This is a genomic window from Pseudomonas sp. NBRC 111138 (genome assembly GCF_001320835.1).
Classification (GTDB): Bacteria; Pseudomonadota; Gammaproteobacteria; order Pseudomonadales; family Pseudomonadaceae; genus Aquipseudomonas; species Aquipseudomonas paracarnis.
Window position 1 is genome coordinate 57,672 of sequence record NZ_BCBO01000013.1, and the last position, 51,730, is coordinate 109,401.

The window sequence follows — 51,730 nt, forward strand, 5'->3', positions numbered from 1 at the left end:
CTGGACTGGGCGCAGAAAGTGCTGCTCAACGTCGGATTCACTGTTCGCGCCGAGACCCTGAACGGCGAGATAGAGCCTACCTTGCACGCCTATCAGAAAGAGCACGGCATCGACCTGCTGGTGATGGGGGCCTACGGTCATTCGCGCATCCGTCAGTTTCTGGTCGGCAGCACCACGACCAGCATGCTGCGCACCACCACTGGCCCACTGTTGCTGCTGCGCTAACGGCCATGGACGACGCCCTCGATCTTGCCCATTTCAAGACCCTACTGGAACAGCGGGCTGCCGAGCTGGATCGGTTGCTGGAAGACGCTGAGTCTCGCTCGCAATCGGTGGAGTTGGATCAAAGCAAGGTAGGGCGTCTGTCGAGGATGGACGCACTCCAGCAGCAAGCGATGAACGATGCCATCCGCAGTCGGGCGCAGCATGAACGCGTCCGCCTCCAGCTGGCCCTCAAGCGTTGGCACGAGGGCGAGTATGGCTGGTGTAACCAATGCGGCGAGTTGATCGCCTCGGGCCGCCTGGAATTCGATCCGGCCACGCCGTTGTGCATCACCTGTGCGAGCCGCGCCGAGTCGGATTGAAACCATGACAGCTCGTGACGTCAGTCCCAATTAACGAGGCTTCTAATGTATTTGATGGCTAAAAACTGGTTGGGCCGAACACAGAAAACAAGTGCCTGGATGTGGGCACTGCTGTGCTTTGTATTGCTTACCGTATTCCAAGTCCGCACCCATCACCTTGATGATCGGTTGTACTTCTGGATCAAGACCCACTGGCACACCGACGATTGGCAGGAGCGCTCTGTGTGGCTGCCTGACTATCGGGTTGAGCTCGATGCTAAGCCGGTTCCCGGTGTGGACAACAACCTTTCGGGCCTGACCTTCGACCCTGACCTGAACCTGCTATGGGCGGTTACCAACGGCCCAAACGAACTATTGGCCCTCAGTCGTGACGGTGACGTGGAAAGGCGCTATAGCCTGGACGGTTTCCACGATGTGGAGGCGGTGTCCTATGCCGGCAACGGCCAACTGGTAATCGCCGAGGAGCGCCGGCAGAGCCTTGTTATCGTGGATGTCCCCCTCGCCGAAGGCAGTAAGCTTTCTCCCGGTCGCTCATTGAGCCGAGACCAGTATCCAGCTCTGACCTTGGCACTTGGCAAGGCGGACAACAAAGGCCTTGAAGGGCTCGCCTACGACCTGAAAGGTGATCGCTTGTTTGTGACCAAGGAGCGTGACCCTCGCCAATTGCTGGAAGTGGGCGGCCTTCGTGCCAGCCTGGCAGGAGGTTTTTCCCTGCACGTGCGCGACCTGTCCAACTTGGTAAAGGACAAGGTATTTGCCACTGACTTGTCTTCGGTCGTCTTCGATCAACAGAGTGGCCACCTGATATTGCTCAGCGACGAGTCGAAACTGCTGATTGAAATCACCGATGAGGGCAAGGTGGTGAGTTTCCGCTCCTTGGCGAGGGGGTTTGCTGGTTTGCTGAAAGGCATACCCCAAGCCGAAGGCGTAACCATCGACGATGAAGGGTATTTGTACGTGGTCAGCGAGCCGAACTTGTTCTATCGCTTTACCCGCGAGACAGACTGACCAGTCAACAAGCTACAGTCAGGCGTGGCCGGGACGCTTGAACTGTTAGCGTGCGATTTTTACGAATTCTGCGGGTTCCCCATCAGGGCCTAGTTGGGCCCTGGTTTCAGAGGGAGTGCGGTGACCTTACCGTTGGCAACCGCCTTCAGCTGAATCATCTCGAATATTAGTCGCTGGTTAACCGAAGCCAGCCGAGCTACCTCCGCTAAAAGCTGATCATTCTCTGCACGGAGCACCCTGTTCTTTTCTTTCTCGCTCATCAACGCTTGATGCTTAGAGTCTCGCTGGGCTCGCACCGACTTGCCAACGATGTTGCGAATCCTTTCCGCTATGCTTGGGTAAGTGTTATGGATGAGTCCCGGAGTCACACCTGCGGCACGGGCAACGGATGTGATGGAAAGCTTTCCGTCACCAGCAATGAGATCGTCGACGACCTTGTTGAGCGCGGCGAGTGTCTTCGACCTGGAGCGAATAGGAGAGTCAGGGCCCACCGCCTGTCTAGTCATTTGCCGCCTCCTCCATTTCCTCAACTGGAGAAAGGCCAAGGCTGGTAATTACATCTAGTGCAACCTGCAAGTCGCGTTCTGCGCGCTGCCTAACAGCCGGGCCTGCATCCTCAATTTTTATCAGCTCTCGCTGTTGAATGTAGATGTCCTGCCAAGTGCTGGCGAAGACTTCATCGATCACCGAATTTTTGCACCCTGGACACCGTGTGGCTTCGTATAGACCAGCACCTCCGCAGCCCCGCTCTGTGGCGATGCACCAGCCGTGTCCAGTCGCACGAATGTTGGCATGTGGGGCGGTCTGGGCAAGCAAAGCAGCTCTATCCTTGATTGGAATTGCCCGCAATTCCACAATCTTTTCGCCAGCGCCCCCTGCCAGTGGCTGATCATCGAGCCATGATTCGATCAGGTCAATTTTAAACTCTGTCATCTGCTGGAAGATCTCATCAAAGAGAGTCAGGTCTTGCTGCGGATTGGATGCATAGAGTTGGGTCATACTCATGCTGCTGTGTTTGAACTGCCATTTGAGGTAGATCAATGAAGTGCGGCCCATACGGGATTCTACAAAGCATCTTGCATATGTTCGCCTGCATTGATGCGTCCTCAACGGCCAATCGCTTCCAGCGGCTTTAGCTATACGGTCAAACGCAGCATTGGATGCTTGCCCGCTGAGAGCCTCAACATGATGGCTTTCCTGAACTTTCCCTCCTTGTGTGTTTCGTCCCAAAAATAGTTTATTCGCGTCTTTTCGGGCTTTTTCGAGCCTAAGGAGATGTTCAGTTGAATACGAAAAATCCCGATTGCTTGCAAGCTGTCTAATCTCTTCATCCAGCTCTTTTCTGATGGGTGCTGAATATTTTGCCAAAAGACTTAAAGCTTCAATCGTTAGTTCTGGCACAAGATATTCGACTTGGCCTTTACCTGTCTTGTGCTCGACTGTGGTCACCCAGCAAAAATTAATTCCATTTCTTAACTCTTTGCGCCAAGCGCCAACCTCAATTCCAATTGCCTCGTCATTGCGCATGCCGCTAGTGATTGAAACTATATACAGAACAGCATCTCTGCAACGAATTGCCATCCGTTCATCACTAGGATGATATCCAATACCATTGACTGCCAATTCGGCCTTCATCTCCCGGACAATGCTTTCGCAATAGTTGAAAATCCTAGATTGTTCATCATGAGGAATGATATCTGTTCGCCCGACGTTTTTAGTGGCAGCACCCAACCCTTTTACATTCGCGACCCCACAAATCCGCCACAATGTCGAATTACCCCAAGGATAACTCTGAATGGGAAACATCGTGTCGACAGAAAACACCCAAAGAAAATCAATAACCCGTAATCGCCCATACAGCGGGAGAGGCCTTAACTTCAATTCATATTTGCAATGATGAACGTAATTGCTGACATGGATCGGACGGACATCTGCAAAGCTTGAAACTCCTAGATTGTTTAACCAGCGAACAAAAGGCATCACGCTGACGACGGCGAAAGTAGTAATGCCCCGTGCGATAGGAGGTTTGGATCTAGGCATTCCTCTTTTAAACCAAGCATAAGCAACAGCTTTGCAGTCATCAATAAGCGCCCGAGGCATGCCCATATCCCAGTTGATGAATTTATAAGAATGAGCAATATTGGCCTGATCAAAAAACGGGCGAAGATCCCACTGTGCATCGCCAAACCTGCTAAGAACGAAGGTTTCTCCATCTTCATTAACGATAGCGCTGATCACGATTGCATCCCGCTCTGCGGGACTTAGACCATTCGCTGAAACTGGCTGTGCGATGAGGACATCATATGCCTTTAACACCGCATTCGTGGTTCTTATGCTCAAATTTCGCCGCCCAATTTTTTCTTCATGAACTCGATTTTTTTAGCCCAGAACAAGTGCGGAGATGACTCAGCCTGAGCCCTTGCTTGCGAAACCAATGCAAGATCAAACTTCTGGGTGAAATCATCTATCAATCGAATATAGTCAAACTGACGCTTGCGCCATGCGCCCCACTCGTCCGTGAGAAAGTATTCGACTTCTGCATACAAGAATTGTTGGTAGCTGAACAGCCGGTATAAGTCCTCCAAGGTGCCTACAATTGCATAGCTAGGGCAACCGAGGCAGTGGATGAATTCAGAACAATGATTGACGCCATCCTTTGGTGCCAGACTACCGTAAAGGCTATCTTTGCAGCCGCCTGGTGGGGTTGGTATAACGTTTATGCCACGTAGTTTGTCCGGAAAAGCCTCCCCAACAAATGTCGCCCCGTCGACCTTGATCTCATCGTTGATTTTCAAATAGTGATTATCGGCGACACCAGGGGTATGACCCATAACGGAGGAAACTTCTATAATGTCGCCACCGCTCAGTTTCCACAAACGGCTTTCCATAGTCTTTCGCAGCCGACTAAGCGTGACATTTAGCCGATTGCCTTGATCATCCTGAAGCGCATGACGCTCACAAATGCTTTTTGCCGTGACATATAAAGCACCGGGTGTAAGGGTAACGATGTCGTTCGAGCGGCCAGGCTGGCCCGAGCGATATAACCACACACATGAAGATATTTCATCAGGTGCCAGTGCTACGAGTGGCTTAGAAATCTCCAGCGCCTTATTGAGGACTGCCACCCCATCCAGGGGAATAGCACTGTACTCATCTAGCAGATTAGTCTGACGGATTGTTTTGCTCTGTGCGCCTTTACCTCGACGTTTGACGGTAGTAATCAACCTGAGATTAGGAATAAATGGGTGAGGCTGTAGGGCATCCCTTTTCATCTCCAAGAGCGGCGTAGTATTGATTCCAGACCTTGCCGCAGTAATTAGTAGCAATACAGCCATCGCCTCCGCGCCATTTCCAAGGAATGTACCCTTATGGATGGCAATAAGATCTGACTTCAAAGCGCCAATCAGCCTTTGCATTTCACCCAAGGTGAGCGGATCTGCATCTTTAGTGCTCTGCGAATTATTAGGAAATGGATTGAGGGGCAAAAGATCGTCAAGATTAACTTCAATAAATCCATATTCAGCCAAAACAACAACTAACGACTTGAAGCTAGTATAGTAATTCTTGGCTGTCGAGCCGTTAGGGTATTTTAGCCTCAGCCAAGAGACGTATCGATCCAAGTGGCTTTTGGTAAGACTGTTTGGCGTTGCAGGTGGCGACTTGACCGAACCTCCACTCAAGAAATTTATAAAAAATCTCAGCCCGTTCGTAGAGTAACCAATCAAGGTCGTCACTGAGAAGTTTCCTCCTTGTAGCAAAGCTTTGATAACGTGAAGACTTTGAATTGCCCAAGCGTCGAAGCCCAAGCCTAAATATTTCGTATGATCGAGTTGCCTGTGGTTTCTCGGGTTTCTCGGCAGGTCAATCTTGATATCATCTTCGACAGCCTCGAATCCTTTTGTAACCGACCGCATAACCGCCTTGTAGCTTTTTTGCCGAGCCAATGGTGCTACCTCAAATACGCGAAACCGAATCAGTCATAAACATCATGTCAATTTCGTCCTCGTGAGCAAGGACGGATTGGGCTTCAAGCTGGTTTATGAGATGCAAATAGATCATAGTTGTTTGCACATCTGAATGCCCCAGCCTATCTCGGACATACAACAATGGCTCACCTTCAAACTCTTTGCTTTTTCGAAGAGCAAGCAAGGTATAAGTCCCATAGGTGTGGCGTAGCATGTGGGCCCGAACATAGAAACCGCACTTTCTTTCATAGGACTTCATAACGTCCACTACGGAATCTTTTGAATAATGCCTGCCTTCATTAGTCAGCAGCAGCGCGGTAACACGTCCATCACCATTGGACTTACGAACCTCTCGTTGGTGAAGGGAGTAAGACCACATGCTCTCCATCAACGACCATGGCACGTCGATAGTTCTAGGCCGGTCGTACTTGATATGCATGTCTGAAGGATCAAGAGCAACACTGATCATTTGCCTTGGGCGCAGTCCCTTCTTCAACCTGGGGTTGAACACATATTTGAGAGGAAAAGACCTCGCTTCACAGGAGCGAAGGCCGGTACGCACCATGAGGTGGAACAATATCTGGTGGCTTGGATCGGTATCCAGGGCAAGGCATACCTTGACTTGATCCTTGGTCAGGAATTTGGTCAAGCGCTTTCGGTCGCGAACCATCACCGAAACTTTCGTGCTCTCGGCTCCGGGCAGAGCGATATGACTGAGAAGACCGGAATGTTGGGCAACTCTTACCCTTTTCTCACCGAAGGGCAGCACAGTTATCAGGTTGCGCTGCTTAGCCCATCGGTAGAACCTCACGATCAAGGCCAGACGATTGTTCACCGTGCCGGGATCAAGTGCTAATTCTCCGCTCGACCAATCCCTGTACCTCGACAGAGCACTCAGACCGTGAGCCGGGCTTTCCTCGTCCCAGCCCAATCCATTGGCTTCCAGGAAGGCAAAGTAATCGTACAGACGCCGTCCATAGGCTTCCCAAGTCAAATCGCTTAGGGCCTCACCTGACTCGATAAGCGTGTGCCAAAGGAAGGATTGAGCTGGCTCGACTGGCCATCCCTCTGACCCAATCAGCAACGGAAAGCCTTCAAAGGATCGACCTGCTAATGCTAGGTCTTTTGTTGCGAATACCAGCCTCATGCCGCTGCCCTAAAACACTTCCAATGGATTGCCTTATGAAGCCTGGAAACTGCTGTTCCAGAGGGGTTCAGAAGGTGGCGCGGACTCTACAGGATTTACTAACGATTCCCACCCCTCAGATCGTTATTGCTCAGTACGACGATAGGCACCTTTGCCAGATCTGGACGAAAGACCCGTTCGCAGCTCGCATAGAAACTGTTGCAGTCAATCAGCGCGAAGACCGGCGTGTTAGACATGACTGCGCACCGTGCTGGTGATCACGCCCCAGATCGATAGCTCATCCCCCTCCAGGACATACCGCGCTGGGTATTTCGGATTCTCCGACAGAAGAATCACCTCTTTCCCACGTTTGCACAGTCGCTTGCAGACGGGATCATTGTTCAAAAGAGCTACAACGACGTGTCCGTGGGCCGGCTCAATTGACCGATCCACAACAGCCAGGTCTCCCTCAAAAATTCCCGCCCCTTGCATACTTTCACCAGTAATCGCGATGAGATAGACATGCGGCGCCCTGATATTTAGGACCTCATCCAATGAGATGTGCTGCTCGATGTGATCGGCTGCCGGTGATGGGAACCCAGCAGGTACACGAAACGAGCAGAAAGGCAGCTTCGTGCCGCCTTCGGATATAGGACCTAAAATGGTAAAGCTCATGATGCAGCCTTCTACACATACTGTACGAATGTACAGTTAACTTTGCAGCCGGCTTGCGGTCAATTTTTCTGTAGGGGATTTCGACAGACGGAGAGGTGCCTATGTGCGGAAGGCTTTCGCAGTACCGGGGAATCCACGACTTCGTTGCAGCGCTGAGCATGCCCAATGCTCTGGCGAACTCTGTGGGCGATCAGCCGATTGAGCGGTACAACGTGGCGCCATCAACTACGGTTGCATTACTGCACCTGCAGGGAGACCTGCTACACGCCGATCCAGTTCGCTGGGGTTGGCGACCACACTGGGCAAAAGACCGTGCAGCGCCGATCAATGCTCGCGTGGAGAAAGTCGCCCACGGCCCGTTCTTCCGGGCGATCTGGCCGCACCGGGCGATCACGCCTATCGACAACTGGTTTGAGTGGGTGGATGAGGGCGGGCCCAAGAAACAGCCCTACCTCATCCGCCGGAGAGATGGTGCACCGATACTCTGCGCTGCCATTGGCCAACTGCCGGACGCTGATGAAGGCCCGGGCGAGCATGATGGCTTCGTTATCATCACCGCCGATAGCGCCGGGGGCATGGTGGACATTCACGACCGGCGGCCTGTGGCGCTGACGCCAGACCTGGCACGGGAATGGTTGGACCCGGCCACGCCCAAGGAGCGAGCCGAACAGATGGTTCTACATCAGGGCGAACCGTCCGAGGTGTTCGAGTGGTTCAAGGTCGACACGGCCGTGGGCAACGTACGGAACAAAGGGCCAAGGCTGGTAGAGCCACTAAATTGACACCACGCAAAATATCAACCATTCTTCGACTCAATACAATCAACGTCAAATTGGAGTACGCATGGCTAACATTCGTTTGTACGGCGTTAATGCTTCAGGCAATGCTGGAGATGGTATAAAAATTGCCGGAAATGCTGACGTATTGATTGATGGGCTAATAGCAAACAATAACGGTGGATCTGGCTTAAATATTATTTCAAAGGATAATCTATATCAAAAGCTTGGAATTCCAAATGATATAAACCCTGACATTCTTTCGAAAATTCTTGTTGAAATCTCCAAAAACCCCGCAGCTGAAACCGCTAAAAAGGTTGTCGAGTCCAGTGATCTTTATGCCTATATACTTCAAGCTGGGCTTGATATTACAACATTTACCGCAAATCTTGTAGCAATTGCTACAGGTGTTGACTTGAACGCAGTTCTTGCGTCTCTAAGATTCTAACCTCACCTGGCCTGTATGCTCTTTATATAGCTTTGGCACGCCCTCAATGCGATCAGTCCTTGGTCCCCATCATCGGTGATGGCGATAATTCGTTGAGCATGCGCTGGGTCAAGTTGGACTCGACGGGCTGCATGAACCACGCCGGCGGCGCCGGGGGCGGCAGGCACATTGCAGCTACTGGCTGTGTCCGTGGCGTCGAGAAGGACTGACAGCCGGACATCAGCAGTGGCAAGGCGATCGCGCAGAGCAGCTTGGTTACGTTGGGCATTGGATAGTTCCTGAGCGTGTTGTTGGTCCTGCACCGCAATCTTCTGCTCGGTGGCCAGACGTTTGTCCTGCTCGGCCTTCTGCTGCCGCCAGGCCTCGTTGGTGATGGCGTCGATCTGTCCCCGATGCGCGGCGTTCTGCGCGGACAGCTGTTCAGACAGTTGCTTGCCCAGGCGCCAGTCCTGAATCTGCCATGCGCCGGCGGCGGCACTGGCCATCAGGACCAAAATCAGCACGACCAGGCCGGCCAACTTCTGCACCGGCGTCACGCCAGCACCTTAAGCGCTTTGTCGTAGAGCTCCTGGCGGTCGGCCTGTCCGGTGAGTCCGCCATTGATGCGCCGGGTGATCTTCTCGAACTGCCCCTGATCCGCCAGCGTGTTCAGCTCCTTGGTCGACCAGAACCAAGCCGCTGACATGGCGGCGTGCTGGGGCAACTCAAGCAGTTCAGGCTTGTTGATAAGGTCAAGGCCCAGGGCCTCGCCGCACGCGTCATAATTGGCGCGCCCGGTGACCTGGATCAGGCCACGCCCGCGGTACTTGGAACCGTCCCCCTTCACGGTGTTGCCCAGATCGGCACGACCTTCGTACCCGGCCTGCTGCTTCGTTGGCCCCCAAATCTCACGCACATATCGCAACTGCCCCGACTCGTGCCCGACCTGGGCGATGAATGCGGCGATGCGCAGCGGGGTCACGATCGCGTGCCGGCCCATGGCTGCATTCAGCACAGGAGCAAAAACGCCAGCATTGCGGCCGGCGTTTGGGAGTATCTGCAGCAACTGCTGCTCGGTGATCGGCATGGCTTTCTCCAGAGGAAAAAAAACCGCACAAGGCGGCTGGTGGTCGGCTTCAGCAGTTACGCAGGAACATCAGGCCATTCGATCGTTTGAGGGTAATCCGCTTGGTCGGGAACGCGGCTGAGCGCCACGCGGTACTTCTTCCACGCCTTCAGTGCGGCCAGGTCGGCATCGGTCGCTTCGTCGACATCGACCGCGTCCTGAAGTGGTGCGATCGCGTAGTCGGCGGCTGCGCGCAAGCGATTGATTTCGGTCTGCGCCTCTGCCAAAGGGTCAGCAACCGGCGGCGGAACGACAATTGCCTCCAAGTCCGGCACCAGGATATGCAGCGTGATCATTGTTTTCAGGTCATACGGCTGGCCGTCCATCGTGACGGTTACGGTCAACAGCCCGTCGGAGAACGACGTATCAACGAGTGCCTGGTTTTCCGAAGGGTGCAGCGAGAAGCCCCAGCCCTGGTCCAAAGGTGGAAACGGAACCATGCCAAGCGCACCGGTCAAGCAGTACACACCCACGTCCTTACGGTAACTGCCCACGTCGATCCCGCCAAGCGAGGTCAGGTCGTACATCGCGCCAGTAGCGCCCACGATATTGATTGCTGCTCTTGCCATGATTAAATCGCCTTGAGGGTGCCGTCTTGGGCACGGGTGGTGTTTCCGTCGTGGTAAATCTTGCGCCATGGATCGCCCGCACCACTCGCGGCGACGGTCCGGAACATCAAGTTCATGCTGTTTCCCGTAACCACTTGTGCAACGAGATCCATAGCGCAGTTTTGGAAAGGGTACTGAGCGCGAATGCCCGCCCAGTAAGCGCCACCTGCTGGCACCAGCGTTGTGCTGTCCCCGTAGTTAATGAAGTGACTGCCTTGCTCGATAAATGCGGAATTACCCACCATGGGCGTTGGTGAGCTCACGTCCTGGATGTTCCCCGCAGCACTGCCAACTGCTTTGAGCGCGGCCGCCCCCAGCCCAAGATTTGCGCGCGCGGCAGGGGCCGAGGTTGCTCCGGTGCCACCATTTGCAACAGGGACAGTGGTCATGCTCGCCACCGGGCCAAGCCCAGAAAGCGTGGCCCCCCACTGCTGAACCATCAGATTGACCGCATCAGCCAAAGCTTTTGGATAGCCGTTAACTGGAACGATCCCGTAGGCAGCGCCTGCTGATGTGGCCCCCCGGTACGCCGGCGAGATCGACACAGAGGTATCGCTCGACGGGTTGATTACCTGATAGATGCCGTTGTCTGGACCGACAAACATGTCGCCAGACCGGCAATTAGAAAACTTCGTACCGACGCCAGTTACAACGGCATTTCCGTTAGTGACTGTTACAGTCCCTTCTGAGAACCAAGAAGCCATATTTTTCTCCATGCGTAAAAAGACCGCTCAATTGGCGGAATGTTACTCTTGACTAACGTTGAATAACTTAATGAAGATCAGCACCATTTTCAGCCCAAGAACCTTCAAACAGAAATAGTGCCGAATACAGCGGGTAGTAAGAAGTATATTGGGTTGGATACAGTAGTAACACTAAATCTTAAAAGTGAGGCCGTGAAATCATACCTTAGCCCGGTCCCCCGCGATTCATTGTTCCCACCCATCATTGGCATTCTGGCATTGTTTACCATCAAATAGTCACCAATCTCATAACTCATCGGAACAGAATACCAATTAGTCGGCAATCCCTGAGCGCTATAAGTTGTATGTGTGTAGGTCCAGTTTTGTACGGCTCTGGTAAACACAGCTGCCTGGGTTCCGGAATCAAAAATTTGCTTGCCTGTTGCATCCCAAATCCTCAAGCCATAGGACGCGCTGGGGACAGAGGAAAATGCGCCGATGAATATAGATCCAGAATGTGCCTGTCCTGATGTTATGGAGCAACCAGTCCAAGCACCAGCAGCCCCTTCTAGCAACACTCCAAGCTGGATGAGTGACCCATTGTTCTGCGGACGCACAAAAACAAGTGGCGGCTCTTGCGTGGTAACAACAGATGAAAATACGACAGAGGCACTAGTTGTATAAGAGCCCTTGTGAAATACACATAGCCTCGCATACTCTGAGTCTAGGGATATCGCACCCGTATCATTTAATACTTGCAGTCCGTAACTCATCAACCAAACCTTGCGACTATCAGTCGCATTGTTGCGCTTGAGAAAGAATCGGAAGGGCTACCTTTTAAGAAGTTTCTTGTATAAACCACATCCTGTGCCATCTCACACTCCAACTGCCTATTTGAAGTAACTTGCGACGTATCGTTATTAATCGGCAAAAAAAAGCAAATAGAGTTATTGGCATTACATCCTGGAACCGAAAATGTCCTAGTCCCACCCGGCCCCGACGCATATGAAACCAAGACGGATAAAACGATCCTGTAAGTCGATATACTGGTATCAAATTCCAAAGTTCTATTAGATGACCACATCCTTAGACCGAAACTCATTAGGAAAGCCTCCCCGCCATAAGCCTGAGTACCTCATTCAAATCGAACACCGCGAGACCATCGTTGTTAAGGACGGAAGACCCGCCCACTCCAGGACTGCGAACAGTGAACGTACCTGCTGGTATGTTGATTTCCAGCAATGGCCGGCCCTTCGAATCAACCGTAGGCGACCGCAGAGTCATGCCCAAGATGATCTCCTGAACAAACGCCTTGCTGATGATTGCCGTATTGAAAACAGCCTGGCCATTCTCAATGACAAACATCGGAATTACCTTTCCGTCGATTTCATTAACCACAGCCATACGCTGGGCCATGATCAGGAACTCGGACTGCTCGCCGTTCGAACCAAACGCAAACCCCGTGGCGACCTTTCGGCCATCCACTACTGTTTGAGCTTTCATGGTGACTTGAGACAACACCTTCCCGTTGAGCTGAACCACGGTTTCACTGACCGTTTGGACAGAGGCACTTGTCTGTCCAATGCTGGATTGCAGCGTTTCCGATACCTTGGCCTGGGCCTCGATTTCAGATGCGCGCACCTTCTTCTCCGTGCTGATGGCTGCGGTGGACTCCCATGCCTTGATCGCCCCTGCCAGATCACCAGAGCCATCGTCCCCACGAACCGAAGCCCGCAGCGCCTCGTTGCTCGATGCCTGGGATGTGATCTTCCCGTCAAGGTTGGTGACTTTCGTGTCGAGGCTGGTGAGCGCCTGGGCAGTGCCGTTAGCCTTTTGATCGACCGCAGACAGATCGCTATTCAGTTTGGTGATCTGCGCCGCAGACGTCTCGCGGTTCGATGCAACAACCTGCTCCAGTACAGTCAGCGACGACTTGTTGTCGCCTACCTGGGCCCCTAGGGTGAGCAGCTGCTGAGCCATCGCATCGTTTTCGCTGGCTCGGGTTTTACGCTCTACTGCAAGATCAGCCGTAGACGTCCATCCTTTGATTGCGTCGGCCAAATCGCCGGCGCCGTCATCACCACGGGCAGCTGAGCGCAACGCCTCAACTGAGGTGGCGGTGGCCAACACCTTGCCGTCGATTTCCTCGATCTTGGTTTCGATGATCTGGACCTGGGATGCCAGTGCATCAGTCGTTTCAAGAATGGTGCCGATATCGACCCAGTACGTAACGTCGGGAGGCGTTGCGCCCACAGGCACAGGGCCTTTCGCTTGGTAGAGTCGCTGATCAAGCCGCACGATGTCGCCCTTCAGATAGGGCTTTGCCGGGTCGTAAGCGAGAGCATCGCTTACCTGCTTGATCAGATCCTCCAGCTCCTGCTTGGCTTCCTCGAGGCGCTCATTTACTGAGCCTGGGCCGTCGCCGGTGATCAGCTCTATCTCCTCGCGCAGGCTCTGGTACAGGGCGCCCTTGCCGATCTTCTCGGCGTAGTACGCCTCATAGTCGCTCTGCTTGCTGCTGGCCTGACCGTTGACGGCGCCTGGCAAAGGGAAGAACGGGCCGACGTTTCCAGTCCGGTCAACCAGGCGCGCCCAGAAGAACAGACTCGCCCCGGCCAACAGGCTGTGCATCTCATGCGAGGCCTGCGGGTAGCTGAAGTCGCTCAGCTTTACCGCCGTCGTCAAGTCGGGCGACTCGCTGTACCAGAGTTCCGTCCGTTGGGTGTCCTCCGCACCTGGTGGGAATCCCCACTGGATGCCGATGCCATAGATCAGGCTGGTGGTGGTCAGGAACGACACCGCCGGCGGCAGGCCTGTCTTGCCTTCCAGGTTGGTCAGGCTGGAGTTTTTCCAAATCGACGAGATTTCAAACGCGCTCACGGCGCGCACTCGGGCCAGGTAGGCGCCCGAGTAGATGCCGGTGACATCAACGCTCGTCGAGCCGGTACGCTGCACCTTGATCCAGTTGCCGCTGTCCTTGCGCCACTCCACGTCATAGGCAACGGCGCCAGCAACAGCTGGCCACGAGATGTTCATGGTGCTGATGGCGATACCCTGGTTCACCGCATAGCTCGACGTCAGTGTGACGCTGGCCGGCGGCGGTACCACGGTGATCGGGATAACACTGATCGGCCGCTCTTCCAGGCGCGCGCCTGTGTCGATGTGCGCGAACTTACTCGGGTCGTACTGAACGGCCGATATCTCGAACACACCAGGCTCTGGCCGGGCCACGCTGACCACCCGGTAAAGCGGGACTGCCAAGTCGTCAGCATCGAGCGCCCACACCAATTCCGGCTCAGGTGTCACGGAGTAAGCCACGGTGACCGTAACCTGCCGCCCGCTGACCAACTGCACAGTGCGCGCCTCGCACTTGCCGTCAGGCAGGTTGAGGATCAGTCGGTCGCCTGGCTTGGCCTGGGTGTCGCGGTCCAGCTTGATGACCTTGCCGTTTACCGCTGAGATACGCCCGCCGATGGCACGCCCGGCGAGCAGTTCGTCAGCAATCGGGATCACGTAGCCAGGCAGCGGGATACGGCCATCCAAGCCAACCTTGAACGTTACGGCCCGATCCTTGGAGTTGGTCAGCAACGCCCACTTGCCGCGGCGCTGGGCCTCCGATTCGCGGGTGCAGCCGATAGCGCTGATCTCAAGCGGGTTATCGCCGTAGCGCCGCTGCAGCTTCTGGTCGGTCACCGCGGTGACATCGGTGTCGTAGTTGTTCAGCGGGTTGTCGTAGCTGACCAGCGCTCTGGTGTAGCGTGTGCGCTCCGATGCGCTGGAGTAGGTGAACTTGCCGTCGATGACGTTTGCCCGGGTGTAGGCAAAGTCGAAGTCCGTTGCGCGCGGCATATCCGAGAGAGTGAACACCTGGCCCTGGGCCCAGTAGGTCATGCCTCGGTAGATCGCCGAGATGTCGCGCAGCAGTGACCAGGCATCGGCTTTGCTCTGCAGGTTCAAGTTGCAGATGAAGCGCGGCTCCTGGCCACCCTTACCGTCCGGCACCAGTTGGTCGCAGTATTGCGAGATTCGGTACAGCTCCCACTTGTCCACCATCCACGGCTTAATGCGACGGCCCAGGCCGAAGCGGTCAGCAGTGGTGATGCCGTAAGTAGCCCAGGTAGGATTGTTGGTGTAAGCCTCCTTCAACGTTCCATCCCAGACACCACTATATGTGCGCGAGACCGGGTCGTAGTTGCTCGGGACCTGCCACTTGCGAGCCTTACAACCGACGGTTACCGCCGGAATGCTGCGAAACTGCTCGGCGGAAAACTCGATGTATAGGAGCGCGGTGTTTGGATAGCGGATCTTTGCGTCAATCACCTCGGTGAAACCGGCGATCTGCATGATGTCCGAAAACTTGCCCGGACTATTTTGGTTTACCGTCAACCGTGTTATGCGCATCAGCCAGCCGGTGGTGGAGTTCGGCAAGTCAATTCGACGGGTACGCTCGTATAGGGTTGTGGTCTTCCCATCTACCGCCTCGTTCAAGACCTCCTGGTAAACCCCGCCATCGGTTGCCAACTCGACTTTGTACTGAATGCGATAGCCGTTGATGTTGTTATTTGCATCGACGGACTGAAGCGCCGGCCAGGCAAACCGCACGCGCACAGCGGAAAGCTGGGTGTTGCTGATCGCCCTAATCCACGGGGTTCCGCTGCGCAGTTCGGTGTTGATAGTGGTCTCGTTCTCGACCGATGGAATGCCCTGGATATAGGTCTGGTCCACGGCCCCGATGCGCCACTCCCACTTGACGTTCGGGAAGTTCATGTTTCCCTGTGGGTCTTGCAGCGGAGTGTTGTCGAGGTAGATGTCCCTGGCGGTTGGTGTGCCTTCGAATTCACCCTCGCCCACGGCGATGAGCATTTTTGCAATGGCAACCGAGCGCAGACTGTCAGGGGCTTCCGTTGGCGTTTTAGGCTTCTCTTCGCCGCCCTTGGCGCCGTGGATGTCGATCTTGCTGTCGTCGCCCATCTTTTTCTCCAGGCAATAAAAAACCGCCTCGTGGGCGGCTGCAGTGCTGTTGGTTGCGGCTACATCTGATCTTCGGCGTATATGGCGGCACTGATGATCGCCCCGCCCCAGCGGCGCTCGCCGATGCAAAGCGGTACCGGGTTGCCCGAGGCCGTGGTGTTCTTGGCGCTGCCGAAGGCGTAGCCGGGCGTGTTCTCGGGCGCGGCGCTTGTCTTGAGTCCGCCAGCCTGGGGGCTGAGCATTTGAATCACGCCGCCCAAAACCATTGAGCCGCCCATCATTATCAGGGCCGAGCCGAAAGGGGCCATGGTGCCAAAGCTACCACCTGTGATCACCAGCCCCACAACAATAAGTACGGCTCCAATTATTGTTTGTAGAGCCCCGCCACGCTTGCTACCAGTGATCACCGGAGCAATACGGATGTCCCCCTTGCCAGTGAATCCAAGCTCTTTTTCTCCGACGTTTTGAGCCCCACGGAAAACCGCAAACTCGATACCTCGCGACTTTGCATTAGACAAAAACCGTTCAAAGCCTGGGATTTGAACGCAAAGCGCCTTGATTGCTTCGGCCGGTGACCGTACCGAAAGACGGAACGACCTTCCAAATTGGCGCAATTGGCCGTATAGGAGAACCGTCGTCATGGGCTGATAGTTGATTACCAGTGCCGCCATAAAAATCTCCAGACAATAAAAAGGCCCACCGAAGTGAGCCAAGGAAATAAGTCTGTGCCTACAGACAGCCCTGAAGAGCTCCCAATCTCTTATTTGCAATCCAATTGGGTAGCACTACGTAATATTTTGAGACCGAGCCAGCCCCTTCAGGCTGAACATCTACGAAATAAGCTGAGGCCTCTGTGAACACGGTGTATCCGTTTGGTCTTCCAGCTTGAAGAGTTGCACCCGGCGTTCCGCCGAAGATTGGCTGATTCTGCCATTCGTATTGGACACATTCTGCGACGTTTTTATCTGACTTTTTTGAATGCAAAACCTTGTAAGGGCCATCCAGTCGCGCTTCGTTCATTGTCGGCGGCATACACCCCGCCAGCATCGCCACCGCCGCCGCCGCTATCAAAATCCGCATGATCGATCCTCATCCTGAAAGTGCCGACTGTATCACCCTGCATCACGGTGGCGAAGAATCAGGCGTGTCCGGTCATGCCATGGACCGCCGTAGACGATGATCTCGGACGGCCTACCGTATAGGTGATGCAGCAGGAACGGGCCGGGGCCGAAGGTAGCGGAATCCTCACCAGGCAGCGCCGGATCAGTGCCCAGATATATGCCTGCGTGGTTCGGGTGCACCGTCCGGCCAACCTGCATAACGATCATGTCGCCGCGCTGAGGGCTGTCTACGCGCACAAAGCCGGCAGCCTCGTAATGCTGTTCGTAGAGACTTGGGTTTTCCGCCCTCTCCCACCAGCCATCGGCGCGCTGGAAGGCTTCGAATTCCAATCCCCACTCGCGCTGATACCAGTCGGCGCAGACCTGCCAGCAGTCCCAGGCGCCGTGTACGAACGGGCGCTTGAGCAGCGGCGTACTGCCGTTCGGCGTGATCGTCCTGAGGTCTCCTTCGGGCCAGGAGAGAATGTGCCAGGGCAGCGCCGTGGCCTCGCACATGGCCAGGTCGTGCGGTGACGGCCGGCTGGTGGCGTCCGGGTGGGAGTGGACGATGCCGATCACCTCTCCCAGGTCCTCCGCTGCGGCGTAGTCTTCTGGATCAAGCCGGAACTCTTCCTTCGGATCCGTGGCGATGTTCCTGCACGGGAAGTACTTCTGCGCGCGGCCGACGCCCAGCAACAGGCCGCAGCATTCACGCGGATACTCGGCTGCCGCATGCGCCTGGACCGCCGCAACAATATGCTTGCGCATGGTCAGCTCCGGGCAATCAGGGAAACGGCGGGGAATCCGCCGAAAGAAAGTTCGTTGTTCTCGCCGAAGCGCAGCTTGCAGGACGATAGGCAGCCCTTGCATTGGTCCCGGGCGGGATCGGTCGTTGGGTTGTCCTCGTCGTCAAACATCGCTGGGCCGGTATAGCCGCAGTCCGGCCCGCGGTAACCGTTGGTCATGGCCCAGTGGCAGAAGGTCGTCATCTGTCGCCCAGGCAGCCCGTGGTTATCGATCTCGCCCGGCGAGGACAACTCCCAGACCACCGCCTCGCCGTCTTCGCTGGTTTTCTGGTCGATGTACCAGATCTCCAGCGCCTCCTGGGTAGGGTCGGCCGTTGGGTTACCTTCTGGAAAATTCACCGCATCCAGGTACTGGGCCAGCGTCTCGCGAACGGTCAGCTTGAACTTGAGCATGTCCTCGAATGCCAGGCACAGCGCTGTGACACGGCCATTGATGTTGCCGGCGGCGAACGTTGGCCTGGTAGCCGATCCATCGCTGTTAGAGCCAATACCTTCAACCTGCACAGGCCAGGCGGCGTACTCGGCACCCTGCCACCAGATCGACTTGGCTGGGAGCTCCTCTTCCACCCCCTCATAAGCCAGAAGCTCATCCGGCGTGTGCGGTATGGCGTGCCCGTGAAAGCGCAGATAATCGGCGCCGTATTCAGTCCCGTCGATTTCGAACAGGCGAATCTCGCCGCCGGGCTCCAGTTTTTGGATGTCCGCGATCAGTGCCATATATAACCTTTAGGGTTGGAAGTTTTGTTCGAAGGTTGCGGTGAGCGTGTAGTTTTCCGCGCCGTGGGGTGTGAGCTGATATCCATCACATTTGTACAGCCCCAGCTCACCAAGCGGCGGCGTCCACAAAAAGCCCCTGGCGCCCTTATGGGCGTCGATGAAGTCCATTATCTGCTTGGTGCGAATGCCATCACCGAGAAACGTGAGCGGCCAGGACTGCGATTTGTTGTTGATGCCATCGCTTACCGATTGCGCGTAACCATCGCCAAAGCCTTTGGTGCGGACCCGGAATTTTGCCTGGCCCTGCGGGTCAGTCCTCGGGCACCAGGTGAACCTTTCAAGCGCCATAGTTGATTACCCACTGATTGCTCTTTTAATGCTGCCGCCCTGCCCCAGGTCCTTGCGAATCAGCTGACGGTAACGCTGGTCAACAAAATCACCGAGATCCTTCCCGAACTGCTGATATGCGAGGTCATCCGCTGTAGCGCTGGTAGTCCCATCACTTGCGACAGTCACGGTCACATTTATCTGGGCAGGAGCGCCCATAGCGCCAGAGCCGCCACCAACAGCCCTCACACCAAGAGCACCACTCGCTGTTCTGGTCAGCGGCATGATTGCCTCTGGCCCAGCCTCCCCCATCAATCCCATGCCCCCGGCCATCCCAAACGCCGTTGGCTTGCTGACGATAGAGTTTGTGAATGCGCCACCATCGGCGAACATCTGCACGCCGCCCGACCATGCGCCGCCCTTGGCTTGTGGGAAGTAGCTTCCGGAGTAACCCCCAGCAGACGCCCCCAAGTTGGACGAAGTGGCACCAGCAGACCCGGCCGCAAGCCCATTGCCGCCAGCTGCACCACCACCGAAGTAACTGGCCGCAGCACCGACCAAGCTGCCCAGCAGAGCCGAACTTGCCTGGCGGGCAGCGATGCGCGCCATATCGGCCAGAATGGATTTGGTGAAGTCGGCAAACGACGCCTTACCGGTGATGGCAAAGTTCACCAGCGAATCTTCCATGGAGCTGAAAGCGTTGCTGAACATGCTTTTCGTCTGGCCGGCGACGTCTTTGGCGCTATCCAAATAGTCCTGCCAGGCGCTCTTCGCGCCGTTTGACCAGTCGCTTTGCGCAGAGTCCATCTGCGCCCATCCCTCCTGCATCGCAGCCACTTGCTTCGGCAGGTACGCATTTGTCAGGTCAATCTGGTCTTGAAGGGCTTTGCGCTGAGTGTCAGTTGTAGCTGTTGCAAGCTCGGTCCGAAGGGAAAGAACTTTATCGTTGGTCTGACGCTCAAGCTCCAGGCGCTCGAGATAGCGATCGGACTCCTTGCTGCCCATGGCGACGGCCGCAGCCTGTGCCGCATACTGCTCGCGCTGATTGTTGAGCTGCCGCTCCAGGTCAGCCTGGAACTGCATCGCCTGGGAAAGACCGGTGGCGGCGTTAACCGCCTCGTTGAACTGGCTCGCCAACCAAGCGGTGGCTTTACCGTACTGCTCTTTGGAGATTTTTCCGTTTTTCTCCAACAGTGCGATCTGTCCGGTCTGCTTGCTGAATTCGTGCGCCGCAGCATTTACCGGATCATAGGTCTGACGGAGTTGATCAAAAGCTGTGGCGGCCTCTTTGAGCTGGGCCTTGAGTTTGCTCTGGGCCTCCGTGGCGGCTTTGGTGGTGCCGTTGAGTTGAGCTACCTGCTTATCAATCGCCTCAATTGCTCGCCTGTAGCGGTCAGCGTTTGCAGGATCTTTGGCCATTGCTGCAACGAGCTCGGCACGGTCCTCCTGCAATTTGTTCAGGCGATCATATGAGTCGAGCAGTTTCAGTGATGCCGCGGTGGTTCCAGTAAATGCTGCGGCGACCTTTTGCTCTTGCTGCTCAACCTGCTTATTTCCCTCAACCAGTTTCTGATCGCCCCAGCCGCGCAGATCGCTATAGGCCTTGTAACTCGCTAGACGCTCATCCGATGCTTTCTTGGCGGCCCCCAGGTCCTGCCCGAACAGGTCCCCAACGAATAGCGTTGGGTTGGTGGCGAACTTGTTGAGCGCGCCCTGCGACTTGTTATAAGCATCCAGTGACCGGTTGGTGGCCTCCTCGTCGGAGACGCCGGCCAGATGTCGTGTTTTCCGGTCCGTTGAGAAAAAGGACGTGACCTGCTTCAGGTCATTGGCCATTGCGCGCAAGTCGTTGGGCAGTTGTGCCAGGCCGCTTGCGGCGGCGCCGGTCAACTTCACAACCAGCGCGGCCAAGTCTGCCATGCCCTGCTGGAACGCTGGATCCTTAACGATATCGCGCAAGCCATCGAGCGAGTTTTGCAGGGGGCCCATATCAACGTTTGCTAGCCCGGACACGAACTCGTTGCGCAACCCTTCGACCTGGAACTGCAGGTCTTGGATGATTTCGTTTGCGCGCACCAGGTTCGCGATCTGCGCAGGATCCATTGCGATCCCAAAGTCCTTTGCCTGGGCCAGGTACTTGCGCAGACTCTCGCCCCCTTTATCGAGCAGGGGCAGCATCCGCGAAAGATCGTTGCCAAGGCTCTCGAGGATGTTGATTTTCTCGGACTGCGTTGAGACCTTTTTAAGGCCGTCAGCGATTGCCAGTAGCTGCTTGTCGGGCGCCATTCGCGCCAGCTCTTCGGCTGACAACCCCAGCTTTTTGAGACCTTCTATGGCCTCCCCGCCGCCGGTGATAACTGCGTCGCCGATTTTGTCGCCGATATCCTTGAAGATGTCGGCCATCTTGTCGCCGCTGAGTCCGGCGCGCTCGGCGGCATATTGCCACTGCTGCAAGACAGTGGTCCCGATACCCAGGGATTTGGCCCACCGGTCGGTCTCGGTGGTCGCCGCCGCAGTGTTTTTAAGCATCACCAGCGAGGCGGTACCCACACCCAGGGTGGCGGTCACCACGGTTGCAAGTGCGCCGCCGATCTTCTTGCCGGCGGCCTCGGCACGGGCCTCCATCTCCTTCATGCGCTTTTCGGTGAGGCGGCCGGCTTTATCCATGCCTTGCTCGAAACCACCGATGCGCGCAATCAGGTCCAGCGTCAGCGTGCCGAGTGAACGAGTAGCCATGGGCTATTTCCTGTGGATGCGCAGGTCATGCCCATTCGGCCATTGCCGTCTCGAGCGATACCCCTGCTTTTTCTTGGTGAGGCATGAAGTCGATCAACTCTGCGGTGCCGCCGCCCAGCCGATTCACCTGCAGCGCAATGATCGCGCCCATCTGCTCGGATCGATTCGCCAAGTTGAAGGAACCATGTTTGTTTCTGTATGCAGCCCAGGCCATGGCCTCGGGATAACTGATATTGGCCTTGGCCTCTGCCACTGTTCGCCCGCCGACTCCGTTCAGCACCAGCTCATGCCAGAACTCATCGGCGGCTGTTAGTTTTTTGTGCGGTCGGCCCCGGTGTTATTGACCTCATGCACGGCGGCAAGAATGGCCCAGCCAAGACCAGGGTTCAGGCGGTAGGCATCCTCGTAGGAAATTGCCTCTTCGCCGTTTTCGCCGAGCGTCACGCAAGTCGAGATGTACTTTGCATTGCGGCTCTGCTCTGAATCGCTGGCAGAGAAGAGCTTTTCGATCATGCCGAATGACTGCGGCATTACGAAAATCGAGAACTTGTCAGTGACAGGTTTGCCCTTGGTGTCCTCGTGTTTCCACACAACCGCTTTTTTTACCATGGCGCCGCCGACGAGACCGCCGGCAGCTTTCAGTTCAGTCAGGTTCATGTTTCGCCCTTATGTGGTTTTCTTGATCCAGGCGGAACCGCCCGAACGCTGAATGGTTGCAGTGGTGGTCACGACGGTGTTTGCAGCGAACGAGAACGGGAAGTCCGACACGTAACCTTCAAACACGAACCAGGTCCGCGTGGCCGGCAGTTCGAAATCATCGCCGTCAGTTTCAAGCGTTGGCAGCGCCGTACCATCAGACCAGCCCACCGCCCACTTGATACTGGTATCGCCGTCAGCCTCGGAAAGCTGATGCAGGCGAATATGGCTAGCGTTGTTGGGATCAGCATTCAAGCCCAGGGAAGCCTGGCCAGGGGTGCGCAAGCCCTTCTTGTAGCTGCGCTCCTTGGCGCTCAGGCACGTATCTTCAATCTGGTCAGCCGGCGCACCGCCTGGGTCAAAGCTGGTGGCACACTCCACCTCCATGACGGTATAGGGGCCAGTGCCGGAAAGCGGTGGAACGAGGGCAAAGACCTGCGTGCCCTGGGTGAGAATGGACATAGGTGTCTCCTGCGGACAAAAAAATACCCGCTCATGGCGGGCTTGGGTTTGGGGCTTGGTTATCGGCGGACAATCCAGTCCACGCTGAAGCTATAGCGGTATCGGCCTGTTTCGGTGTCCCGGTTCTCGCCGTTGTAGCCAACCACCGAGGCGGACAGCTCGACGGCGTACTCCAAAGCCTGCCCAGCGGCCCGTGCCTCAGCAGCTGTGGCGGCGTAGACATCGATCTGCAGGGTATGACTCTCGACGTCTGGCCGGCCTGCCAGGTAGTTATCGGGCGACCCGTCAATGATCTGCCAGACGCAGTACGTGCCCGCTGGATTATCCGGGGCCATGCCGAACAGATAGAGCCGGGTCGGGTTGGTGCCCAGCAGCGCTGTAACGGCTGGGTCGGCGGCGGCAACCTGAAAAATTGGCGGATACTTCATTGAGCGGCCTTCTTCGCTGCGCGCTTGATAGCGCGGTCGATTGCTTTCTCGTACTCAGTGACGAATGCGTCAGTTGCAGCGCTGATGTTGTCAGCGAGGGCCTTTCGCATGAACGGGGTGGCCTGCATTTTCTCGGTGCCGAACTCCAGAAGCCTCCAGTGGGGGGTTGGCCCATTGGCTGATAAATCAGGAGTGGCCCCTTTCTTGGGAAGCACAGCGCCATGCAGTACGCCCACTCGAAAGGCCAGATCGCCGGTCTGCTTGAACAGCCGCCCATTCCACCGAAGCGCGATGTTCTTGGCGATAGACCTGCCCGTTGCCGTGTCGTCCAGCTTTTCGGCGCCCTCCTTTGCCTTGTTGGCCACCAGTTGAGCAGCTTTGCGCAACGCCGAGCGCCCACCTTTGCGCTTGAGGTCGTATGTCACTGCCTCAAGCTTGCCGAGCAATGAATCTAAACCGGTGATGCTGAACTCCATGCCATCAGCCATCCTTAGCCCTCCCTTGAAACCAGAATGGTCAGGTACTCAATCCCAGACTTTGGATCTTCCAGCGGTCGGCCTTCGATGCTGTAAAACTCGCCGCGGTGCACGATTCGCATGGTCGAGTCGATACCTGCGCGGTAACGAATGACGACGCGAGCTGTCAGCTTTGACTGGATAGCAGCTGCGGCAATGAGGTCGCGAGCAGATAACGGACTGACACTGGCCCAGACCTTCGATACATCAACCCATGAGGGGGTCATTTCCCCCGTAGCCTGATCTTGCACGTACTCGGGGCGCTGGATGGTAATTCGATGACGAAGATCGCCGGCTCTCATATATTCACCCAGCGGTGAGGCTTCCAAAGAGCACTGGTTGCCATAGGCAGTTCAACCGCTACGCCACCGATCACCACCGACTCCTTGTCGCTGTACCAGTGACCGATCAGCATCAGCGCGCCCTGCTTGATCGCTTTAGTCATCAATAGCGCGTTGCCGACTGGATCAGGCAAAGTTCCTTCTGGATCGACCAAGGTGCGATTGGTCCAGGTCTCAAACGCACTGAGAGCTGCATCCCTGTAGCCCTCAATTAGCGCATCCTCATCGTCATGGTCGACCCGTAAGTGAGCCTTGACGATGGGCAGATCAATCATGGCTTGCTCCGTGGCTTGCGCTCGGCCTTCGGTTCACCTGCAAGCGTGGCGTACTCCAGATGCTCCACAGCAACGATGGCGCATCGCTCAGAGACCTCCTGCTCGCCCACCTCTATCTGGATCACATGATTACCGTCGACCGCGAACGGGAACGGCTTGGTAACAATGATTGTTGGCATAAATCCTCCGCAGGATGGGCGCCCGAAGGCGCCCTCCCAATTAGGCTGCGGCACTCAGGGTGAGAATCTTCACGGCCTGGGAGTCGACCAGCATGCCGCCGACGCGCTTGGTGGTGTAGAAGCCAACAAACGGCTTGTTGGTGTAGGGGTCGCGCAGCACGCGGGTGCCGATACGGTCGACAACGGTGTAAGCGCGCTTGAAGTCGCCGAATGCAATGGCATTGGCATCGGCGGCGACATCCGGCATGTCTTCGTTTTCGGTGATGCCGTAGCCCAGAAGGACCGACGGCGCGCCCGCTTCCAGGCCTGGGCGCCACAGGTAGTTGCCCTCGCTGTCCTTCAGCTTGCGGACATAAGCAACGGTCAGGTTGCCCATCATCCAGGTGCCGTTAGCGCGGTAGCCTGCCTTGAGGGCGTGAATCAGGTTGATCAGGCTGTCGCCAGTGATCGCGCCGGCGGTGCCAGAGACGAGCTTTTGCAGAACACCGAACGCACGCTCATCGTCGGCCTTCAAATCCAGGCCGTAAGCCAGCAGGCCTTTGGGCTTGTTAACGCCATCACCCACCAGGAAGGCATTCCCTTCTTTCTCGGCGAAGTCGCGGGCAACCTCGCCATTCAACCAGCCCTCAGCATCGAAGAAGATGTCGTCAAGGCTGGTCTGAGTGGCTTGTGGGTTGGCGTACAGCTCACCCATAAACGCAGAGATGTTGCCGAGCTTTGGAGTGTTGGTCGCAGGACGCGGATCGGTTTCACCTACCCAGCCCGCGCCGTTGCCGCCCAGGTTCACCAGGCGCTTGTAGTCTGGGCTACCAACGGTGATCTGATTGCAGACCTGACGCATAGGCGATGTATCGCGCAGCAGTTCGATGATGCTGCGGTCCAGCTCTTCGGGAACCGCAAAACCGCCATCTGCATCAACGCCGACCTGCAATGCCTTGGCCTGCAGTTCGCCCAGGCCGGTCTCGACACCCTTGCGCACGAACTGCATGAATGCGGCCTTGTGCTCACTGGCGGCCTTGGTGCCGGTGCCGTCTGGGCGTTTGAGGGACAACAGCTCTTTTTCCAGATTGCTTTTCAGCTCATCCAACTCGCTCAACTTCTCGTTGAGGGTATCGACCTGGCCGGACAGCTTGCCTTTTTCTTCTTCTAGGCCATCAATGCGCTTGTCATTGGTCTTTTTGAATTCGTCGAACTTCTTGCCCAGGGCTTCGGCGACGTCATCGATATCTTTCTTTTCAACAGCCATGAGAGGCTCCTTAAATGCGGGTCAGTAAAGATTTGAGGGATTGCATTGCATCGTCGGCATCCGCCTCTCGCGGTGAAACTGCGCCGTAGCCCTTGGCCATAAAGGCCTTGGCCTGGGAGCCAGAAAACCCAACCTCTCGAAGGGCTCGCTCCACTTTGCTGGGCGGCGGTGTTTCGCCGCGGGCCAGCAGAGATTTCACATCAGTGATCCGGGCCTCATCGTTGGCCGGGAACGTGACCAGGGAGAGCTCCCAAAGGTCGATGGCCTTCAGAATCCAAACTCCCTTCTCCTTGTCATACTCGTAGTCATCGAGCATGTAGCCGATGGAGGTCCCGGTCAGGCTGCCTGCCTTCATGTGCGCATGGGCACGCTTGGCAAGCGGGTCATCCTCAATAAGCAGGCGCCCTTTGAAGAACAACCCCACATCGTCTTCACGCATCTCGGTGTAGATGCCGATCGGTTCGTTCATGTTGTGCTGCCAGAGCATGGCCGGCAGGCGGCCCTTCTCTTTCCACTTGGCCAGACTGGCCGTGAATGCCCCGCGAACAACCACGTCGCCGTAGCTGTCCTCGACACCAAACACAGAGCCATAGCCCTCGAACTCGCCGCTTTCGCTGACCGATTTAATGGTGAGCGGTCGGTCAAGACGCTGTTTTGTCTGCATCGTCGGCAGCCTCTGGTTTGGTAGTCATGTTCATCGGGGTTAGATAGATATCGCCGCCTTCGCGGGGGTTTTCGTCTTCCAGTTCGCGGCAGTCGTTGGGGCTCAAAATCCCCCATTGGATGCCCTTGCCATAGGATTCGTAGCGGCCTTTGAGGTCACCACGCATCAGGGCCCCAGCATTGAACTTGGCGTAATGCGTCAGGCGGTCTTTCTCGCTGAGCAGGCCGACCTGAATGCGGTGCTCAATACGAGTCATGATCGGAACCAGCGAGTAGTTCACGAAGCTCATGCCCATGTGTTCGATGTTGTTGAGCGTCATCTTTTCCATGCTGGCCACCAAGTGCGGCGGCACGCGGAACAAGCCGCAGATCTGCGACTCGGTAAGCTTTTTTGATTCGATGAACTGGGTGTCTTGGGCGTTAAGGCTGATCGGCTTCCAGTCCAGCCCCATCTCCAGAATCATCGGCTTATAGGCGTTGGCCACGCCCATGTGCTCGCCCTGAAAATCCGCCTTGAGCCGCGCGAACGCTTCGTCGGTGAGCTGTTGCTCGGTCCGCAGGACACCACTAGTTACGGCGCCGTTGGTGAACAGCTTGGCAGCGTGAGCGTCCATCGCCTGGCCTAGCCCCAGCGCCTGACGCGCATAGGCAATCGGATTCAGCCCGTTGAGCCCATCCAGCGTGAACAAACGAACATGCCAAATCTCATCCTGGGTTAGCGTTTGAACGCCCGATTTGAAATTGACCTTGTATTCAACTGTCCAATCATCCTTGAGCTTTGGCGTAACGATGTCCGGGTTGAGCGGTAGAAGCTCAACCACGTTGCCCAGCGCCTTCACTTTATAGGCGTAGAAATTACCGCGAAGACAAAGACACGCCACCAACATCTCCCAGAACTCCTGGGCGGTCATGTAGCTATTGGGGGCCATGGTGATCAGGGGGTAGAGCCGGTGCCCCGTGGCAGGCAATCGGACGCGGCCCGTTTGCTTCAAAAGCCTACAAGGCAGCATCCCCATCGACTCCGCCAGCACCCGCACGCAGTTGAATACAACAAGTTGCTGCATAGCGCTGGTGGTTGTTACCCGTTGGCCGGCATTGCTTTCATAGCCAGCGCCCAGCGCTTGGGCAAGCTTCTCCGGCGTATCAATGACCTGTGTGTCGTTTTTCCTCCCAAGAAGTGAACGAAGCATCAGCGTCCACCTCGCACGATTGAGTACACAGACAGGGTGATCAGTAGCGCCCCACATACAGTCAATGCCAAAGGCTCACCCATCCACACCCACAACCCTCGAGTCAGCAAGGCCAGGCCAAGCACGCCGACGAGATCAGGCAAAGCCTCTTTCAGCGCCTCCAACTTTGGCGGCTTGATTTCTTCGGTCATAGGGTTCGAATTCCGTGCTTGGAGATATGGTCAGAAAGGGTGTCGTCTGGGTGCAGGTTCGCGAGAACGCGACCGATCGCCATGATCAACCCCACAGCCCCGTCAATTTTGTTGTCGTCGCCCTGCTTGATCGGGCGCACCACGTCATCGTTACCTGGAAGATTTTTCCCAATGACGTTGCCGATGCACCAGGTCATGATCGGGTTGCCGTCGTGATGGAACCGGCCCGACTCAATAGCGGCTTCCAGCTCTTTCATTGGGTCCGACATGTTGGTGTAGTTCTGGGTGGTGGTAATTGGGTTGAAACCCTCATCATCCAGATCGTGACTCAACCCAGTGGCACCAAATGGGTCGATTGGCGACTCCCGCAAAGGAGCCTGATGATTTGCCTCTTTCGTATCCTCCAAGATCTCTCGGTAATCGACCTCGGCCCCATCAGTTACTTCCAAGTGCCCGGAGTGAATCCATGCCTGAAACCGCTCAGACATCCGCTTGTTATCGGTATTGAATGCGGTGTCGTAGGGAACCCAGAACTTCGGGGCCACGCTGTAGTAGTGGACTTTCCCGTCAATCATTCGCCAGAACAGGCGAGCCCTTGAGTTCATGTCGAGCTTGCGCGCCAGGTCGAAACCTGCATTCCACTCTTGGCCCTCGAACTGCTCCAGGGTCAGCGTGGTGTCCTCGCAAGCCTTCCAGCTTTCCATGTTGTAGAAGCCGGACTTGGCACTCACCCAGAGATTTAGGTGCTTTGTCTTGAAGGTGTTGGTGAATCTGGCTGAGCGAATCGCTCTGGCCTGCTGGCTCTCCAGATACTCCTGGAACACCGACACCCCATGGTTCGGGTTGGCCTTGGCCAACATCTTCGGGTCAGTCCAGTCATCCCCCTCATCAAGCGTCCAGATCCAGCCGAACAACTCATCGTCGGGCACGGTGCCCTCGAGCATCTCGATTACCTGGCGGCGCTTGTCGTAGCAAGGACCCTCAATGTCGGAGCCGGCGGTGGTGATGATGAACATCAACGGCTGCCGCCTGGCCCCCATACCGGTGAGCATGGTGTCGTATTGGGCTGACGTTGGGTGTTCGTGATATTCGTCGACGATGGCACAGCTTGGTGAGGCACCATCACCTGGGTTGCCGATCAGCGGCTCGAAACGACTGAAGTCCGATGGGATGTTCATGTTCGAGGCGTTCACCTCAATGCCGGCGGCCTGCACCAGCATTGGCGACTTGGTGACCATCAGCTTCGCCGGGCGGAACACTTCCCAGGCCTGCTTCTCTGTCGTGGCACCTGCATACACCTCGGCACCGTACTCACCATCGGCGACGAACATGCTTATGCCAACACCACCAGCAACGACTGACTTTCCGTTCTTGCGGGGAACCTCCCAATAGCTTTCGCGGAACCGTCGGTAGCCACCCTTCTTCCTGACCCAGCCGAACGTCACCGCAATACCGAACAGTTGCCAGGCCTCAAGAGTGATCAGTTGTCGCTTGAATGCCCATTCGCCTTTAGTGTGCGGCAACAGCTGCATCAGCTTGAGCTTCTTCTCGGCCTTGGCTGGATCGAACTTGAAGCGGAATGCGCGCTTGCGGCTGGCAGCCAAATCATCGAAGTGGCGCTGCACCGCCTGGTGGATGTAACGGCACGCAGGAACCTTCCCGCGCAACAGAGACCTTCCCCACGCCATCGCCTTGTCGACATTGGGGTGGGCAGATTTGGTCATCAGGTTCTCAGCAGGTTGGCAAATTCGTTGGTTTCTTTCTCCTTGTTACCGCCGATCAGGCGCGTACGACTGGCCGGATCGAGCCCAAGCATCGAGCCGAAGGTCACGATCTGACGCATCGTTTCGTTGGCAGCGGTCAGTGCTGGGTTCTTTATCGGGCCGCCCTGCGCACCAGCCACCACGATTCCGTGCTGCTGGACTGACTCTTGGGCCATGCGCCAGTTGTCATACGCAACGCAGAACGCTTCGACGTTGTGCAGATCGGTGATCGCCACGACGTTTTCGCGCAGCAATTCGGGTACAACCATGCGCCACATCTGGGCAGCGCGATTGCTCAACCACTCAGGCGGATCGACATCTGTGATTTTTGAAAACTCTGGCTCGGCCTTATTGAGCGCTCGCTTGCCAGGATTTCCGGCGAGCAATTTCTTGGCCGTCGGCTTGGGTTTGCGACCACGGCCGGCGACCGTGGCGGTGCCTCCCATCGCGCAACTCCTGGATTTTTAATTTCGCGGGTGTGAAAAAACGATTGAGGGCGCGGTCTAGAAGCGAAAAGGCCCAGACTTTCGACCCTCCCCCTCCCTTTCTGCGCGAATAGTTCTCATTTGTTCGTTTTTCACTGCTTTTCGGCCATTTTTCTGTTTTCAGCGCCGGGAATTGCCGAAACCACCGTCCTCGGAGGCCGTTTTGCTGGAGTGGCACGGACCACACAGGCTCTGCCAGTTGTCACGATCCCAGAACAGGGTCATGTCACCTTTGTGCGGGATGATGTGGTCAACATCCGTCGCCGCGACCACCTTGCCTACCTGCTCGCAGCATCTGCACAGCGGATGCTTGGCCAGCCAACCTGCCCGAGCCTGCTGCCACTTGTAGTTGTAGTGGCGCTTGGTGCTGCTCTCTCGAGGCTTGGCCCAGGTCGAACTCTTAAGCAGGTGGGCATGTTCATCACAGTACCGAGGGTTGCGGGTCAGCGTGTTGCAGCCCTGGGCGTTGCACGGCTTCTGCGGTCTCAGCGGCACGGGGTGCCGTCCATGTATGTCAGCGGGCGAGCATCAGGGTCGTGCTCGCCCTGGTCCTCTGCCAGTGCCTGGATCAACAGGCTTTGCTGCTCGGCCATCCGCTCGAGGATCGCCGTCTGCTTCTTCTGCTCATCCAGCAGACCTTGAATACCTGGCTGCAACTGAGCAGTCGCACCACCATCAAGCACAAGCATCTGAACGCCCATCCGATCAGCCACGGGTGCGAGGCTGTCTGCCATCCTTTTCCGCTGCTCCGCCGTCAGGGGGTGCGGGGTGGTCACCACCAACAGGTCGCCCTTCTTCGGGCTCACCTTCTGGCTCTGGTCTGAATAGTTTTCCTGCTCGCTCATATGCCAGCCTCGTCATCTTGTTTATCCATTCGCGCCGAGCAGCGCATCCACTGCAAGCCATCACTGGCCTACTCGGTTGAGCGCTTCATCCGCCTTGTCCGCGGCCTGGGCTGCGGTAGTCGCAGCCCTCGACGCCTTGTCAGCAGCGGTGCCAGTCTTGCGAGTCAGCTCTTCAAGTCGCTTGTCACGTTCGTCCATGGCGGTGTCATAGGCCTTGCGGATGTCGGTGACCTGGTTGCTCTGCTTCTCGGCAAGAGACCAGTACGCGGCCTGGTAGCCAAAGATGGCGCCGCCACCAACGAGAGCGAGCGCGATGACCCAGACCTCGAAGCGCCTCCACCAATGGCGGGCGATGAAGTTGATTGCGCATCTTTCCATCAGTTGTTACCTCCAAGTTGAGTGCGCAGACGGGAGATCTCCTGGCTCTGCGATGTCACCTTGTCAGTGAGTTGAGCGACCTGACTGGTCAGCGCATCAATGCGCCCTTCCATTCGACCTACAGCTGCGGCCAGTTCATTGCGTTCTTTGGCGAACTGATCGGCTCGGGCCTCGGCCTCTTTGCGAGCGACACGCTCCGAATCAAGCAGCTCGTTCAGGCGCCGCACGGTGCCGATGTCGGCATTGTCCATGACGCGCTCTGTGGCATCCCTAGAGAGGAACTTCCTCAGCCAGAGAAAGACGCCGAGCAGGATGGTGCCGCTGCCGCCCAGCCAAGCAAAGGCGCCAGGGCCGAGGTCGTTTGGATCCATCCGATACTCCAGAAACGAAAAAGCCCCGCACAGTGGCGGGGCTCAGAATTTTTGGTCGTCTCTCATAACGCGCAAGATCGACATGATGGGGTTAATTTACGGCCAGTCGGCCAATGGGTCAAGCGGCATCTACAAAGATTTGTTCGCTGTCGAATATCTCGGTCGCATGGATCACGGCCTGCTCTTCGAGCTTCTCCAAACGCTTGTGGATTCCGCCTCGCCAGTTGCGGCGTGTGCGTTCCGGCGAGCCGGCCAGGTCCCAGGTGTTCATGTCGTAGAACTCGACAGGCAGCACGATCATGTCAGTGGACCGCTTACCAACCTGAACGCCCTTCAGCTTCGGTATGGCCCAGGCCGTCAGCGCCTTATAGATGAACAGCTGCGGTGCCGGCGAAACCATGCGCGCTACCAACCTGCCAATGGCACCGACCTTGTTGGCCTTGTGCGTGGAGTACTTGGCCACCAGCACATCCCACTGGGCCGGGTCGAGCTGACGGTGCAGCAACGCATAGAGGCAGCAGTCGTAATCGAACTTGTCCCTGACCGACAGCGTGCTACCCGTGCCGCCCTGGCGCAGATCGGCGTCGATAAGTTTCTGCCATGACTGCTTGGTGCTGTTGTCGATGTTGTCTGCTGCCAGCACCCGAACCAGGGTGCTCATCACGTCCTTATACATAGCCATGGTTCAATCCCCTGTGTAGTTGGTGCCGCCGGCGCCGCGACGGTTGTTCTGTTCGTACTGCTGATGCGCGCCACCGGCAGCGCGGTTCGCCTTGGCAATCTCGTCCAGCGCCTCACGCAGTCTGGTGTTAAGCACCTGCACAACATCGATGAGCGGCAGCGCTTTAAGCGTTCTCCCGCAAACCCAGCCGGAGGCATGGCAGTTCTCGCAGGTCATTTGATGAAAGACACCCGTGTAAATGCCAGTGCCTCGGCAAACGGAGCACTCAACGATGAACTTCAATTCCCGGCGAAAGGCGGGGCCATGCTGCTTTTTCATCGTTTTTAAACCTCGCCTATGGTTGATTCTTGAATGGCCTTGCAGCCCTTGCTTTCCGTGGCTTCCAGCGAATTACCGGAATCTCCCGTTCTAACGCCGGTCAACCCGTGAATCAGGGCAAAACCACGCTGGTCTAGATGCGCGTGCCACTTCTCCAAGGCATCGCGCTTGCGCCCCATCACGTCGGATTGGATGTACACCTTCACGTTGTGACCCATGGCATGGTTAATCAGCAGTTCACCGATCAAGTGGTCGATGCCGATATCTGCCCAACCGGTGCGGGCCACCTTGCGCAGGTCGTGGCTGGTCCACTCACCACGTCCCAGGCGCGTGAACACGGCACTGGCCTGGCCCTCGCTCAGTGGCTTGCCGTTGCGAGCCGGGAACACGTACTGCCCGTCGTAGCCATTGGCGTACTGGCAGTCGCGGTAACGCTTCAGGATTTCGCACATCTGCTCGGTCAGCGGCAGGTGATGCTCGACGCCGGTCTTGGTGTGGTCGCCAGGGATGAACCACTCGCGCTCGGCCAGGCTGATGTGCGGCCACTGCGTCAACCGGCTTTCACCGATGCGGGTACCGTGACACAGCATCAACAGGGCCAGCATGGCGTCACGCGGAGCTGAGACGAACACGTCAGCCAATTGCTCGAGCACTTCAGGTAACTGGACGCCACGCAGCCGGGACGGCTTGATGCCGACCTTGGCCTTGGAGAAGTCGCTGAACTTGATGCCGGCCATGGGATTAGAGGCGATCAGGCCCAGCTTGAATGCCTGGCGAAAGGCCAGGGCAAGGAGCTGGAACACCAGGCGCACGTAATCGATGGATAGCGTCTCCTGCAATGGCCACATCAACTGGCTGTCCAGTGCGGCCTTGTCTACTCCATTCAAGGAAAGGTCGCCCAGTCGCGGGATCAGGTGGCATTTGATAGCCGAGGCGCCGGTTTTCTTGCGCTTGCTCGACAGGTTGCGATCACGGGCCATGCGCTCGGCGTACCAGGACAGCAGCTCACCGACGGTTGCCCACTTCGAAAGACTGGAGCCCTCGCCCGCTTCCAGGCGCAGGCGAATGGCCGGGAGTGCCGCAACCACCTGCTTGGTGTTCAGGTCGGGGTAGCTGCCGATCAGGTTCCACTCGCGCTTTTTGACCAGATACCAGGACGCGCGGTCACGGGCCTTGGTGAAGCGCAGGTAAAGACCGCGGTTGTCTGTGTCCCGCAGATCCCGCACGGCGCCGGCGGCCTGGCGCTTGATCTCGGCGTCGGTGATTTTTACGGCGGCGCTGCTCATGATGATGCCCTCGGCCAGATATTCAAGCCTTCCTTCTCGCCACCGTCGTAGCAACCACGAGCCCTGTTGTGTCGCTCATTCCAGCGCTCGATGGCGATCCGCATCACGTCAGCCACCTCGAGGTCGTAGATATGCTCAAATGTGCCGAGCGAGCACGTATTGATCTTTGGGCCTTGGGCGCCGCAGTCATGGCACCAGACATGCGCCTCGTACGCTTCATCGAAGTCTTCGTTCTGCTTGTGCTCTTCGAACACCTCTTCCTGGGAAATCCAGTTGTGCGCAATGATGCACGGCGGCCCTTCGCAGAATGGGCACGGATTCATCTTGATTGGCTCGATCATGCCGCAGCCCTCGTCTGTGGTTGAAGTAGGTAAGCCCGGATTGCCTCAAGGGCGTCGACGTGCCCGCGGCAGACGATGGCCAGGTAACCCTGATCGGTCAGCGCCTGCAGGTATGCGTCCTGGGCCGGGGAGACTGCGGCGTCATAGGGCGCCCGGGCTTTGAATTCGATGTAAAGGCCGAAGTACCCGCCGCGGGCCATGGGCAGTACCAGGTCGGGAACACCCGCCTTCACGCCCTGCTCTTTCAGCTTGATCGCCACCAGCTTGTGCCGGTGCCCACCGTTCGGGACGTGAAAAATGAGCTTGGCGGCGACTGGGTAACGCAGCGCGACTTCCTTGAGCAGCGCGGCCTGCTCCAGGCCCTCACGGTCGATGGACTTGGCGCGCACTGGCTTCGCAATGAATGGCTTCAAAGTTTCACCTTTCCTTCACTGATCAGGATGTCTTGGGTGCGCATGACGCCTTCGGCGAGGAACAGGCGGACCTCGTATTTGGTCAGCTCCCCGGGCGCACGCAGGCGTCCGTCGGCAATGTCGTGGCAGTAGCCACAGGCCCAGGCCGCCTGGAAGTCGTTGGGTTTCATGCCCATGCCGCAGGTACCGGCCAGGCGGTAGTGCGCCAGAACTGTGGTGGACGGCTCGCAAGAACAGCCAGGGAACCGAACCTGGCAGTCACGATCACGCGCGGCCTTCGTAAGTTTGCTCATTGAGCCTCCCGATACCGAATCTGGCCAGCAACTCTTGGCGGGCGGCCTTGCCATCCGTCTTGATACCCATCCGGGCGACCTGCGCACAGGCAACTCGCTCGGTGAGCTCCGAAGCCAGCTCGGCGGCCGATTTGTTGCCGTCGTAACCAATGCCCACGGCGATTTCTTCAAGCGGAAGCCCCTGCACCAAGCGGCGAATTGTTATGTCGTAAGCCCGGTCAAACACCTTGCTGGCCTTCTCGGGGATCAATTCGCCGAGGTTATGCAGTTCGCACTGCAAAGCAGCGTGACGGACCGCCGGGTGAGACCAGGTGCGCGCACCAAAACGGCTTGGGTGGGAGTTTTCGAGCGCCTCGCGGAACGCCTTGTCGTGGGAAGGGATGCCTAGCATCTCGGGAGTCGGCTGGCACCATTTGATGAACTTGCCGACGCTTGGCGCAAAGTCTCCGCCGATCTGCCGGCAGTTCTGCAGTCCGTACCGGATCTGCTCAAGGGTCGTTATCCCCGCAACGATGAACGCCTTGATCCAGCTGCGCTTGGCGGCATTCAGCGATTCGGCATCAGGCCAAGCCTGTTTCCAGGCCGGGAAAATTGCCTGCAATTCTTTGAACAGCGCGTTCACGACGTCGGCAGTACCCGGCGGCAACTGCTTCGGCTGAACCAGCATTACCGGCGGAAGATTGCCCATCGTGCTGAGCAGCTGCTCGGTGCTGCGTGGCTTTTTAATTTCCATCACAGATCCCCCAGATCGTTCGCCCAGCTGGTGTCATCGAAGTCAGGCGCCTTGCCCTGCCCCGAAGCTTTCACGCGTTCGCGCTTGACCCACTGAACCAGCCGGTAGCACCAGCCGGCGGAGGTGTCGATGGTTGATGGCTTGGCGACGAAGAACCCCATGAACGCCCGAATCGCCGCTTCAGGGACCGCATCGGCAGGAAGCCCGGCGATAGTGATTTGATCGGACAGCCCCTTCTCGTTCGGAACCCAGGTGGCGAACATGGCGAAGCGCTGGCGATCGTCCTGCGGTTCGATGGCGGCGTTGTTCTGTTCGGCGAGCGCGGCATCAATCTCGCGCTGCTGCAGCTGCTCTTCGGTTCCTTGATGGTTAAGTGGTGGATTGGGTGCAACTGCTGCACCCCGTTCTGTTCCAGGCTGCACCCCGTTCTGTTGTGGGTTGCACCCCGTTGCGTCATCTGCACCCCGTTTTGTTCGGGGTGCAGGATTTGCACCCCGCGATATCTGAAGGTCGTAAACGACTGGGCGGCGGTCATGGCGATCGATATGCACAGCCGCGATAGCCTGGTTGCCCTTCTGGATCAGCCCGGACTTCTCCAGATCGTCCAGCTTGTAACGTACGGTACGTTCGGATAGGCCTGTGTCTTGGGCCAGGGTGGAAGCAGATGGAAAGGCGCCGGTACCGTTGGAGCCGGCATAGTTGGCCAGGCACAGCAGCACATGCCGAGCGCTGGAGTCTTTGAGGGTTTGAACGGGCAAAGAGAGCGCCCATGACATTGCTTGAACGCTCACAGCGAAGCTCCGATATTCTTTTCAGCCAAATAGGCCAAGCCTTTGGGTGTCACGAGGGGTTGGAAGGCTGCACGATCCTCGCCGGTCTCGGGGTCGCTCTTCAGCGCCGTGACCTTGTGGACCAGATAGCCGGAGGTGATACGCGGCTGGTAGGCGGTCCAACGTTTGGAACCACCACGGTGGAAGATCCACCGGTTCTTCTCCAGCCACAGGAACAGCCGGGACGGCGGAACCTGAAGTTGTTTGGCGGCATCGCTAATGCAGATCGCGCCGAAGGCCGATGCCAGGCGCTTGATGGCAGCGACCTTCGGTGCCTGATCCAGAATAACCAGTCGAAGAGATTGGTTTTCCTTGGCTTGGTCGGCGGCCGCCTGAAGTGCCTCTGCGTAGGTCGCCGGAATTTGGAACTGATCCGCCCTCGCCTCCAGCTCCTGCCAGCGATCAATGATCCGCGCGCGCAGTTCGACGTTGTAGCCGGAGACCACCACCAGAGTGTCGCGCTGGGAAAGCAGGAACTCCCGATAGACCTGACCGTTCTGCGGGTGGATATAGGGGGTGTCGTTTGAAGAAACGACACCCTTTGCAACCAAGGCCCGGACGGTTTTCAGCACGTTGTCGTGCGTGCTGCCGGCCAGCTCGGCGATTTCGCGTGAAGACATAGTGTGTCGCGACACGTTTTGTTCATGACGAAAAAGTGTCGCGACATGGGGGGTATTGCCTGGAGCGGTATTGGTGTTCATAATGGCCCCACTGTGTTTTACAAGTTGTTGAAAGGACCGCCCTGCCAGGCGGTTTTTTTATGTCTGCGATTTGGGTACTGGATGAATCAACAGCTAATCCAAATCACTTTTACCCCTCTCGCAATTGGCGGAAAATCTTCCTATCAAGTGCTTACGCTACTGATCTCTGGGACGGGAAAGGCCTTACCTCTTCCGCAACAAAAGAGCCATCCGCACGCTCGGTTACGAAAATATCGCGGCCAACGCGCAAGGCCTTGTTCAAGGCGCCTTGGCTCATGCCCAAAAGGGAGGCCGCTTTGGTCTGGCCCTTTTCCACTGCGAACTCTTTGAGAGTGATGCGGCTCATCGCCATATCTCCGTTGGTATCCATGGCGCGAGATTATCTCCCATGGAGATACTTTGCAACTCCATTGGAGATGGTGAGTTATTGCCTTTGGGAATATTCTTGAGAAATGACTAACGAAAGACGCCCGCTGCATGACTGGGAAAAGGCTGAATGTGCTGCTCTGAAGGCGGCCCTTTCGGCTTTTAACTCTCAGCGCCCTAAAGAAAAACGACTTACCCAAGAAGAAATTGCGTTGTCGCTTGGCATGAGCCAGGGAACGCTAGGAAGCCATTTGAACGGGCACCGCGCGATAAGTCATAAGCTCGCTGTAGGCATGGCTAAGCTTCTCGAAGTCCCGGTGAAAAGCTTTAGCTCTCGAATTGCAGAAGAAATTGGTGAGATGGCGTCAGCGGCAGGAGTCAATTCCAGCGCCGCCAACGACGCAGAGACTCCGCAGCGCATTCCGCCCCGGCACTTTGATCTGGCTGATGATAAGAGCTATACAGGCGTGCTCCAGCTCACCGCTCGCGGATCTACCGGAGATGGTGAAGACAACTCACACGTCGAGATCCGTGGCGTCATGGCGTTCAAATCGGAATGGCTGCGCGCCAATCATCTGAACCACCGCCACCTTGATGTGATCTATGCCAACGGGCACAGCATGGAGCCGACCATTAACGATGGCGACGTGCTGCTGATTGATGAATCCAGACTCGAACCCAAGGATGGGCAAATTTTTGCCATGCAGAGCGAGTCGAAAGGCACGATAGTGAAGCGCCTGATCAAGTCAGACTTCGATGGCTGGATTATCCGCAGTGATAATCCAGACAAGGCTCGCTACGGCGATGAGACGCTGCGCGACGGAGAAATAAACGAGGTCCGGATTATCGGTCGAGTTGTCTGGCGCGGCGGCATGCTATAGCCGATCTTCGACGCCCCCGTACCTCTTCCAATGACTACCCGCCGCTGAGCGGGTTTTTATCGCCTTCGAAAATAATTATCTCCATTGGAGTTGACACGAATATTTCCATGGGAGATATTTACTCCATCGCCGGATAACAACCGGCCAGATGGAAGGCAGCGATGAACCGGCCTCAACGGTTCAGATGGGTGGCCACTACCCAAGGCGCGCAGCGTAAAGCGATCAAAAAAAGTGTTCTGGTGGGCTGGGCCGCGACCAGGTGAACAATTTGAATGAGCCCGTACCGCGCCAGCAGCGCCGAAGGGACGGAAATTTTCACTGATGCACCTGGTTGTCCGGGTGCATTGGGAAAACAACCGGAGCATAACCATGAACGCAGACGAACGAAGGGTTGCCGCGCCAACTCTGCAGGAGCGAATTGAAGCCGCCCTGATGACCTTGGCTTGTCATGGGGACCCAGGCCTCAGGACGAAAATGAGCCTGATGTATCCGAGTGAGGACATTGCCCCGATCAGCTGCTTGAAGTTCGCGACGATTGTCCTCAGCCGGACAATAGCTGCTTCATTACAAGCTTTGCCTCCTGGGGAGATTGAGAGGACTTCGAAAGAGTTAGCTGAATATCTCTTTTCAGAATTCGAATGTCCGTGACGGCATGCCAAAAGCCATTGGCTACCAAGATGGCATCACCAACCTTGATCGGCTCATCGCTCTCGTAGCTCTTCGGGCATGAGTCATCAAAGTCATATCCGTACTTCAGTATGAATTTGCGCATAGCAAGTTCGCCCTCCTTTGCAGGCTGTGTTGTGTGAGAGCGCTCAGCCTAGCGCAAAGCCCGTCACCTGGGCAGTGGTGAGGTGGCCGCTGGCCACCTACTAATTTCCCCGAGGGTTCGAAATGGACGCAACAATCATCAGCGGCGCATGGAAGGGTCATCTCGGACGCGGCCTTGCGCCAAAGGAAGTTCAGTACCTGCTGGGCACCGCCCAGGGCAAGACAGCAAAGGAGATTGCCCGCCAGTTCGACGTGGCGGCCTGCACCGTGGCCAAGCGTCTTTCCTGCGCCATGTTCAAGCTTGGCGTGACCCGCCAGACAGCGGCGGTCGCCGAAGCCATGCGCCGGCAGATCATCTCGCCGATGTGCTTCGTCCTGGCCAGCCTGATCGCCATGCACGCAATGATCGGTGACGACTCAATGCGTCGTGATCGCCGAGTACCGGAACGCCGTACGGCCCAGGTGCGGATGGTGCGCCGGGCCGAACAACCCGTGTTGCTCGCCTAATTCATCCACCAGAGGCACCCACCATGAAGCACGCTACAGCAATCTCCCAGCTCGAAACCCACGCATCCAACTGCGAAAACAACGCAGCCATCCAGGAGCGCGAAGGCGAACACGAAAGTGCCGCTACCAACCGCTCTAACGCTGCCGACTACCGCCAGGCAATCGAAGCGCTGCAGGCCGAATAAACATCACTTCTGCCCATTCAATGAGTGGGCAGCGGGATGGCAGAGGCCTACGGAAATGGGCGAACTACACGTATGAACCCCATATAAAAGTAATGGTGACGTGGAAGTCCGGTGCAAGCCCAGGCCCGAGCACCTGGTACTCCCCAGCACCAGGCCGCATCGGAGTGTGATCTGTTTGCCCCGCAATGGGTGGGCCCAGTAATGGGAAGCCGGAGCGGAGGAATATTGGAGGCGAAAGCCGGTAAGCCGGGCAGCCAAGACCGGACGACAGATCACACCCCGATGCGGACGACCAATACCGCTATGCGGCCACCTGCATCAACCACCAACTGGAGAACACCATGCTCCTACTGATCCTGATCGGTGCCACGCTGAGTTTCGAGAGGCCAGAACCTCGAGTGCTCGCAAGCGTGCCAGGCGATCAAGTGCGCCTCCACCGTGAGGCATGGCGATGTCCCACCGGGGTCTCGGCGTTCTGGCGCTGACGGTCCCGCCAAAAACTCAAACGACTGCATCCGAGAATGGCCCGAACGTCCAACGGGCCTTTCTTTTGCGCGCCTTTACCCGTCAGCACCCTCCCCTGGGCCCACCGGCACATACCAGGCGGTCAGGGTGCTGACGAATAAACGCAACCCACTGAGGTATCCACCATGCACGCATTAATTCAACAGCGCGTAGACGGGGTTGCGGCCCTGCACGTTCGCTCCCGCATCGCCACCGAAGACTTCTACGCCATCATCGGCATGGAGCCACCCGTGCAGAAGATTCGCTTTCAGATCCGCACCGCCGGCAAGGCTTACCACATCGTGGAGCTCGCCACCGGAAAGGTGAAGGGCTTCCGCTGGACCTGGAAGGATGCCAGCAACTTTGCCCAGGCCCTGGAATCTCGTGCAGACGGCGTGAAGGTGACGCTGTCGGGTGGTGCGCAATGATCGGCGTACCGACGCCAAACCCGAAAGACGCTGTGATTGCCGACCTTAACCGCCAGATGGATGCGTTCTTCGGCGCGGGCAATTCAGTTGAAGAAATCGCCAGCGGCGTATCAGGCGAGAAAGGCGGACCAATCAAAAGCACTCGTAGCGAGAAGCTGCGCGCCGTGCGGGACAAGATAGCGCCGCGGTTAAAGCGCCTTGTCGACGATGGGTATTCGCTGCACGAGGCTTGCCTGGAAGCCGGCGTTGACTACAAGCGCGCCAGGCTGATCGCCAGCGAAAACAACTTCAAGCTGCCCAGCAACCCATGAGGCGGATCAGCAACCAGGTGCGAAAGCGCCGGCGGCAGGCATGGCTTGATTTGCCAGCACATGAAATCGAAGAGGTAGGCCATGGCCGAGGAAGAGCTGACAGCGGAAGCCAAGAAGCAGCGCCGCAAGCGCGAGAAGGCAGCAGCGAAGGACGCTGCATTGGGCGTCGAGAAGTTTACGGTTGAAGTGGCCGGGGTGTTCAAGGGCGATCTTCGAAAGGTGATGAAGGCCCACGGCATCAACAACCAGCAAGACATTCACCAGCGGCTGATCATCAACCTGATTGCCGCTGACTTCGATACCCAGGCCCAGATGCTCAAGTGTGTCACGACACCTTTTGTTGTTTCTGAAAAGGTGTCGCGCATCATTCAGGCAGCCGGAATGAAATCGTTGGCCGACGATCCGCCCGAGCCTGACGATGAAGTTTGTGAGCCGGTGGCTGTTACCACTTCAGCGTAACTTTGCCACCACCCGCAGCACCCAATCGAACCAGATCATTCGTTGGCAAGCCTCCGACACCCGTTAGTGTTAAGCCACCACCTTTACTTGATGCTGCGGCCAGACGAACAAGATCATTGACTTGTCTGCCTTGGGCATTCAACTCCAGTGCCGCACCGGCAGCCAGAATCCGCACCAGATCATTAACTGCTATCGCATCAAAGCTCATCTGCTCTCTCCATGACCCGGCTCCATGCCGGTCACCCGTAATACCCCAACCCAAACCAAATTGCCACCACCGGACTCCGGAGGGCGGCGCTTACCCGGAGTAATTCCATGACCAAGCAAGCACAGCAAACAGTACTCGCCGCCGAACTCCCAGAGCGCGGCCAACCTCTGGCCGGCGGCGTGTTCGTCACCCGCTACTGGCTCAACGGTGTAGAGCGCGCCCTGATCCTGTTGCCTGACGAACTCAGCGGGCCGTGGGGCGAGTACGGCGTCGAGATCAAAGGCGCAGGCAGTTACAGCGACGGCGAAGCCAACACCCGTGCAATGGCTGAAGCTGGCAGCGTGATTGCCATCAAGGCGCTGGAGTTGGGTGGCCACATCCCGTCCTGCCTTGAGGGGCAGCTGGTGATGGCAGCCAAGGCCGATGGCCTGGTGGTGCTGAACGAAGAGCGCTTCCATTGGCTGAGCTCGCAGCGCGCCGCCTACACCGCCTACATCATGGACTTTGAAGATGGCTGGCTCAGCCTCACCGGCGAGGGCGACGAGCGGCTCGCGCGCCCTGTCCGCAGCCTCATCATTCAGTAATTCATTTCTTCATTCGTTTTTCGCAGGTGATTCCCGGGAGCGCCAGGACGGCGCTCAGACCAGAAGCTCGTCGGGAAGCGCCGGCTACCTGCACCCTTATCTCGCTTACAGGAGCATCCCATGCGCGCAAATCAACTGACCACGTATACCCAAGGCGATTTGGTTATCAGCAGTCCGGACCAATCGATGGTGCTCAAGCTCGCAACGCTCGCCCTTGCCACTGAGCCCGCAGTCACCGAAAGCCATATCCCTGCCATCGGCCAATACTGGCCCGGTGAAGGCGGCGTGAACGGGGGCCTATTCCCTGGCGGTGACAAACCCTACTACTTGATCGTGCCGACTGGCAGCGATGCTGAGGCGGCCCATGAGTGGGGCGGCTACGGCCAGGAACTCGACGGTGCCAAATCCCTATGGGATGGACAGGAGAACACCGCATACCTGGCAAGTAGCAACCGGGAGCATGACCACCCTGCCGCCCAGTTTTGCGCCGCATTCGAGCGTGACGGGCACAAGGACTTCTATCTTATGGCGCGTCGTGAGGCGTCCTTCCTCGAAATCACGGTTCCACAGGTATTCACCCAGGCTTACCACTGGACCAGTTCGCAGCGCGCCGCCCTCTACGCCTACTACATGGCCTTTGGTGATGGCTGGCTCCTCTACCACGTCAAGTACGTCGAGCGGCTCGCGCGCCCTGTCCGCAGAAAGTTTATTTGATCATTCAATTCTTCATTCATGGGTGCAATAGCACCCTCGCTTTTCAGGAGGCCAGGGATGGCGCTGCATACGGATTTGGAAATCCACAAGGTAGCCGAGGAATTGCTCGGGCTTTCGCTTGACCTGGTGCGCAATATCCCGCGCGACCTCAAACAGGTTGTCGGGGCAAAGATCCGGGACGAGTGCTTGCAGGTCCTGGTGCTGATCGGCCGGGCCAACATGACCCGGGACAAACTGCCCCAGATCAACCTCCTACTTGAAAGCATCTGGATGCTCAACTACTTGCTGCGCGCCCTCACCAATCGAGGATTGATCAGCAAGGGGCAGCACGCCAAGGCAATGAAGATGACGGCCTCTGTAGGTCGACAGGCAAACGCCTGGAAGAAGTCCGCAACCGCGCCCGCTGCTTGAGGGTCAAGGCCCTCTTGCCTGTGCGCAAAATCTGGTCGAGCCGCTGACCTCCGGGTCACCGCCATGCGCACAACAGATACCGCCGGTCTAAAGCGTCCGCGTAGGTCTCGCGCAGTTTCCGAACTGATCGGTAATGCCTTCGATTCGGCGATGTAGATAGCTCGACAGGTCGCAGCGCACCGCCAACAACGCCTACAACATGGACTTTGAAGATGGCTGGCTCAACAACAACGACAAGAACAACGAGCGGCTCGCGCGCCCTGTCCGCAGATTTAAGTGTTGCTCCCTTCCAGTTCGAGGATCTCGTCCAGGCTTACTACGACTGTCGGCGCAACAAGCGGAACTCCGCGAGTGCCCGGTTGTTCGAGAAGGATATGGAGATCAACTTGCTGGAGCTGTACGACGACCTGATTGCCGGCACTTACCGGCCAGGCCGATCCATTTGTTTCGTTGTCACCCGACCCAAAGCCCGCGAAGTGTGGGCGGCAGCCTTTCGGGACCGCGTCGTCCACCACCTCATGTACAACCATGTGGCACCGCGCTTCTACGCCAGCTTCATAGCTGACAGTTGCGCATGTATTCCAGGGCGCGGCACGCTGTACGCCGCCACCCGACTTGAATCAAAGATCCGTAGCGCCAGCGAGAACTGGTCAAAGCCGATCTTCTATCTGAAGTGCGACCTAGCCAACTTCTTCGTTGCCATCGATAAGGCCGTGCTGCGCAAGCAACTGGAAGCCAGGATCACCGAACCCTGGTGGCTGGCCCTGGCTACGCAGATCCTCATGCACGACCCGCGTGAGGATTACGAGACCCGCAGCCCGGCGCATCTGTTCAACCGGGTGCCGCAGCATAAGCGCCTGGTAGCCCAGCCCGCGCACCTCGGCCTGCCGATCGGCAACCTGTCGTCGCAGTTCTTCGCCAACGTCTACCTCGATGCACTGGACCAGTTCGCCAAGCATCGCCTGGGCGCCAAGCACTATATCCGGTATGTCGATGACTTCGTGTTTCTGCATGAATCGCCTCAGCAGCTGAACCGATGGCTGGCCGAGGTCGAAGCATTCCTGCCCAGGCTCGGCGCCAAGTTGAACCCCACCAAGACGATCCTGCAGCCAGTGGATCGCGGCGTCGACTTCGTTGGCCACGTCATCAAGCCTTGGCGGCGCACCACCCGCAAGCGATCACTGGCCCAGGCCCTGAAGCGAACAGCCGCGGCGCCGGCCGAGGATCTGCGCGAGACGGCCAACAGCTATTTCGGCCTGCTCAGTCAGGCCAGCCACAGCCATGCGGACCGGGCAGCACTCGCCCGCGTCGTGCTGAAGCGCGGCAATAGCGTCAACGCCGCGCTGACCAAAACCTTCCAGAAGAAATAACTCCCCACTCTACTGCCTGGGCATGGCTCGGCAAGGACTCCCCGTGAAACGAATTTACCTCAGCGGACCCATGAGCGGCTTGCCAGGGCTGAACTTCCCCACCTTCCACAACATGACCGCCAGCCTCCGCGCCAGCGGCCACACAGTCACCAACCCCGCCGAGATAAACCCAGAAGGCGGCACCTGGACCGACTGTATGCGCCGCGACATTGCCGCCCTGATGGACTGCGACACCGTGGCCACCCTGCCCGGCTGGGAGCATTCAAAGGGCGCAAAGCTGGAGGTTCTGATCGCCGAGAAGCTCGGCATGACCGTTGTGGATGCCCATGATCTGGTAACGAGGGAGGCTATATGAGCAGTCAATGGAAACTGGTGCCGGTTGAACCGACCGAAACCATGGTGATAAACGGCTTCGAGTCGGAGCCGAACGAGTGCTTTTCCGATGAGGAGGTCTGGGAACAGTACCTAGAAATGAGCGGCTGCCAGCAAGCGGCGTTCCGCGCGAAGCTGTGCTGGGCCGCCATGCTCGCCGCCGCTCCGGAAGCGCCTGTCACCAATGAGCGTTCCGACAAGGACTATGCCATTGAGCATGCCGAGTACATGGCCAAGTCAGCCGATGATGTGCTGGCGAAGTTCCAGGCATACGGCCTGGCCCTTCTGGCCGTCGATGAGGGCGGCGACGATGGTGAAGGTGAGTTGCTCGAAAATATCGACTCAACCCGCGGCGACCTGCAGGAGTCACTGGTAGATCTGCGCAGCATGGTTTACGAGTTCCGCAAGCGTGCCGCCAAATCCCGATAGGAGTACATCCGTACTCCTGCGAAAAACCTGTAACCCCTCCCCCTTCAAAGTCAGCCGCTATAGCGGCAAGGAACCCGGCATGCCTGAAGAAAGCCAAGTCGCCAAGCCTCTCCAGGTGGAGCGATCGACAGTAACGAAGCTGGTGATCACCGGTGCACCACGCCTCGATCCGATAACCGTGTTCCTTGAGGACTTCGGGCGGCGCGACTGCCCTACCGAATCCGATCCGAACTACCAGACGGCCCAGGGCAAGATCACCATCAACTGCTGGGACAACAGCTGGAATGCGTACTGGGGCGGCATGGGCCCACGTACCGTCGCCGAGTTCGTCACGAACTGCGGTTGGGACTATGTCCTGAATTGCTTGGATCGCGGCATCAGCCCCACGGTCTTCAGCGGAAACGCGCTGCATACCCTGGCCAAGAAGTGCATCGTCCAGCGCCGCCGGCAACAGACAGGGCGACACGACTGGGAGCTGGGCGAGCTGAGCAAGGACGAGGCCCGCGAGCTTTGGCATGAAATCGACTCATTGCGCGGTATCGAGAGCTCGAATGAGTGCTGGCATCAGAGCAAACTGCTGACCGAGTTATTCGGTGATGAATGGCATTACCCGCTCGACGGTAAGGCTGTGGAAGAAAACCACAAGTTCACCTACCTACGGCGGATTGTCGAATCCGTGCAGCAGGCATTGCGCCAGGAACAGCAGGCGGTGACGCCATGATCGCCACCCTCTGGTTCGCCTACGTATTCATCTACAAGGGGCCAAGGCCATGAGCGATTCGCCGAAGATCATTGGTTTCATGGATCACGGAAAGACAAATTGCGGCCTTCTCGTGATGAGCCGTTGGGATGAGCCTGATCGCGCCGGTAACTCAAAAGACCTGCAGCGCTTTGTAAAGGACGTGAAGCGCACCGGCCTAGTCCACTCCCGCATTGAGCGCTTCGAGGGCGACCAATTCCCTGAATGGGTTGGTGAGCTGCACTGCGACGATCTGCAATGTCAGTGCCGGCGCTACCTCCGCACCAAACAAGCCTAACCCCAATCCCCCTACATGCCTGCCGGTGAGCGGAGTCAGAGCAACTGACTGTCGATCCATCGTTCAGCTGCCGCCATCGCGTCATCAAGCGCTGCCGGATAGTCAGGCCAGGGGCCTTCCAACTCTGCTGCAACCTCACCCAAGCCATTGATGGGTGCAGCTTCAATGATCTTCGCGGCAACAGGGCTTTGGTCGTTCGGGCGGCGCCAGTCGAACTTGAGAAAAATCACGTGGCCCCGGTAAGCGTGCGCTATCGGAGCATCGAAGTTGTGTGACACGTCCATGCCTCATCACGAACTTAGTTGAACCCTTTTGTACACCGCTTCGGTCCTGTTTGAAAGATAGGCAGAAAGCTATCACTCCAATCCCCTATATGCCGCCCCGCGCGGCTAGGACACACCCCATGTTCGCTATGAAACTCACCCTGACTGTACTGGGCGCCCTGTTGTACTTGGTAGGAACCCTTGGCTGGTTCTTCTGGGCCGGGCCTGACCTTGTTGGCACAGGCACCACCGAGGCGCTGCTCTACGCGTTTGCCGGCACATGCGCCTGGTTGCTGATCAGCTTCGGCCTGGCAATCCACATCATCCAAACAGCGCGGCCCGCGGGCTCACTAGACAAACCAGAGGCATAGAGGTGCACATGATGGAAATGCAAAGCGAAACCCTTGCCGAAGAAGAGATCGCGGCAATCACTGGCTATATGATCCCGTCGCGACAGATCGCCTGGCTCAACCTGAATGGATGGAAGTACGTGCTGACGCGGGCGCGCCGGCCAGTAGTGGGCCGGGTATACGCCCGGATGAAGCTGGCAGGCGTAAAACCCTCAGCAGAAAACGTTGCGGCCGAAGCCTGGTCGTTGGACTTGTCACGAGTAGGATAAAAAGATGCGAGCGAAAAAGGCGGCAAACAGGGACCTGCCGCCGCGAATGATTCGGCGCGTACGCACGCTGAAAGGCGGTAAAGAATGGGTGGGCTACTACTACGACGGGAGAAATGAAGACGGGAAGCGGGTGGAAATCCCGCTCGGGGGTGATTTGGATATCGCCAAGGCTGAATGGGCAAAGCTTGATTGCAAGCCGGTGCCGAAGAAGAACGCCCTGCTGGCCCAGGTGTTTGATCGTTACGAGCGGGAGATCATCCCAGGCAAGAAGCCCAAGACGCAGAGTGACAACCTGCTGAGCCTTAAACAGCTTCGCAAGGCTTTCAACGACGCTCCCATTGATGCGGTTTCGCCACAGATCATCGCGCAGTACCGGGACAGCCGGACTGGCAAGGTTCGGGCCAATAGGGAGATATCTCTACTGTCCCACATCTACAACATTGCGCGTGAGTGGGGGCTGACCGAAAACAACCCCGCTGCCGGCGTCCGCAAGAACAAAGAGGTGCCGCGTGACTTCTACGCCACTGAGGAAATTTGGGGCGCCGTGTATGCAGTCGCAGCCTCGGAACTACGTGACGCTATGGACCTGGCCTACCTGACTGCTCAGCGCCCGGCGGATACGCTGTCCATGCGGGAGGCGGACGCCGTGAACGAATTCCTGCAAGTATCCCAGGGCAAGACATCGAAGAAGCTACGCATTCGCCTGACCGCTGCCGGCGCACTCAATGACCTAGGCGCCTTGGTTGCAAGGCTGATAGAGCAAAGGCGCTTCCGCGGCGTGCGAAACCCTTACCTGATAGTCACCGAAGACGGCAGGCAGGTGACTAAGCACATGCTCCGGCTACGCTTTGACGATGCTCGCGACAAAGCAATCGCCATCGCCAGAGAGGCAGGCGATGGTGTTCTTGCATCCAGTATTGGACAGTTTCAGTTCCGTGACATCCGCCCGAAAGCTGCCAGTGAGATTCTGGACCTGGGCGATGCCAGCCGCCTGCTGGGGCATACGGACAAGCGGATAACCGAGACGGTTTACCGTCGTGTTGGGGAGATTGTGAAGCCGACACGCTGACCGCGATCAGCGCTAGGTTGCGGAAACTGCCGGAAATGATGCGGAAACGATCAGTCTGTTGAGGTTTTTCTGAGACAAGCCCCAGAAACGCAAAAGCCCCGCTTTCGCGAGGCTTTCGTGTAAATCTTGGCGGGAAACCAGGGATTCGAACCCTGGAGACGCTATTAACGTCCGCCGGTTTTCAAGACCGGTGCATTCAACCACTCTGCCAATTTCCCTTGTGCATCACGGGATTATAGTAGCCCATCCCGTGTCAGCGGGCGCCATAATACCCGAATGAAACACACTGTCAAACTCTCTGCATCGCTTGTTACAAGGCGTCTGTTATGATCTTTGCGACTGAACGTTTCAAAACTGAAGGAGTGTCGCCATGCGCGAACAGAATTACGCAGTGAATGGCAACGCGCAGGCTGAGCAGCTTGAAGTCAGCCGCGTGTTGCGCAACACCTACGGCTTGCTCGCCCTTACCCTCGCATTCAGCGGCGTGATGGCTTACGTGGCCCAGCAGATGCGCGTCGGCTACCCGAATATCTTTGTCGTGTTGATCGGCTTCTATGGTCTGTTCTTCCTGACCAACAAGCTGCGTGACTCGGCCTGGGGCCTGGTGTCGGCGTTTGCCTTGACCGGTTTCATGGGCTTTATCCTCGGCCCGATCCTCAACCGCTACCTGGGCATGGCCGGCGGTGCGGAAGTGGTCAGCTCGGCATTTGCCATGACGGCCCTGGTGTTTGGTGGTCTGTCGGCCTACGTGCTGATCAGCCGTAAGGACATGAGCTTCCTGGGTGGCTTCATCACCGCAGGTTTCTTCGTGTTGCTGGCGGCCGTGGTGGCCAGCATGTTCTTCCAGATCAGCGGCCTGCAACTGGCGATCAGCGCGGGTTTTGTGCTGTTTTCCTCGGTGTGCATCCTGTTCCAGACCAGCGCCATCATCCACGGCGGTGAGCGTAACTACATCATGGCGACCATCAGCCTGTATGTGTCGATCTACAACCTGTTTATCAGCCTGTTGCAGATCTTCGGCATCATGAGCCGCGATGACTGATCAATCGCAGCAATAAAAATGCCCCGTATCGCGAGATACGGGGCATTTTCATTTTCAGAGCAGATAAAGCTCAGTACTGATTGGGTTCCATTTCCAGCTCGACCTTGAAGCGCTTGAAGATATCTTGCTGGATGCGTAGCGCAAGCTGGGCAATCTCTTGCCCGGTGGCGGTGCCGTAGTTGACCAGTACCAGCGCTTGCATCTTGTGCACGCCCGCATCGCCCTCCCGGAACCCCTTCCAACCGGCCTTGTCGATCAGCCAGCCGGCGGCGAGTTTCATTTGGCCGTCTGCCTGAGGGTAGGCCACCAGGTCCGGATACTGGCTTTGCAGTTCAATCGCCAGGGCCTGGGACACCAGCGGGTTCTTGAAGAAGCTGCCCGCATTGCCCAGCTCTGCCGGGTCTGGCAGTTTCTCGCGGCGAATGCTGCAGATCGCGCGGCTCACATCGCTTGGCGTGGCGTGGGTGATGCCCTGCGCGACCAGACGCTGTTGCACCGGGCCGTAGTCGAGATTCAGGTGAGTGGCACGGCTGAGGGAAAAGCGTACCCGCAGGATCAGCCAACGCCCGACTTCGTGCTTGAACAGGCTGTCACGGTAGGCGAACTTGCATTCGTCGAGGCTGAAGTCCCGCAGTTCGCCCGTCTGGCGATCCAGGGCGGTGAGGCCGGCGAAGACATCCTTGATCTCTACACCATAGGCGCCGATGTTCTGCATCGGCGCGGCACCGACAGTGCCGGGGATGAGGCTGAGGTTTTCCAAGCCGCAGAAGCCGTGTTCAAGCGTCCACAGCACAAACGGATGCCAGGCTTCGCCCGCTTCGGCTTCGACCACCACGTGCGTGCCATCATCGCTCAGCACACGAATGCCTTGGGTCGCCATACGCAACACCAGCGCCGGAACGTCCTGGGTCAGCAGCAAATTGCTGCCGCCACCGATCACCAGCAACGGCACCGCATGTGCGGCGGCATAGGCGATGGCCTCGCGCACGTCAGCATCACTGTGGGCCTCGGCAAATAATTGCGCCCTCACATCAATGCCAAAGCTGTTGAATGGCTTGAGCGATACCTGCGCACGCACTTGCAAGGTCATAACCGCCCCTTCAATTCGATCACCAATAAGTCACAGGCGCGTTCGATCAGGTCAAGGACCCGTTCGAAACCTTGCTCACCTTCATAGTAAGGGTCTGGCACCTCGTCCACTTCGCCATCAAAGCGACGCAGGAACAAATCCAGCTCCGCCTTGCCCTGCCCTGGCTGCATGGCTTTGAGGTTGCGCAGGTTACTGTTGTCCATGGCCAGGATCAGGTCATAGCGGGCAAAATCAGCACGGGAAACCTGCTGGGCACGCTGGCCCGACAAGTCATAGCCGCGCGCCAGCGCCGCACGCTGGCTGCGCTGGTCCGGCGGGTTGCCGATATGCCATTCTCCGGTGCCAGCAGACGCCACCTCAACCTGGCCAGCCAAGCCTGCTTCACGCAACTTATGGCGCAAGATGCCTTCAGCGGTTGGCGAGCGGCAGATATTGCCCAGGCATACAAACAGAACTTCCATCAGGCGCCCAGCAGGCGACGGACGCGTTCGAGGTCTTCCTGGGTGTCGACACCGGCTGGCGGTGCTTCCAACGCATCGCCCACGTGGATACGCACGCCGTGCCAGAGGGCGCGCAGTTGTTCCAGGGACTCGGTATTCTCGAGCCAGCACGGGCCCCAACTGACGAAGTCGTGCAGGAAACCGGCGCGGTAGGCATAGATGCCGATATGGCGGCGATATGGCACGCCCTCCGGCAACACGTCGCGATTCTTGGCAAAGGCATCCCGCGCCCACGGCAAGGTGGAGCGACTGAACGTCAGTGCCAGGCCGTTGATGTCGCTGACCACTTTCACCACGTTCGGGTTGAACAGCGTCTCGATGTCTTCGATCGGTTCGGCCAGGGTCGCCAT

The 51,730-nt window shown here is 57.3% G+C and carries 74 protein-coding genes, 1 tRNA gene and 1 pseudogene (2 of these 76 only partly in view); 24 read left to right on the plus strand and 52 right to left on the minus strand.

Annotated elements, in window-relative coordinates; genetic code table 11:
- The 3 genes in view from APH41_RS02095 to APH41_RS02105 are tightly spaced (at most 45 nt apart) and all read left to right on the plus strand, a layout consistent with a single transcriptional unit that may run on beyond the window.
- Positions 1-225, plus strand: the 3' portion of a protein-coding gene (locus APH41_RS02095; protein ID WP_028692952.1) for a universal stress protein. The gene continues 627 nt to the left of window position 1, outside the view; only the last 225 of its 852 coding nucleotides appear in the window; the start codon falls outside the window, past its left edge; it ends in the stop codon at positions 223-225.
- A 5-nt stretch (positions 226-230) separates the two neighbouring features.
- Entirely contained in the window at positions 231-584 is a 354-nt protein-coding gene (locus APH41_RS02100) for a TraR/DksA C4-type zinc finger protein (RefSeq protein ID WP_028692953.1), read from the plus strand.
- 45 nt (positions 585-629) lie between these two features.
- Entirely contained in the window at positions 630-1,592 is a 963-nt protein-coding gene (locus APH41_RS02105) for an SdiA-regulated domain-containing protein (protein WP_028692954.1), read from the plus strand.
- A gap of 89 nt (positions 1,593-1,681) precedes the next feature.
- Here APH41_RS02105 and APH41_RS02110 read toward each other — a convergent pair whose 3' ends face one another.
- The 6 genes and pseudogenes from APH41_RS02110 to APH41_RS02135 all read right to left on the minus strand — a co-directional run bounded on the left by APH41_RS02110 (position 1,682) and on the right by APH41_RS02135 (position 7,358).
- Complete coding sequence (locus tag APH41_RS02110) at positions 1,682-2,098, minus strand: TetR family transcriptional regulator (RefSeq protein WP_079384160.1); 417 nt, start codon at positions 2,096-2,098, stop codon at positions 1,682-1,684.
- Entirely contained in the window at positions 2,091-3,830 is a 1,740-nt protein-coding gene (locus APH41_RS28980) for a tyrosine-type recombinase/integrase (RefSeq protein WP_223271185.1), read from the minus strand. The genes APH41_RS02110 and APH41_RS28980 overlap by 8 nt, the downstream gene beginning before the upstream one ends.
- A gap of 98 nt (positions 3,831-3,928) precedes the next feature.
- Positions 3,929-5,536, minus strand: a complete 1,608-nt coding sequence (locus tag APH41_RS02125) for a hypothetical protein (RefSeq protein ID WP_032904191.1) — start codon at positions 5,534-5,536, stop codon at positions 3,929-3,931.
- Between the two features lie 10 nt (positions 5,537-5,546).
- A complete protein-coding gene (locus APH41_RS02130) occupies positions 5,547-6,704 on the minus strand; it encodes a tyrosine-type recombinase/integrase (protein ID WP_028692960.1) in 1,158 nt (385 codons plus the stop codon).
- A 119-nt stretch (positions 6,705-6,823) separates the two neighbouring features.
- Positions 6,824-6,940, minus strand: a pseudogene (locus APH41_RS27805) (hypothetical protein); the annotation flags it as partial.
- Entirely contained in the window at positions 6,933-7,358 is a 426-nt protein-coding gene (locus APH41_RS02135; protein WP_034135895.1) for a LexA family transcriptional regulator, read from the minus strand. The pseudogene APH41_RS27805 and the gene APH41_RS02135, both read right to left, overlap by 8 nt.
- 101 nt (positions 7,359-7,459) lie before the next feature.
- Here APH41_RS02135 and APH41_RS02140 point away from each other — a divergent pair, with 101 nt between their 5' ends.
- Complete coding sequence (locus tag APH41_RS02140; protein ID WP_054917158.1) at positions 7,460-8,140, plus strand: SOS response-associated peptidase family protein; 681 nt, start codon at positions 7,460-7,462, stop codon at positions 8,138-8,140.
- 61 nt (positions 8,141-8,201) lie between these two features.
- Entirely contained in the window at positions 8,202-8,582 is a 381-nt protein-coding gene (locus tag APH41_RS02145; RefSeq protein ID WP_054917160.1) for a hypothetical protein, read from the plus strand.
- A 2-nt stretch (positions 8,583-8,584) separates the two neighbouring features.
- On the opposite strand, the gene APH41_RS02150 is transcribed toward APH41_RS02145, so the two are convergent.
- From APH41_RS02150 to APH41_RS02335, 40 genes are all read right to left on the minus strand, one after another.
- The gene (locus APH41_RS02150; RefSeq protein ID WP_054917161.1) at positions 8,585-9,118 is read right to left on the minus strand and encodes a lysis system i-spanin subunit Rz; all 534 of its coding nucleotides are present in this window, start codon (positions 9,116-9,118) and stop codon (positions 8,585-8,587) included.
- Positions 9,115-9,648: a glycoside hydrolase family 19 protein gene (locus tag APH41_RS02155; protein ID WP_054917162.1), complete on the minus strand. Its 534-nt coding sequence runs from the start codon at positions 9,646-9,648 to the stop codon at positions 9,115-9,117. The genes APH41_RS02150 and APH41_RS02155 overlap by 4 nt, the downstream gene beginning before the upstream one ends.
- 56 nt (positions 9,649-9,704) lie before the next feature.
- Positions 9,705-10,256: a tail fiber assembly protein gene (locus APH41_RS02160; protein ID WP_054917164.1), complete on the minus strand. Its 552-nt coding sequence runs from the start codon at positions 10,254-10,256 to the stop codon at positions 9,705-9,707.
- A gap of 2 nt (positions 10,257-10,258) precedes the next feature.
- Positions 10,259-10,999, minus strand: coding sequence for a hypothetical protein (locus APH41_RS28985; protein WP_172415500.1), 741 nt, complete (start codon positions 10,997-10,999; stop codon positions 10,259-10,261).
- Between the two features lie 104 nt (positions 11,000-11,103).
- The gene (locus APH41_RS28690) at positions 11,104-11,751 is read right to left on the minus strand and encodes a hypothetical protein (protein ID WP_156359017.1); all 648 of its coding nucleotides are present in this window, start codon (positions 11,749-11,751) and stop codon (positions 11,104-11,106) included.
- Between the two features lie 328 nt (positions 11,752-12,079).
- Positions 12,080-15,949 carry a phage tail protein gene (locus APH41_RS02170; protein ID WP_054917165.1) on the minus strand — a complete coding sequence of 1,290 codons (3,870 nt, stop codon included), beginning with the start codon at positions 15,947-15,949 and terminating at the stop codon, positions 12,080-12,082.
- 59 nt (positions 15,950-16,008) lie between these two features.
- Complete coding sequence (locus APH41_RS02175; protein ID WP_054917167.1) at positions 16,009-16,620, minus strand: tail assembly protein; 612 nt, start codon at positions 16,618-16,620, stop codon at positions 16,009-16,011.
- A 58-nt stretch (positions 16,621-16,678) separates the two neighbouring features.
- Positions 16,679-17,029 (minus strand): hypothetical protein, encoded by a 351-nt coding sequence (locus APH41_RS27810; protein ID WP_082430405.1) that lies wholly within the window; start codon positions 17,027-17,029, stop codon positions 16,679-16,681.
- 32 nt (positions 17,030-17,061) lie between these two features.
- Entirely contained in the window at positions 17,062-17,817 is a 756-nt protein-coding gene (locus tag APH41_RS02180) for a C40 family peptidase (RefSeq protein ID WP_054917168.1), read from the minus strand.
- A gap of 2 nt (positions 17,818-17,819) precedes the next feature.
- The gene (locus tag APH41_RS02185; protein ID WP_054917170.1) at positions 17,820-18,572 is read right to left on the minus strand and encodes a phage minor tail protein L; all 753 of its coding nucleotides are present in this window, start codon (positions 18,570-18,572) and stop codon (positions 17,820-17,822) included.
- 9 nt (positions 18,573-18,581) lie between these two features.
- A complete protein-coding gene (locus APH41_RS02190; RefSeq protein ID WP_054917172.1) occupies positions 18,582-18,920 on the minus strand; it encodes a phage tail protein in 339 nt (112 codons plus the stop codon).
- A 6-nt stretch (positions 18,921-18,926) separates the two neighbouring features.
- On the minus strand, positions 18,927-21,635 hold the full coding sequence (locus APH41_RS02195; protein ID WP_054917173.1) for a phage tail tape measure protein: 2,709 nt from the start codon (positions 21,633-21,635) through the stop codon (positions 18,927-18,929).
- Between the two features lie 25 nt (positions 21,636-21,660).
- Positions 21,661-21,915 carry a hypothetical protein gene (locus tag APH41_RS02200; RefSeq protein ID WP_054917174.1) on the minus strand — a complete coding sequence of 85 codons (255 nt, stop codon included), beginning with the start codon at positions 21,913-21,915 and terminating at the stop codon, positions 21,661-21,663.
- Positions 21,916-21,944: 29 nt separating this feature from the next.
- Positions 21,945-22,292 carry a phage tail assembly chaperone family protein, TAC gene (locus APH41_RS02205; RefSeq protein WP_054917176.1) on the minus strand — a complete coding sequence of 116 codons (348 nt, stop codon included), beginning with the start codon at positions 22,290-22,292 and terminating at the stop codon, positions 21,945-21,947.
- A 9-nt stretch (positions 22,293-22,301) separates the two neighbouring features.
- Positions 22,302-22,793 (minus strand): phage tail tube protein, encoded by a 492-nt coding sequence (locus APH41_RS02210; RefSeq protein WP_034127816.1) that lies wholly within the window; start codon positions 22,791-22,793, stop codon positions 22,302-22,304.
- 59 nt (positions 22,794-22,852) lie between these two features.
- The gene (locus APH41_RS02215) at positions 22,853-23,221 is read right to left on the minus strand and encodes a DUF3168 domain-containing protein (RefSeq protein WP_054917178.1); all 369 of its coding nucleotides are present in this window, start codon (positions 23,219-23,221) and stop codon (positions 22,853-22,855) included.
- Positions 23,218-23,709: an HK97-gp10 family putative phage morphogenesis protein gene (locus tag APH41_RS02220; protein WP_054917179.1), complete on the minus strand. Its 492-nt coding sequence runs from the start codon at positions 23,707-23,709 to the stop codon at positions 23,218-23,220. The genes APH41_RS02215 and APH41_RS02220 overlap by 4 nt, the downstream gene beginning before the upstream one ends.
- 2 nt (positions 23,710-23,711) lie before the next feature.
- Complete coding sequence (locus tag APH41_RS02225) at positions 23,712-24,038, minus strand: phage head closure protein (RefSeq protein ID WP_054917181.1); 327 nt, start codon at positions 24,036-24,038, stop codon at positions 23,712-23,714.
- Positions 24,035-24,352 (minus strand): head-tail connector protein, encoded by a 318-nt coding sequence (locus tag APH41_RS02230; RefSeq protein ID WP_054917183.1) that lies wholly within the window; start codon positions 24,350-24,352, stop codon positions 24,035-24,037. Before APH41_RS02230 ends, APH41_RS02225 begins: the two co-directional genes overlap by 4 nt.
- On the minus strand, positions 24,349-24,531 hold the full coding sequence (locus tag APH41_RS02235) for a hypothetical protein (protein ID WP_054917184.1): 183 nt from the start codon (positions 24,529-24,531) through the stop codon (positions 24,349-24,351). Before APH41_RS02235 ends, APH41_RS02230 begins: the two co-directional genes overlap by 4 nt.
- Before the next feature lie 40 nt (positions 24,532-24,571).
- Positions 24,572-25,777, minus strand: coding sequence for a phage major capsid protein (locus APH41_RS02240; protein WP_054917185.1), 1,206 nt, complete (start codon positions 25,775-25,777; stop codon positions 24,572-24,574).
- A gap of 10 nt (positions 25,778-25,787) precedes the next feature.
- Positions 25,788-26,441: an HK97 family phage prohead protease gene (locus APH41_RS02245; RefSeq protein ID WP_034127822.1), complete on the minus strand. Its 654-nt coding sequence runs from the start codon at positions 26,439-26,441 to the stop codon at positions 25,788-25,790.
- Complete coding sequence (locus APH41_RS02250; RefSeq protein ID WP_054917187.1) at positions 26,419-27,630, minus strand: phage portal protein; 1,212 nt, start codon at positions 27,628-27,630, stop codon at positions 26,419-26,421. The genes APH41_RS02245 and APH41_RS02250 overlap by 23 nt, the downstream gene beginning before the upstream one ends.
- Complete coding sequence (locus APH41_RS02255; RefSeq protein WP_034127824.1) at positions 27,630-27,821, minus strand: hypothetical protein; 192 nt, start codon at positions 27,819-27,821, stop codon at positions 27,630-27,632. The genes APH41_RS02250 and APH41_RS02255 overlap by 1 nt, the downstream gene beginning before the upstream one ends.
- A complete protein-coding gene (locus APH41_RS02260; RefSeq protein WP_054917188.1) occupies positions 27,818-29,545 on the minus strand; it encodes a terminase large subunit in 1,728 nt (575 codons plus the stop codon). The genes APH41_RS02255 and APH41_RS02260 overlap by 4 nt, the downstream gene beginning before the upstream one ends.
- Complete coding sequence (locus tag APH41_RS02265) at positions 29,545-30,030, minus strand: phage terminase small subunit P27 family (protein ID WP_054917190.1); 486 nt, start codon at positions 30,028-30,030, stop codon at positions 29,545-29,547. Before APH41_RS02265 ends, APH41_RS02260 begins: the two co-directional genes overlap by 1 nt.
- A gap of 159 nt (positions 30,031-30,189) precedes the next feature.
- A complete protein-coding gene (locus APH41_RS02270; protein WP_054917191.1) occupies positions 30,190-30,564 on the minus strand; it encodes an HNH endonuclease signature motif containing protein in 375 nt (124 codons plus the stop codon).
- Complete coding sequence (locus APH41_RS29590) at positions 30,555-30,914, minus strand: hypothetical protein (RefSeq protein WP_054917193.1); 360 nt, start codon at positions 30,912-30,914, stop codon at positions 30,555-30,557. Before APH41_RS29590 ends, APH41_RS02270 begins: the two co-directional genes overlap by 10 nt.
- Before the next feature lie 60 nt (positions 30,915-30,974).
- Complete coding sequence (locus APH41_RS02280; RefSeq protein WP_054917194.1) at positions 30,975-31,292, minus strand: hypothetical protein; 318 nt, start codon at positions 31,290-31,292, stop codon at positions 30,975-30,977.
- Positions 31,292-31,663, minus strand: coding sequence for a hypothetical protein (locus tag APH41_RS02285; RefSeq protein ID WP_054917196.1), 372 nt, complete (start codon positions 31,661-31,663; stop codon positions 31,292-31,294). Before APH41_RS02285 ends, APH41_RS02280 begins: the two co-directional genes overlap by 1 nt.
- Positions 31,664-31,781: 118 nt before the next feature.
- A complete protein-coding gene (locus APH41_RS02290; protein ID WP_054917197.1) occupies positions 31,782-32,345 on the minus strand; it encodes a hypothetical protein in 564 nt (187 codons plus the stop codon).
- Positions 32,346-32,348: 3 nt separating this feature from the next.
- Positions 32,349-32,663, minus strand: coding sequence for a hypothetical protein (locus tag APH41_RS02295; protein WP_054917199.1), 315 nt, complete (start codon positions 32,661-32,663; stop codon positions 32,349-32,351).
- Positions 32,664-32,668: 5 nt separating this feature from the next.
- Complete coding sequence (locus tag APH41_RS02300) at positions 32,669-33,949, minus strand: site-specific integrase (RefSeq protein ID WP_054917200.1); 1,281 nt, start codon at positions 33,947-33,949, stop codon at positions 32,669-32,671.
- Positions 33,946-34,290, minus strand: coding sequence for a Lar family restriction alleviation protein (locus tag APH41_RS02305; protein ID WP_054917202.1), 345 nt, complete (start codon positions 34,288-34,290; stop codon positions 33,946-33,948). The genes APH41_RS02300 and APH41_RS02305 overlap by 4 nt, the downstream gene beginning before the upstream one ends.
- Positions 34,287-34,703, minus strand: coding sequence for a VRR-NUC domain-containing protein (locus APH41_RS02310; RefSeq protein WP_054917203.1), 417 nt, complete (start codon positions 34,701-34,703; stop codon positions 34,287-34,289). The genes APH41_RS02305 and APH41_RS02310 overlap by 4 nt, the downstream gene beginning before the upstream one ends.
- Positions 34,700-34,996 (minus strand): DUF1364 domain-containing protein, encoded by a 297-nt coding sequence (locus tag APH41_RS02315; protein ID WP_032903588.1) that lies wholly within the window; start codon positions 34,994-34,996, stop codon positions 34,700-34,702. Before APH41_RS02315 ends, APH41_RS02310 begins: the two co-directional genes overlap by 4 nt.
- Positions 34,968-35,729, minus strand: a complete 762-nt coding sequence (locus APH41_RS02320) for a replication protein P (protein ID WP_054917205.1) — start codon at positions 35,727-35,729, stop codon at positions 34,968-34,970. Before APH41_RS02320 ends, APH41_RS02315 begins: the two co-directional genes overlap by 29 nt.
- A complete protein-coding gene (locus APH41_RS02325; RefSeq protein WP_054917206.1) occupies positions 35,729-36,505 on the minus strand; it encodes a helix-turn-helix domain-containing protein in 777 nt (258 codons plus the stop codon). The genes APH41_RS02320 and APH41_RS02325 overlap by 1 nt, the downstream gene beginning before the upstream one ends.
- A gap of 11 nt (positions 36,506-36,516) precedes the next feature.
- On the minus strand, positions 36,517-37,260 hold the full coding sequence (locus APH41_RS02330) for a phage regulatory protein/antirepressor Ant (RefSeq protein ID WP_082430406.1): 744 nt from the start codon (positions 37,258-37,260) through the stop codon (positions 36,517-36,519).
- A gap of 151 nt (positions 37,261-37,411) precedes the next feature.
- Complete coding sequence (locus APH41_RS02335; RefSeq protein ID WP_054917209.1) at positions 37,412-37,606, minus strand: Cro/CI family transcriptional regulator; 195 nt, start codon at positions 37,604-37,606, stop codon at positions 37,412-37,414.
- Positions 37,607-37,712: 106 nt separating this feature from the next.
- Between APH41_RS02335 and APH41_RS02340 the strand changes: the two genes are divergently transcribed.
- From APH41_RS02340 to APH41_RS02365, 7 genes are all read left to right on the plus strand, one after another.
- Positions 37,713-38,507 carry a LexA family transcriptional regulator gene (locus APH41_RS02340; protein WP_156359018.1) on the plus strand — a complete coding sequence of 265 codons (795 nt, stop codon included), beginning with the start codon at positions 37,713-37,715 and terminating at the stop codon, positions 38,505-38,507.
- 369 nt (positions 38,508-38,876) lie between these two features.
- Positions 38,877-39,155 carry a hypothetical protein gene (locus APH41_RS28695; protein WP_156359019.1) on the plus strand — a complete coding sequence of 93 codons (279 nt, stop codon included), beginning with the start codon at positions 38,877-38,879 and terminating at the stop codon, positions 39,153-39,155.
- Positions 39,156-39,401: 246 nt separating this feature from the next.
- On the plus strand, positions 39,402-39,785 hold the full coding sequence (locus APH41_RS02350; protein ID WP_047711387.1) for a LuxR C-terminal-related transcriptional regulator: 384 nt from the start codon (positions 39,402-39,404) through the stop codon (positions 39,783-39,785).
- Positions 39,786-39,808: 23 nt separating this feature from the next.
- Complete coding sequence (locus APH41_RS28700) at positions 39,809-39,970, plus strand: hypothetical protein (RefSeq protein ID WP_155290851.1); 162 nt, start codon at positions 39,809-39,811, stop codon at positions 39,968-39,970.
- A gap of 650 nt (positions 39,971-40,620) precedes the next feature.
- A complete protein-coding gene (locus APH41_RS02355; protein ID WP_054917211.1) occupies positions 40,621-40,902 on the plus strand; it encodes a hypothetical protein in 282 nt (93 codons plus the stop codon).
- Positions 40,899-41,213, plus strand: a complete 315-nt coding sequence (locus APH41_RS02360; protein WP_054917213.1) for a hypothetical protein — start codon at positions 40,899-40,901, stop codon at positions 41,211-41,213. Before APH41_RS02355 ends, APH41_RS02360 begins: the two co-directional genes overlap by 4 nt.
- A gap of 81 nt (positions 41,214-41,294) precedes the next feature.
- Positions 41,295-41,672, plus strand: a complete 378-nt coding sequence (locus tag APH41_RS02365; protein WP_054917214.1) for a hypothetical protein — start codon at positions 41,295-41,297, stop codon at positions 41,670-41,672.
- Here the strand turns inward: APH41_RS02365 and APH41_RS28705 are convergent.
- Complete coding sequence (locus APH41_RS28705; RefSeq protein ID WP_138761630.1) at positions 41,656-41,880, minus strand: hypothetical protein; 225 nt, start codon at positions 41,878-41,880, stop codon at positions 41,656-41,658. The two genes, APH41_RS02365 and APH41_RS28705, sit on opposite strands and share 17 nt — an antisense overlap.
- 107 nt (positions 41,881-41,987) lie before the next feature.
- Here APH41_RS28705 and APH41_RS02370 point away from each other — a divergent pair, with 107 nt between their 5' ends.
- The 8 genes from APH41_RS02370 to APH41_RS02405 all read left to right on the plus strand — a co-directional run bounded on the left by APH41_RS02370 (position 41,988) and on the right by APH41_RS02405 (position 46,797).
- Positions 41,988-42,464 (plus strand): hypothetical protein, encoded by a 477-nt coding sequence (locus APH41_RS02370; protein WP_054917216.1) that lies wholly within the window; start codon positions 41,988-41,990, stop codon positions 42,462-42,464.
- A 120-nt stretch (positions 42,465-42,584) separates the two neighbouring features.
- Complete coding sequence (locus APH41_RS02375; protein ID WP_054917219.1) at positions 42,585-43,178, plus strand: hypothetical protein; 594 nt, start codon at positions 42,585-42,587, stop codon at positions 43,176-43,178.
- Positions 43,179-43,235: 57 nt separating this feature from the next.
- Positions 43,236-43,589: a four helix bundle protein gene (locus tag APH41_RS02380; protein ID WP_054917220.1), complete on the plus strand. Its 354-nt coding sequence runs from the start codon at positions 43,236-43,238 to the stop codon at positions 43,587-43,589.
- A gap of 212 nt (positions 43,590-43,801) precedes the next feature.
- The gene (locus APH41_RS02385; protein ID WP_177333542.1) at positions 43,802-44,959 is read left to right on the plus strand and encodes an RNA-directed DNA polymerase; all 1,158 of its coding nucleotides are present in this window, start codon (positions 43,802-43,804) and stop codon (positions 44,957-44,959) included.
- Positions 44,960-45,002: 43 nt separating this feature from the next.
- Positions 45,003-45,314, plus strand: coding sequence for a DUF4406 domain-containing protein (locus tag APH41_RS02390; RefSeq protein WP_054917224.1), 312 nt, complete (start codon positions 45,003-45,005; stop codon positions 45,312-45,314).
- Positions 45,311-45,760, plus strand: a complete 450-nt coding sequence (locus APH41_RS02395) for a hypothetical protein (protein WP_054917226.1) — start codon at positions 45,311-45,313, stop codon at positions 45,758-45,760. Before APH41_RS02390 ends, APH41_RS02395 begins: the two co-directional genes overlap by 4 nt.
- A gap of 79 nt (positions 45,761-45,839) precedes the next feature.
- Positions 45,840-46,481: a hypothetical protein gene (locus tag APH41_RS02400; protein WP_054917228.1), complete on the plus strand. Its 642-nt coding sequence runs from the start codon at positions 45,840-45,842 to the stop codon at positions 46,479-46,481.
- 49 nt (positions 46,482-46,530) lie between these two features.
- The gene (locus APH41_RS02405; RefSeq protein ID WP_054917230.1) at positions 46,531-46,797 is read left to right on the plus strand and encodes a hypothetical protein; all 267 of its coding nucleotides are present in this window, start codon (positions 46,531-46,533) and stop codon (positions 46,795-46,797) included.
- Positions 46,798-46,832: 35 nt separating this feature from the next.
- Here APH41_RS02405 and APH41_RS02410 read toward each other — a convergent pair whose 3' ends face one another.
- The gene (locus tag APH41_RS02410) at positions 46,833-47,081 is read right to left on the minus strand and encodes a hypothetical protein (protein ID WP_177333543.1); all 249 of its coding nucleotides are present in this window, start codon (positions 47,079-47,081) and stop codon (positions 46,833-46,835) included.
- Between the two features lie 119 nt (positions 47,082-47,200).
- Between APH41_RS02410 and APH41_RS02415 the strand changes: the two genes are divergently transcribed.
- From APH41_RS02415 to APH41_RS02425, 3 genes are read left to right on the plus strand one after another with little or no spacing between them, the layout of a single operon-like run.
- Positions 47,201-47,431 carry a hypothetical protein gene (locus APH41_RS02415; protein WP_019816723.1) on the plus strand — a complete coding sequence of 77 codons (231 nt, stop codon included), beginning with the start codon at positions 47,201-47,203 and terminating at the stop codon, positions 47,429-47,431.
- An 11-nt stretch (positions 47,432-47,442) separates the two neighbouring features.
- The gene (locus APH41_RS02420; protein WP_032872120.1) at positions 47,443-47,679 is read left to right on the plus strand and encodes a DUF4224 domain-containing protein; all 237 of its coding nucleotides are present in this window, start codon (positions 47,443-47,445) and stop codon (positions 47,677-47,679) included.
- Positions 47,680-47,683: 4 nt separating this feature from the next.
- Positions 47,684-48,748 (plus strand): tyrosine-type recombinase/integrase, encoded by a 1,065-nt coding sequence (locus APH41_RS02425; RefSeq protein WP_054917232.1) that lies wholly within the window; start codon positions 47,684-47,686, stop codon positions 48,746-48,748.
- Positions 48,749-48,875: 127 nt separating this feature from the next.
- Here APH41_RS02425 and APH41_RS02430 read toward each other — a convergent pair.
- Positions 48,876-48,966 (minus strand) — tRNA-Ser (locus APH41_RS02430).
- Positions 48,967-49,118: 152 nt separating this feature from the next.
- On the opposite strand from APH41_RS02430, the gene APH41_RS02435 reads away from it, so the two are divergent.
- A complete protein-coding gene (locus tag APH41_RS02435) occupies positions 49,119-49,790 on the plus strand; it encodes a Bax inhibitor-1/YccA family protein (RefSeq protein WP_003192030.1) in 672 nt (223 codons plus the stop codon).
- Between the two features lie 70 nt (positions 49,791-49,860).
- Here the strand turns inward: APH41_RS02435 and murB are convergent, their stop codons facing one another.
- The 3 genes in view from murB to kdsB are tightly spaced (each overlapping or abutting the next) and all read right to left on the minus strand, a layout consistent with a single transcriptional unit that may run on beyond the window.
- Positions 49,861-50,880, minus strand: a complete 1,020-nt coding sequence (gene murB, locus APH41_RS02440; protein WP_054917234.1) for a UDP-N-acetylmuramate dehydrogenase — start codon at positions 50,878-50,880, stop codon at positions 49,861-49,863.
- On the minus strand, positions 50,877-51,341 hold the full coding sequence (locus tag APH41_RS02445) for a low molecular weight protein-tyrosine-phosphatase (protein ID WP_054917236.1): 465 nt from the start codon (positions 51,339-51,341) through the stop codon (positions 50,877-50,879). Before APH41_RS02445 ends, murB begins: the two co-directional genes overlap by 4 nt.
- Positions 51,341-51,730, minus strand: the 3' portion of a protein-coding gene (gene kdsB / locus APH41_RS02450) for a 3-deoxy-manno-octulosonate cytidylyltransferase (RefSeq protein ID WP_054898278.1). The gene runs 375 nt beyond the window's last position; the window shows 390 of its 765 coding nt (coding positions 376-765); its start codon lies off the right edge, out of view; the stop codon is at positions 51,341-51,343. The genes APH41_RS02445 and kdsB overlap by 1 nt, the downstream gene beginning before the upstream one ends.

Bases quoted from the DNA above. Each gene is read 5' to 3' on its own strand.
- APH41_RS02100 (WP_028692953.1), top strand. From the start codon at position 231: ATGGACGACGCCCTCGATCTTGCCCATTTCAAGACCCTACTGGAACAG.
- APH41_RS02105 (WP_028692954.1), top strand. From the start codon at position 630: ATGTATTTGATGGCTAAAAACTGGTTGGGCCGAACACAGAAAACAAGT.
- APH41_RS02110 (WP_079384160.1), bottom strand. From the start codon at position 2,098: ATGACTAGACAGGCGGTGGGCCCTGACTCTCCTATTCGCTCCAGGTCG.
- APH41_RS02130 (WP_028692960.1), bottom strand. From the start codon at position 6,704: ATGAGGCTGGTATTCGCAACAAAAGACCTAGCATTAGCAGGTCGATCC.
- APH41_RS02135 (WP_034135895.1), bottom strand. From the start codon at position 7,358: ATGAGCTTTACCATTTTAGGTCCTATATCCGAAGGCGGCACGAAGCTG.
- APH41_RS02140 (WP_054917158.1), top strand. From the start codon at position 7,460: ATGTGCGGAAGGCTTTCGCAGTACCGGGGAATCCACGACTTCGTTGCA.
- APH41_RS02145 (WP_054917160.1), top strand. From the start codon at position 8,202: ATGGCTAACATTCGTTTGTACGGCGTTAATGCTTCAGGCAATGCTGGA.
- APH41_RS02155 (WP_054917162.1), bottom strand. From the start codon at position 9,648: ATGCCGATCACCGAGCAGCAGTTGCTGCAGATACTCCCAAACGCCGGC.
- APH41_RS02160 (WP_054917164.1), bottom strand. From the start codon at position 10,256: ATGGCAAGAGCAGCAATCAATATCGTGGGCGCTACTGGCGCGATGTAC.
- APH41_RS28985 (WP_172415500.1), bottom strand. From the start codon at position 10,999: ATGGCTTCTTGGTTCTCAGAAGGGACTGTAACAGTCACTAACGGAAAT.
- APH41_RS28690 (WP_156359017.1), bottom strand. From the start codon at position 11,751: ATGAGTTACGGACTGCAAGTATTAAATGATACGGGTGCGATATCCCTA.
- APH41_RS02170 (WP_054917165.1), bottom strand. From the start codon at position 15,949: ATGGGCGACGACAGCAAGATCGACATCCACGGCGCCAAGGGCGGCGAA.
- APH41_RS02175 (WP_054917167.1), bottom strand. From the start codon at position 16,620: ATGGCGGCACTGGTAATCAACTATCAGCCCATGACGACGGTTCTCCTA.
- APH41_RS27810 (WP_082430405.1), bottom strand. From the start codon at position 17,029: ATGCGGATTTTGATAGCGGCGGCGGCGGTGGCGATGCTGGCGGGGTGT.
- APH41_RS02180 (WP_054917168.1), bottom strand. From the start codon at position 17,817: ATGCGCAAGCATATTGTTGCGGCGGTCCAGGCGCATGCGGCAGCCGAG.
- APH41_RS02185 (WP_054917170.1), bottom strand. From the start codon at position 18,572: ATGGCACTGATCGCGGACATCCAAAAACTGGAGCCCGGCGGCGAGATT.
- APH41_RS02190 (WP_054917172.1), bottom strand. From the start codon at position 18,920: ATGGCGCTTGAAAGGTTCACCTGGTGCCCGAGGACTGACCCGCAGGGC.
- APH41_RS02195 (WP_054917173.1), bottom strand. From the start codon at position 21,635: ATGGCTACTCGTTCACTCGGCACGCTGACGCTGGACCTGATTGCGCGC.
- APH41_RS02205 (WP_054917176.1), bottom strand. From the start codon at position 22,292: ATGAACCTGACTGAACTGAAAGCTGCCGGCGGTCTCGTCGGCGGCGCC.
- APH41_RS02210 (WP_034127816.1), bottom strand. From the start codon at position 22,793: ATGTCCATTCTCACCCAGGGCACGCAGGTCTTTGCCCTCGTTCCACCG.
- APH41_RS02215 (WP_054917178.1), bottom strand. From the start codon at position 23,221: ATGAAGTATCCGCCAATTTTTCAGGTTGCCGCCGCCGACCCAGCCGTT.
- APH41_RS02220 (WP_054917179.1), bottom strand. From the start codon at position 23,709: ATGGCTGATGGCATGGAGTTCAGCATCACCGGTTTAGATTCATTGCTC.
- APH41_RS02225 (WP_054917181.1), bottom strand. From the start codon at position 24,038: ATGAGAGCCGGCGATCTTCGTCATCGAATTACCATCCAGCGCCCCGAG.
- APH41_RS02230 (WP_054917183.1), bottom strand. From the start codon at position 24,352: ATGATTGATCTGCCCATCGTCAAGGCTCACTTACGGGTCGACCATGAC.
- APH41_RS02235 (WP_054917184.1), bottom strand. From the start codon at position 24,531: ATGCCAACAATCATTGTTACCAAGCCGTTCCCGTTCGCGGTCGACGGT.
- APH41_RS02240 (WP_054917185.1), bottom strand. From the start codon at position 25,777: ATGGCTGTTGAAAAGAAAGATATCGATGACGTCGCCGAAGCCCTGGGC.
- APH41_RS02245 (WP_034127822.1), bottom strand. From the start codon at position 26,441: ATGCAGACAAAACAGCGTCTTGACCGACCGCTCACCATTAAATCGGTC.
- APH41_RS02250 (WP_054917187.1), bottom strand. From the start codon at position 27,630: ATGCTTCGTTCACTTCTTGGGAGGAAAAACGACACACAGGTCATTGAT.
- APH41_RS02255 (WP_034127824.1), bottom strand. From the start codon at position 27,821: ATGACCGAAGAAATCAAGCCGCCAAAGTTGGAGGCGCTGAAAGAGGCT.
- APH41_RS02260 (WP_054917188.1), bottom strand. From the start codon at position 29,545: ATGACCAAATCTGCCCACCCCAATGTCGACAAGGCGATGGCGTGGGGA.
- APH41_RS02265 (WP_054917190.1), bottom strand. From the start codon at position 30,030: ATGGGAGGCACCGCCACGGTCGCCGGCCGTGGTCGCAAACCCAAGCCG.
- APH41_RS29590 (WP_054917193.1), bottom strand. From the start codon at position 30,914: ATGAGCGAGCAGGAAAACTATTCAGACCAGAGCCAGAAGGTGAGCCCG.
- APH41_RS02280 (WP_054917194.1), bottom strand. From the start codon at position 31,292: ATGGAAAGATGCGCAATCAACTTCATCGCCCGCCATTGGTGGAGGCGC.
- APH41_RS02285 (WP_054917196.1), bottom strand. From the start codon at position 31,663: ATGGATCCAAACGACCTCGGCCCTGGCGCCTTTGCTTGGCTGGGCGGC.
- APH41_RS02290 (WP_054917197.1), bottom strand. From the start codon at position 32,345: ATGGCTATGTATAAGGACGTGATGAGCACCCTGGTTCGGGTGCTGGCA.
- APH41_RS02295 (WP_054917199.1), bottom strand. From the start codon at position 32,663: ATGAAAAAGCAGCATGGCCCCGCCTTTCGCCGGGAATTGAAGTTCATC.
- APH41_RS02300 (WP_054917200.1), bottom strand. From the start codon at position 33,949: ATGAGCAGCGCCGCCGTAAAAATCACCGACGCCGAGATCAAGCGCCAG.
- APH41_RS02305 (WP_054917202.1), bottom strand. From the start codon at position 34,290: ATGATCGAGCCAATCAAGATGAATCCGTGCCCATTCTGCGAAGGGCCG.
- APH41_RS02315 (WP_032903588.1), bottom strand. From the start codon at position 34,996: ATGAGCAAACTTACGAAGGCCGCGCGTGATCGTGACTGCCAGGTTCGG.
- APH41_RS02320 (WP_054917205.1), bottom strand. From the start codon at position 35,729: ATGGAAATTAAAAAGCCACGCAGCACCGAGCAGCTGCTCAGCACGATG.
- APH41_RS02325 (WP_054917206.1), bottom strand. From the start codon at position 36,505: ATGTCATGGGCGCTCTCTTTGCCCGTTCAAACCCTCAAAGACTCCAGC.
- APH41_RS02330 (WP_082430406.1), bottom strand. From the start codon at position 37,260: ATGAACACCAATACCGCTCCAGGCAATACCCCCCATGTCGCGACACTT.
- APH41_RS02335 (WP_054917209.1), bottom strand. From the start codon at position 37,606: ATGAGCCGCATCACTCTCAAAGAGTTCGCAGTGGAAAAGGGCCAGACC.
- APH41_RS02340 (WP_156359018.1), top strand. From the start codon at position 37,713: ATGACTAACGAAAGACGCCCGCTGCATGACTGGGAAAAGGCTGAATGT.
- APH41_RS28695 (WP_156359019.1), top strand. From the start codon at position 38,877: ATGAACGCAGACGAACGAAGGGTTGCCGCGCCAACTCTGCAGGAGCGA.
- APH41_RS02350 (WP_047711387.1), top strand. From the start codon at position 39,402: ATGGACGCAACAATCATCAGCGGCGCATGGAAGGGTCATCTCGGACGC.
- APH41_RS28700 (WP_155290851.1), top strand. From the start codon at position 39,809: ATGAAGCACGCTACAGCAATCTCCCAGCTCGAAACCCACGCATCCAAC.
- APH41_RS02355 (WP_054917211.1), top strand. From the start codon at position 40,621: ATGCACGCATTAATTCAACAGCGCGTAGACGGGGTTGCGGCCCTGCAC.
- APH41_RS02360 (WP_054917213.1), top strand. From the start codon at position 40,899: ATGATCGGCGTACCGACGCCAAACCCGAAAGACGCTGTGATTGCCGAC.
- APH41_RS02365 (WP_054917214.1), top strand. From the start codon at position 41,295: ATGGCCGAGGAAGAGCTGACAGCGGAAGCCAAGAAGCAGCGCCGCAAG.
- APH41_RS28705 (WP_138761630.1), bottom strand. From the start codon at position 41,880: ATGAGCTTTGATGCGATAGCAGTTAATGATCTGGTGCGGATTCTGGCT.
- APH41_RS02370 (WP_054917216.1), top strand. From the start codon at position 41,988: ATGACCAAGCAAGCACAGCAAACAGTACTCGCCGCCGAACTCCCAGAG.
- APH41_RS02375 (WP_054917219.1), top strand. From the start codon at position 42,585: ATGCGCGCAAATCAACTGACCACGTATACCCAAGGCGATTTGGTTATC.
- APH41_RS02380 (WP_054917220.1), top strand. From the start codon at position 43,236: ATGGCGCTGCATACGGATTTGGAAATCCACAAGGTAGCCGAGGAATTG.
- APH41_RS02385 (WP_177333542.1), top strand. From the start codon at position 43,802: ATGGCTGGCTCAACAACAACGACAAGAACAACGAGCGGCTCGCGCGCC.
- APH41_RS02395 (WP_054917226.1), top strand. From the start codon at position 45,311: ATGAGCAGTCAATGGAAACTGGTGCCGGTTGAACCGACCGAAACCATG.
- APH41_RS02400 (WP_054917228.1), top strand. From the start codon at position 45,840: ATGCCTGAAGAAAGCCAAGTCGCCAAGCCTCTCCAGGTGGAGCGATCG.
- APH41_RS02405 (WP_054917230.1), top strand. From the start codon at position 46,531: ATGAGCGATTCGCCGAAGATCATTGGTTTCATGGATCACGGAAAGACA.
- APH41_RS02410 (WP_177333543.1), bottom strand. From the start codon at position 47,081: ATGGACGTGTCACACAACTTCGATGCTCCGATAGCGCACGCTTACCGG.
- APH41_RS02415 (WP_019816723.1), top strand. From the start codon at position 47,201: ATGTTCGCTATGAAACTCACCCTGACTGTACTGGGCGCCCTGTTGTAC.
- APH41_RS02420 (WP_032872120.1), top strand. From the start codon at position 47,443: ATGGAAATGCAAAGCGAAACCCTTGCCGAAGAAGAGATCGCGGCAATC.
- APH41_RS02425 (WP_054917232.1), top strand. From the start codon at position 47,684: ATGCGAGCGAAAAAGGCGGCAAACAGGGACCTGCCGCCGCGAATGATT.
- APH41_RS02435 (WP_003192030.1), top strand. From the start codon at position 49,119: ATGCGCGAACAGAATTACGCAGTGAATGGCAACGCGCAGGCTGAGCAG.
- murB (WP_054917234.1), bottom strand. From the start codon at position 50,880: ATGACCTTGCAAGTGCGTGCGCAGGTATCGCTCAAGCCATTCAACAGC.
- APH41_RS02445 (WP_054917236.1), bottom strand. From the start codon at position 51,341: ATGGAAGTTCTGTTTGTATGCCTGGGCAATATCTGCCGCTCGCCAACC.